The sequence below is a fragment of the Burkholderia sp. BCC1977 genome (assembly GCF_905339595.1).
Classification (GTDB): domain Bacteria; phylum Pseudomonadota; class Gammaproteobacteria; order Burkholderiales; family Burkholderiaceae; genus Burkholderia.
Map to the genome: position 1 here is coordinate 1 of NZ_CAJPGQ010000043.1, position 56,449 is coordinate 56,449.

The 56,449-nt window shown below is 68.1% G+C and carries 49 protein-coding genes and 2 tRNA genes (1 of these 51 cut by a window edge); 31 read left to right on the top strand and 20 right to left on the bottom strand.

The window, feature by feature from the left end; translation table 11 throughout:
- Positions 1 to 230 precede the first annotated feature (230 nt).
- From ada to gshA, 3 genes are all read left to right on the top strand, one after another.
- On the top strand, positions 231 to 1,322 hold the full coding sequence (ada, locus tag U5771_RS27765; RefSeq protein ID WP_322026945.1) for a bifunctional DNA-binding transcriptional regulator/O6-methylguanine-DNA methyltransferase Ada: 1,092 nt from the start codon (positions 231 to 233) through the stop codon (positions 1,320 to 1,322).
- A complete protein-coding gene (locus tag U5771_RS27770) occupies positions 1,319 to 2,293 on the top strand; it encodes a DNA-3-methyladenine glycosylase family protein (protein WP_322026946.1) in 975 nt (324 codons plus the stop codon). Before ada ends, U5771_RS27770 begins: the two co-directional genes overlap by 4 nt.
- 477 nt (positions 2,294 to 2,770) lie before the next feature.
- Complete coding sequence (gene gshA, locus U5771_RS27775; RefSeq protein ID WP_322026947.1) at positions 2,771 to 4,384, top strand: glutamate--cysteine ligase; 1,614 nt, start codon at positions 2,771 to 2,773, stop codon at positions 4,382 to 4,384.
- A gap of 110 nt (positions 4,385 to 4,494) precedes the next feature.
- Here the strand turns inward: gshA and U5771_RS27780 are convergent, their stop codons facing one another.
- Entirely contained in the window at positions 4,495 to 4,806 is a 312-nt protein-coding gene (locus U5771_RS27780) for a DUF4148 domain-containing protein (RefSeq protein ID WP_322026948.1), read from the bottom strand.
- A gap of 414 nt (positions 4,807 to 5,220) precedes the next feature.
- Here U5771_RS27780 and U5771_RS27785 point away from each other — a divergent pair, with 414 nt between their 5' ends.
- Positions 5,221 to 6,861 carry an L-lactate permease gene (locus tag U5771_RS27785; RefSeq protein ID WP_322026949.1) on the top strand — a complete coding sequence of 547 codons (1,641 nt, stop codon included), beginning with the start codon at positions 5,221 to 5,223 and terminating at the stop codon, positions 6,859 to 6,861.
- A 141-nt stretch (positions 6,862 to 7,002) separates the two neighbouring features.
- Here U5771_RS27785 and U5771_RS27790 read toward each other — a convergent pair whose 3' ends face one another.
- Complete coding sequence (locus U5771_RS27790; RefSeq protein ID WP_322026950.1) at positions 7,003 to 7,911, bottom strand: LysR family transcriptional regulator; 909 nt, start codon at positions 7,909 to 7,911, stop codon at positions 7,003 to 7,005.
- Between the two features lie 238 nt (positions 7,912 to 8,149).
- Here U5771_RS27790 and U5771_RS27795 point away from each other — a divergent pair, with 238 nt between their 5' ends.
- Together U5771_RS27795 and U5771_RS27800 are read left to right on the top strand one after the other, a co-directional pair.
- The gene (locus U5771_RS27795; RefSeq protein ID WP_322026951.1) at positions 8,150 to 10,321 is read left to right on the top strand and encodes a phosphocholine-specific phospholipase C; all 2,172 of its coding nucleotides are present in this window, start codon (positions 8,150 to 8,152) and stop codon (positions 10,319 to 10,321) included.
- A gap of 194 nt (positions 10,322 to 10,515) precedes the next feature.
- Positions 10,516 to 11,244, top strand: a complete 729-nt coding sequence (locus tag U5771_RS27800; RefSeq protein WP_322026952.1) for a phosphonate utilization associated transcriptional regulator — start codon at positions 10,516 to 10,518, stop codon at positions 11,242 to 11,244.
- 92 nt (positions 11,245 to 11,336) lie between these two features.
- Here the strand turns inward: U5771_RS27800 and U5771_RS27805 are convergent, their stop codons facing one another.
- The 5 genes from U5771_RS27805 to U5771_RS27825 form a co-directional block, all read right to left on the bottom strand.
- Positions 11,337 to 12,725, bottom strand: coding sequence for an FAD-dependent oxidoreductase (locus U5771_RS27805; protein WP_322026953.1), 1,389 nt, complete (start codon positions 12,723 to 12,725; stop codon positions 11,337 to 11,339).
- A 104-nt stretch (positions 12,726 to 12,829) separates the two neighbouring features.
- Complete coding sequence (locus U5771_RS27810) at positions 12,830 to 13,960, bottom strand: 2-aminoethylphosphonate--pyruvate transaminase (protein WP_322026954.1); 1,131 nt, start codon at positions 13,958 to 13,960, stop codon at positions 12,830 to 12,832.
- Between the two features lie 48 nt (positions 13,961 to 14,008).
- On the bottom strand, positions 14,009 to 15,736 hold the full coding sequence (locus U5771_RS27815; protein ID WP_322026955.1) for a putative 2-aminoethylphosphonate ABC transporter permease subunit: 1,728 nt from the start codon (positions 15,734 to 15,736) through the stop codon (positions 14,009 to 14,011).
- Positions 15,733 to 16,815, bottom strand: coding sequence for a putative 2-aminoethylphosphonate ABC transporter ATP-binding protein (locus U5771_RS27820; protein WP_322026956.1), 1,083 nt, complete (start codon positions 16,813 to 16,815; stop codon positions 15,733 to 15,735). The genes U5771_RS27815 and U5771_RS27820 overlap by 4 nt, the downstream gene beginning before the upstream one ends.
- Positions 16,816 to 16,926: 111 nt before the next feature.
- Positions 16,927 to 17,940, bottom strand: a complete 1,014-nt coding sequence (locus U5771_RS27825) for a putative 2-aminoethylphosphonate ABC transporter substrate-binding protein (RefSeq protein ID WP_415859440.1) — start codon at positions 17,938 to 17,940, stop codon at positions 16,927 to 16,929.
- Between the two features lie 249 nt (positions 17,941 to 18,189).
- On the opposite strand from U5771_RS27825, the gene phnA reads away from it, so the two are divergent.
- Together phnA and phnY are read left to right on the top strand one after the other, a co-directional pair.
- Positions 18,190 to 19,428 (top strand): phosphonoacetate hydrolase, encoded by a 1,239-nt coding sequence (gene phnA, locus U5771_RS27830; RefSeq protein ID WP_322026957.1) that lies wholly within the window; start codon positions 18,190 to 18,192, stop codon positions 19,426 to 19,428.
- 28 nt (positions 19,429 to 19,456) lie between these two features.
- Positions 19,457 to 20,911 carry a phosphonoacetaldehyde dehydrogenase gene (gene phnY / locus U5771_RS27835; protein WP_322026958.1) on the top strand — a complete coding sequence of 485 codons (1,455 nt, stop codon included), beginning with the start codon at positions 19,457 to 19,459 and terminating at the stop codon, positions 20,909 to 20,911.
- Between the two features lie 90 nt (positions 20,912 to 21,001).
- Here phnY and U5771_RS27840 read toward each other — a convergent pair whose 3' ends face one another.
- Entirely contained in the window at positions 21,002 to 21,274 is a 273-nt protein-coding gene (locus U5771_RS27840; protein ID WP_322026959.1) for a hypothetical protein, read from the bottom strand.
- A gap of 326 nt (positions 21,275 to 21,600) precedes the next feature.
- Here U5771_RS27840 and U5771_RS27845 point away from each other — a divergent pair, with 326 nt between their 5' ends.
- From U5771_RS27845 to U5771_RS27855, 3 genes are read left to right on the top strand one after another with little or no spacing between them, the layout of a single operon-like run.
- Positions 21,601 to 22,383, top strand: coding sequence for an amino acid ABC transporter substrate-binding protein (locus U5771_RS27845; RefSeq protein WP_322026960.1), 783 nt, complete (start codon positions 21,601 to 21,603; stop codon positions 22,381 to 22,383).
- Between the two features lie 14 nt (positions 22,384 to 22,397).
- Complete coding sequence (locus U5771_RS27850) at positions 22,398 to 23,078, top strand: amino acid ABC transporter permease (RefSeq protein ID WP_322026961.1); 681 nt, start codon at positions 22,398 to 22,400, stop codon at positions 23,076 to 23,078.
- On the top strand, positions 23,075 to 23,833 hold the full coding sequence (locus tag U5771_RS27855) for an amino acid ABC transporter ATP-binding protein (protein ID WP_322026962.1): 759 nt from the start codon (positions 23,075 to 23,077) through the stop codon (positions 23,831 to 23,833). The genes U5771_RS27850 and U5771_RS27855 overlap by 4 nt, the downstream gene beginning before the upstream one ends.
- A gap of 29 nt (positions 23,834 to 23,862) precedes the next feature.
- Here the strand turns inward: U5771_RS27855 and U5771_RS27860 are convergent, their stop codons facing one another.
- Positions 23,863 to 24,678, bottom strand: coding sequence for an alpha/beta fold hydrolase (locus tag U5771_RS27860; RefSeq protein WP_322026963.1), 816 nt, complete (start codon positions 24,676 to 24,678; stop codon positions 23,863 to 23,865).
- Between the two features lie 81 nt (positions 24,679 to 24,759).
- Here U5771_RS27860 and U5771_RS27865 point away from each other — a divergent pair, with 81 nt between their 5' ends.
- A complete protein-coding gene (locus tag U5771_RS27865) occupies positions 24,760 to 25,374 on the top strand; it encodes a CGNR zinc finger domain-containing protein (RefSeq protein ID WP_322026964.1) in 615 nt (204 codons plus the stop codon).
- A gap of 39 nt (positions 25,375 to 25,413) precedes the next feature.
- Here the strand turns inward: U5771_RS27865 and U5771_RS27870 are convergent, their stop codons facing one another.
- Together U5771_RS27870 and U5771_RS27875 are read right to left on the bottom strand one after the other, a co-directional pair.
- Complete coding sequence (locus U5771_RS27870; RefSeq protein WP_322026965.1) at positions 25,414 to 26,463, bottom strand: DUF3592 domain-containing protein; 1,050 nt, start codon at positions 26,461 to 26,463, stop codon at positions 25,414 to 25,416.
- Positions 26,464 to 26,652: 189 nt separating this feature from the next.
- A tRNA-Lys gene (locus U5771_RS27875) sits at positions 26,653 to 26,728 on the bottom strand.
- 191 nt (positions 26,729 to 26,919) lie between these two features.
- On the opposite strand from U5771_RS27875, the gene U5771_RS27880 reads away from it, so the two are divergent.
- Both U5771_RS27880 and U5771_RS27885 read left to right on the top strand, forming a co-directional pair.
- The gene (locus tag U5771_RS27880) at positions 26,920 to 27,324 is read left to right on the top strand and encodes a PaaI family thioesterase (RefSeq protein WP_044847342.1); all 405 of its coding nucleotides are present in this window, start codon (positions 26,920 to 26,922) and stop codon (positions 27,322 to 27,324) included.
- Between the two features lie 8 nt (positions 27,325 to 27,332).
- Positions 27,333 to 28,199, top strand: coding sequence for a patatin-like phospholipase family protein (locus tag U5771_RS27885; RefSeq protein WP_322026966.1), 867 nt, complete (start codon positions 27,333 to 27,335; stop codon positions 28,197 to 28,199).
- 49 nt (positions 28,200 to 28,248) lie between these two features.
- Here the strand turns inward: U5771_RS27885 and U5771_RS27890 are convergent, their stop codons facing one another.
- Positions 28,249 to 29,262 carry a D-2-hydroxyacid dehydrogenase family protein gene (locus U5771_RS27890; protein WP_057924643.1) on the bottom strand — a complete coding sequence of 338 codons (1,014 nt, stop codon included), beginning with the start codon at positions 29,260 to 29,262 and terminating at the stop codon, positions 28,249 to 28,251.
- A 426-nt stretch (positions 29,263 to 29,688) separates the two neighbouring features.
- On the opposite strand from U5771_RS27890, the gene U5771_RS27895 reads away from it, so the two are divergent.
- Complete coding sequence (locus U5771_RS27895; RefSeq protein ID WP_322026967.1) at positions 29,689 to 30,738, top strand: LysR family transcriptional regulator; 1,050 nt, start codon at positions 29,689 to 29,691, stop codon at positions 30,736 to 30,738.
- A 138-nt stretch (positions 30,739 to 30,876) separates the two neighbouring features.
- Here U5771_RS27895 and U5771_RS27900 read toward each other — a convergent pair whose 3' ends face one another.
- From U5771_RS27900 to dprA, 3 genes are all read right to left on the bottom strand, one after another.
- Positions 30,877 to 33,474, bottom strand: a complete 2,598-nt coding sequence (locus U5771_RS27900; protein WP_322026968.1) for a DNA topoisomerase III — start codon at positions 33,472 to 33,474, stop codon at positions 30,877 to 30,879.
- 191 nt (positions 33,475 to 33,665) lie between these two features.
- Positions 33,666 to 34,046, bottom strand: coding sequence for a thioredoxin family protein (locus U5771_RS27905; protein ID WP_322026969.1), 381 nt, complete (start codon positions 34,044 to 34,046; stop codon positions 33,666 to 33,668).
- Positions 34,047 to 34,082: 36 nt separating this feature from the next.
- Positions 34,083 to 35,360, bottom strand: a complete 1,278-nt coding sequence (gene dprA, locus U5771_RS27910; RefSeq protein ID WP_415859441.1) for a DNA-processing protein DprA — start codon at positions 35,358 to 35,360, stop codon at positions 34,083 to 34,085.
- Positions 35,361 to 35,590: 230 nt separating this feature from the next.
- Between dprA and def the strand changes: the two genes are divergently transcribed.
- The 14 genes from def to U5771_RS27980 all read left to right on the top strand — a co-directional run bounded on the left by def (position 35,591) and on the right by U5771_RS27980 (position 48,362).
- A complete protein-coding gene (gene def, locus U5771_RS27915) occupies positions 35,591 to 36,094 on the top strand; it encodes a peptide deformylase (protein WP_322026971.1) in 504 nt (167 codons plus the stop codon).
- A gap of 32 nt (positions 36,095 to 36,126) precedes the next feature.
- A complete protein-coding gene (gene fmt, locus U5771_RS27920) occupies positions 36,127 to 37,119 on the top strand; it encodes a methionyl-tRNA formyltransferase (protein ID WP_322026972.1) in 993 nt (330 codons plus the stop codon).
- Between the two features lie 110 nt (positions 37,120 to 37,229).
- Complete coding sequence (locus tag U5771_RS27925) at positions 37,230 to 37,871, top strand: LysE family translocator (RefSeq protein WP_322026973.1); 642 nt, start codon at positions 37,230 to 37,232, stop codon at positions 37,869 to 37,871.
- Between the two features lie 100 nt (positions 37,872 to 37,971).
- The gene (gene htpX / locus U5771_RS27930; RefSeq protein ID WP_031399656.1) at positions 37,972 to 38,829 is read left to right on the top strand and encodes a zinc metalloprotease HtpX; all 858 of its coding nucleotides are present in this window, start codon (positions 37,972 to 37,974) and stop codon (positions 38,827 to 38,829) included.
- 174 nt (positions 38,830 to 39,003) lie between these two features.
- On the top strand, positions 39,004 to 40,392 hold the full coding sequence (gene rsmB / locus U5771_RS27935; protein WP_322026974.1) for a 16S rRNA (cytosine(967)-C(5))-methyltransferase RsmB: 1,389 nt from the start codon (positions 39,004 to 39,006) through the stop codon (positions 40,390 to 40,392).
- Complete coding sequence (locus tag U5771_RS27940) at positions 40,389 to 40,979, top strand: DUF4390 domain-containing protein (protein ID WP_322026975.1); 591 nt, start codon at positions 40,389 to 40,391, stop codon at positions 40,977 to 40,979. Before rsmB ends, U5771_RS27940 begins: the two co-directional genes overlap by 4 nt.
- Entirely contained in the window at positions 40,969 to 43,383 is a 2,415-nt protein-coding gene (esaS, locus tag U5771_RS27945; RefSeq protein ID WP_322026976.1) for a sensor histidine kinase EsaS, read from the top strand. The genes U5771_RS27940 and esaS overlap by 11 nt, the downstream gene beginning before the upstream one ends.
- Entirely contained in the window at positions 43,384 to 44,085 is a 702-nt protein-coding gene (gene esaR, locus U5771_RS27950) for a response regulator transcription factor EsaR (RefSeq protein ID WP_322026977.1), read from the top strand. It abuts the gene before it with no gap.
- Between the two features lie 72 nt (positions 44,086 to 44,157).
- Positions 44,158 to 44,233, top strand: a tRNA-Phe gene (locus tag U5771_RS27955).
- A gap of 350 nt (positions 44,234 to 44,583) precedes the next feature.
- Positions 44,584 to 45,318 carry a 7-cyano-7-deazaguanine synthase QueC gene (gene queC, locus U5771_RS27960; protein ID WP_322026978.1) on the top strand — a complete coding sequence of 245 codons (735 nt, stop codon included), beginning with the start codon at positions 44,584 to 44,586 and terminating at the stop codon, positions 45,316 to 45,318.
- Positions 45,319 to 45,393: 75 nt separating this feature from the next.
- Positions 45,394 to 46,026 (top strand): 7-carboxy-7-deazaguanine synthase, encoded by a 633-nt coding sequence (queE, locus tag U5771_RS27965; protein ID WP_322026979.1) that lies wholly within the window; start codon positions 45,394 to 45,396, stop codon positions 46,024 to 46,026.
- 18 nt (positions 46,027 to 46,044) lie between these two features.
- Positions 46,045 to 46,497, top strand: coding sequence for a 6-carboxytetrahydropterin synthase QueD (queD, locus tag U5771_RS27970; protein ID WP_014895699.1), 453 nt, complete (start codon positions 46,045 to 46,047; stop codon positions 46,495 to 46,497).
- Positions 46,498 to 46,803: 306 nt separating this feature from the next.
- Complete coding sequence (locus tag U5771_RS27975) at positions 46,804 to 47,589, top strand: HpcH/HpaI aldolase family protein (RefSeq protein ID WP_322026980.1); 786 nt, start codon at positions 46,804 to 46,806, stop codon at positions 47,587 to 47,589.
- The gene (locus U5771_RS27980; RefSeq protein ID WP_322026981.1) at positions 47,586 to 48,362 is read left to right on the top strand and encodes a tetratricopeptide repeat protein; all 777 of its coding nucleotides are present in this window, start codon (positions 47,586 to 47,588) and stop codon (positions 48,360 to 48,362) included. The genes U5771_RS27975 and U5771_RS27980 overlap by 4 nt, the downstream gene beginning before the upstream one ends.
- Before the next feature lie 122 nt (positions 48,363 to 48,484).
- Here the strand turns inward: U5771_RS27980 and rodA are convergent, their stop codons facing one another.
- From rodA to U5771_RS28005, 5 genes are all read right to left on the bottom strand, one after another.
- Positions 48,485 to 49,633, bottom strand: a complete 1,149-nt coding sequence (gene rodA, locus U5771_RS27985) for a rod shape-determining protein RodA (RefSeq protein ID WP_322026982.1) — start codon at positions 49,631 to 49,633, stop codon at positions 48,485 to 48,487.
- 11 nt (positions 49,634 to 49,644) lie between these two features.
- The gene (mrdA, locus tag U5771_RS27990; RefSeq protein ID WP_322026983.1) at positions 49,645 to 51,906 is read right to left on the bottom strand and encodes a penicillin-binding protein 2; all 2,262 of its coding nucleotides are present in this window, start codon (positions 51,904 to 51,906) and stop codon (positions 49,645 to 49,647) included.
- 109 nt (positions 51,907 to 52,015) lie between these two features.
- Positions 52,016 to 52,528, bottom strand: a complete 513-nt coding sequence (mreD, locus tag U5771_RS27995) for a rod shape-determining protein MreD (RefSeq protein ID WP_009687274.1) — start codon at positions 52,526 to 52,528, stop codon at positions 52,016 to 52,018.
- Positions 52,525 to 53,592: a rod shape-determining protein MreC gene (gene mreC / locus U5771_RS28000; protein ID WP_322026984.1), complete on the bottom strand. Its 1,068-nt coding sequence runs from the start codon at positions 53,590 to 53,592 to the stop codon at positions 52,525 to 52,527. The genes mreD and mreC overlap by 4 nt, the downstream gene beginning before the upstream one ends.
- Positions 53,593 to 53,720: 128 nt before the next feature.
- Entirely contained in the window at positions 53,721 to 54,764 is a 1,044-nt protein-coding gene (locus U5771_RS28005; RefSeq protein ID WP_004189550.1) for a rod shape-determining protein, read from the bottom strand.
- 367 nt (positions 54,765 to 55,131) lie between these two features.
- Between U5771_RS28005 and gatC the strand changes: the two genes are divergently transcribed.
- A complete protein-coding gene (gatC, locus tag U5771_RS28010; protein WP_124500610.1) occupies positions 55,132 to 55,431 on the top strand; it encodes an Asp-tRNA(Asn)/Glu-tRNA(Gln) amidotransferase subunit GatC in 300 nt (99 codons plus the stop codon).
- 69 nt (positions 55,432 to 55,500) lie between these two features.
- Positions 55,501 to 56,449 carry the 5' portion of an Asp-tRNA(Asn)/Glu-tRNA(Gln) amidotransferase subunit GatA gene (gene gatA / locus U5771_RS28015; protein WP_322026985.1) on the top strand. Its footprint extends 623 nt past the window's final position, so only the first 949 of its 1,572 coding nucleotides appear in the window; it begins with the start codon at positions 55,501 to 55,503; the stop codon falls past the right edge of the window.

A 56,449-nucleotide genomic window follows, 5' to 3' on the forward strand; every position in this document is an offset into this window, starting at 1 on the left:
GATTTGTCGCAGCCGCAGTGCAGCAAAATGGTGACGGGATGATGACTGCGGCGGCGTCGCAGCAGCGCTCGCGCGGTTTTTCGTCCGATTGATTGCGGTTGCGGTTGCGATTGCGATTGCGATGCGCCCCCGGTTTCGCCGGCGCGAATCACAGAGCAAGATTCAGGGCGCGACGGCCCGTGCCGATGTCTAGAGTAGGCACCATCTACACTAGAGAGTGCGAGGTTCAGATGAAAACCGCCTATCCGACCGACGATGCCCGCTGGGGCGCCGTGACCGCCCGCGATCCGCAGGCGGACGGCGCGTTCTTCTATGCCGTGCGCACGACCGGCGTGTTCTGCCGCCCGAGCTGCGCGTCGCGGCTGCCGCGGCGCGAGCATGTGTCCTTCTTTGGCAGTTCGGCCGACGCGCGCGCGGCCGGTTTTCGTCCGTGCAAGCGCTGCCAGCCGGAAGGTCTGCCGCGCGAGCTCGAGATCGTCAATCGTGCGTGCGCGGTGCTCGACGCGCATCCGGAGCGGCTCACGCTGCAGCAGCTGAGCGACGCCGTGCACGTGAGCCCGTTCCACCTGCAGCGGCTGTTCAAGCGCGTGGTCGGCGTGTCGCCGCGGCAGTACCAGGCCGCGCAGCGCGGCGCCGCCTTGCGCGAGGCGCTGCAAAGCGGGCAGCCGGTCACGCAGGCGGCCGTCGACGCGGGTTTCAATTCGCCGTCGCGGCTCTACGCATCGGTGCCGCGCGAACTGGGGATGGCGCCGTCCGCGTTCCGTCGCCAGGGGGCCGGCCTGCGGATCGACTATGCGACCGCGTCGACGCCGCTCGGCACGGTGCTCGTCGCCGCGACCGAACAGGGCATCTGCCGGATCGCGTTCGGCGACGCGCCGGCGTCGCTCGTCGGCGAACTGAAGGATGCGTTCGCGCGTGCCGAGCTGGTCGAAGCGCCGTCGCGGCTCGCGCCGTTCGTCGCGCAGATCCTTGCCTACCTGGACGGCACGCGGCACGCGTTCGACCTGCCGCTCGACATCGCGCCGACCGCGTTCCAGCAGCGCGTCTGGGAAGCGCTGACGCACATCCCGTACGGCGAAACGCGCAGCTACTCGGAGATCGCCGAGGCACTCGGCTCTCCGCGTGCGGTGCGGGCCGTTGCATCGGCCTGCGCGTCGAACCCGGTCGCGCTCGCGATCCCGTGCCACCGTGTCGTGCAGAAGGGCGGCGCGCTCGCCGGATATCGCTGGGGCGTGCGCCGCAAGGCGACGCTGCTCGCGTCCGAGGCGCGCCATGTGCGCGACGATGAAACCGAAGCCGTTGCGGAGGGCAACGCAGTTTGAGCATCGAACAAACCACGATTGTGCAGATCGAGGGCGGCGGCCAGGTGCCGCCGTCCGCGCAGATGGCGCTGCGCTTCAAGGCGCCGTACGACTGGGTGCGCGTGCTGCGCTTCTTCAGCGGACGCGCGATTCCGGGTGTCGAACAGGTCGTCGACGGCGTGTATCGCCGTATCGTCGACCTGCACGGCGACGCAGGCCGGCTCACCGTCACGAAGCATCCGCGCCGGCATTGCCTGATCGCGACGGTCGACGGGGCGGCCGCGCGGCATGTCGACGACGCCTTCGCGCGCCGCGTCGCGTCGATGTTCGACCTCGGCGCCGACCCGGCCGCGATCGGCGGCGGGCTCGCTTGCGACCCGTGGTTCGCGCCGCTCGTCGAGGCCGCGCCGGGGCTGCGTGTGCCGGGCGCCTGGTCGGGATTCGAACTCGCGGTGCGCGCGATCGTCGGCCAGCAGGTGAGCGTGAAGGCGGCGACGACCATCGTCGGCCGGCTCGTCCAGCGGGCCGGCGAGCGCGTCGCGCACGACGACGGCATGGCGGCGCCGGACGGTGTGCCCGCCTGGCGTTTTCCGACGCCGGACGCGCTCGCCGCCTGCGATCTGGAGAAAATCGGAATGCCCGGCAAGCGGGCCGCGGCGCTGACGGGCGTGGCGCGCGCGGTGGCGGCCGGCCACGTGCCGCTCGATCCCGCACAGGCGGACCTCGAGACGCTGCGTAGCGCGTGGCTCGACCTGCCCGGCATCGGCCCGTGGACCGTCGAATACATCGCGATGCGTGCGTGGCGCGACCCGGACGCCTGGCCGGCGTCCGATCTCGTGCTGATGCAGTCGATCGCCGCGCGCGATCCGTCGCTCGACCGGCTCGCGAGCCAGAAACGCCGCACCGAAGGCTGGCGGCCGTGGCGCGCGTATGCGGCGCTGCATCTGTGGAACGACGTGGCGGACCGGGCCGGCGGCGCGCGCGGCGGATGACGGTCGCCGTCGTTTGCCAGTGGGTGCGACCGGGCAGGGCCGCGCTGCAACCCGCAAAGGGCGCGGGGCCGGCAGCGATCGGTCGGTCGTCCTCACGGTTGAGACGCTTGACGGCGATCAAGCCGCTCCGGCGTCGGTCGCCCCCTGCGTATGGTCGGCTCGACCGCGACGGTGATGCATCGCGGGTCCGGTTGAACGGGTTGCACCCGGCCGCACCGTTGCGTGCACGGTTCACGTTCCTTCCGACGAATGTCGCGTGATCGTCGCGTTCGGCGGTGCCGACGGCGGTCGGCCGCGCGCGGGGCGATCATCGGCATCGGCCCGCCCGGCGGCCCGCCACGGCCGGCGCGCACCGCCCGGCGCCACCTCAAGCGCGTGTGACGGCGAGATGTTAAAGTGCCCGCTACCAACGAAGCGACCAATAATCCAGCCGGCCGTGCGGCATCCTGCGCGCGGCCGTCACGCACTTGCGTCTCCATGTCGAACACCATGACTCACCGCCAGTCCGAACTGCTGCTGAATCGTCTCGAAGCGCTGAGCTCGGGCCCGACGCGGCAGCATCTGCCCGACGGCCTGCGCGGCATCGAAAAGGAAAGCCTGCGCGTGACGCGCGACGGGATGATCGCGTTTACGCCGCATCCGCGCGCGCTCGGTTCGGCACTCACGCACCCGGCATTGACGACCGACTATTCCGAAGCGCTGATCGAACTGATCACGCCGGCGGAAGCCGACGCGTCGATCACGCTCGAACGTCTCGACGATCTGCACCGCTACGTGTATGCGTCGCTCGGCGACGAGATGCTGTGGAACGACTCGATGCCGGGCCTGCTGCCGGCCGACGATGAAATTCCGATCGCCGACTACGGCACGTCGAACATCGGCCGCCTGAAGACGGTGTACCGCCGCGGCCTCGCGTATCGCTACGGTCGCACGATGCAGTGCATCGCCGGCATTCACTACAACTACTCGCAGCACGAGGAAGTGTGGCGGCGCCTGCATGCGGAAGAGGGCTCGACGGCCACGCTGGTCGACTACCAGTCGGAGCGCTATCTCGCGCAGATCCGCAACTTCCGCCGCCGCAGCTGGCTCCTGATGTACCTGTTCGGCGCATCGCCCGCGCTCGACGCGAAATTCCTGCGCGGCAAGCCGCACAAGCTCGACGCGTTCGATGCCGATACGCTGTACCGGCCGTATGCGACGAGCCTGCGGATGAGCGACCTCGGCTATTCGAACACGACCGCGCAGGCCGCGCTGCACGTCGACTACAACACGCTGCCCGGCTATCTCGACGCGCTGTCGAAGGCCGTGAGCGAGGCGTATCCGCCGTACGAGGCGATCGGCACGCATCGCGACGGCGAGTGGATCCAGATCAACACGAACGTGCTGCAGATCGAGAACGAGTTCTACTCGACGATCCGGCCGAAGCGCGTCACGTATTCGGGCGAGCGTCCGCTGCATGCGCTCGCGTCGCGCGGCGTGCAGTACATCGAAGTGCGCTGCCTCGACATCGATCCGTTCGAGCCGACCGGCATCGCGCTGGAGACCGCGCGCTTCATCGACGCGTTCCTGCTCGCCTGCGCGCTCGACGAGAGCCCCGTGCTCGACTGCGACGCGTACAAGGAAGCGAATGCAAACTTCGGCAGCGTGACGATGGACGGGCGCAAGCCGGGGCTCACGCTGACGCGCGACGGTCAGCCGGTCACGCTGCAGGCCTGGGCGGACGACCTGATGGCCGATATCGAGACCGTCGGGCGCCGTCTCGACGAGATTCGCGGCGGAGACGAGCATGCGCGTGCGATCGCCGCGCAGCGCGAGAAGCTCGCCGATCCGGAGCGCACGCCGTCGGCGCGCGTGCTGCGCGAGATGCGCGAGAACGGACAGTCGTTCCTTGCGTTCGCGCTCGCGCACAGCGAAGCGCATGCCGCGCACTTCCGTGCGAACCCGCCTTCGGCGGAGACGATGCGCACCGAGCAGGCGCTCGCGGCGAAGTCGCTGGCCGAGCAGGCCGAGCTGGAAACGAAGGAGGCCGGATCGTTCGACGCGTTCGTCGCGGCCTATCGTGCGTATACGCTGAACCGCTTCAGCGTTTGACCGCCGGCAGCCCGCTGCCCGCTACATATCGCGCGGCGGGCAGGCCGGCTGCGGACCGGCTGCGGACCGGCCGGTGGCGCGTTCACGCGCGCGGCCCGGTTGCACCGGCTTCAGTGATGCGCGTACGTGTCGCGATCGACCACGTGCGGCAGCGCCGGCTTCCCCGATTCCCCATTCGCATGGCCGTCGCTGCCGTAGCCGGCCGCATCGCCGCGCGCCTGCGCGGCACGCTGCATGATCGCCTGCATGTTTTGCGGAAAGTCGGGACTGCTGGCGAGACTCGTCCGGTAACCGGCGGCCTGCAGTTCCACGAGTTCCTGGCGAACGTCCGCGCGCGTCAGCGTCGACGCGGCCTGGGCCTGCGCGGCGACAGCCGAGCCGAGCAGCAGTAACGTGCACGCCGCAAGTTTCATGGTCTTCATCGTGTTTGCTCCGTGAGGTATCCGGAGCCGCGTCTTTGTCGGCGCGGGCGGAATCGATGCAGCCAGTCTAGGCTTCGGACGCCAAACGAAACACCCCGCTCGTCGTCAGTCACCTTTGTCGCCTGAGCAACATTGCGCCGGCGGCTTGCTGGCGTGCGCGTCAGCGGGGCGCCAGCCGCCATTCGGCGTGCGGCGGAGGCTGCGTACCGGCGCCGCGCGCATCGGGCTTGCCCCCCCTTGTGCAAGCGCGATGCGCCTCCTAACCTTTTTTAAGCGACCGATCGGTTGGCGCCGCGGCATGGTTGCATGCGCAAGCGTCGGGCGATTTTCGCTGCCGTGGAACGCACGTTCGATATGGGACCGGAGTCACCGCCAAAGCGCTCACTCCGGTCGACAACGGAGACACGAGACACGATGAATCCCACCGCCGCCCTGCCGCCCGGCATCCTGTTCGCGCAGCCGTTGACGCCCGTCGCCAACTCGCTGTTCCTGTCGTTCCTCGTCGCCGTGATCCCGATCGCGATCGCGCTGATCGCGCTCGGCGTGCTGCGCCGGCCGGCGTGGCAGGCGTCGCTCGCCGGCCTCGTCGCCGGCCTCGCGGTCGCGATCGGCGCGTGGGGCATGCCGGCCGGCCTCGCGTTCAACGCGGTCGGCGCCGGCATGGCGCTCGCGGTCGTGCCGGTGATGTGGATCGTGTTCAACGCCTTGCTGCTGTACAACATCGCGGTGAAGTCGGGCCGCTTCGACCAGTTCCGGCAGTGGATGCTCGACAACCTGCCCGACGACCGCCGCCTCGTGCTGCTCGTCGTCGCGTTCTCGTTCGGCTGTCTGCTCGAAGGGATTTCCGGGTTCGGCACGCCGGTCGCGATCACCAGCGCGCTCCTGATCGCGCTCGGCTTCCCCGCGCTCGAAGCGCTCACCTACACGCTGCTGTTCAACACGGCACCGGTTGCGTTCGGCGCGCTCGGCGTGCCGATCACCGTGCTCGGCGCGGTCACGTCGCTGCCGCCCGCGACGCTCGGCGCGATGGTCGGCCGGCAACTGCCGTTCTTTGCGCTGCTGCTGCCGTTCTACGTGGTCGGCGCGTACGGCGGCCTGCGCTCGATCTCGAAGCTGTGGCCCGCGCTGCTCGTGTCGGGCGGCAGCTTCGCGATCGCGCAGTTCGTCACGTCGAACTTCCTCGGCTACCAGCTCACCGACGTGCTGTCGTCGCTCACGTCGCTGATCGTCACGATCGGCTTCCTGCAGGTGTGGAAGCCGCAGCCCGATCCGCAATACGCGCTCGCGCGCAGCATGCCCGCCACGGCGGGCGCCGCGCGCGCGGGCTTCGGCGGGTGGCTGCCGTGGATCGTCGTTTCGGTGATCGTGATCGTCTGGGTGCACGCGAACGTCGCGGCGATCGGCGACGTGAAGATCAAGTGGCCGGGCCTGCACAACACGGTGTTCGTGTCGCTGTATCACAAGCCGTATGCGGCGATCTGGGACTTCCAGCCGCTCGGCACCGGCACCGCGATCCTCCTGTCGGCGATCATCACGGCCATGCTCACGCGCACCGGCGTCGGCGCGTTCTTCGAATGCGTGGTCAAGACGTGGCGGCAGACCTGGATCGCGATCATCACGGTGATGATGATCGTCGGGCTCGCGTACCTGCTGAACTACTCGGGAATCAGCTACACGCTCGGCACCGGCGTCGCGTCGACCGGCGCGCTGTTCCCGCTCGTGTCGGCGTCGCTCGGCTGGATCGCGGTGTTCCTGTCCGGCAGCGACACGTCCGGCAATGCGCTGTTCGGCAACCTGCAGGTGGTCGCCGCGCGGCAGCTCGGCCTCGATCCGGTGCTGATGGCCGCGACCAACTCGTCGGGCGGCGTGATGGGCAAGATGATCTCGCCGCAGAACATCGCGACGGGCGTGTCGACGACCGACCTGAAGGGGCAGGAAGGCGTCGTGTTCGCGCGCACCTTCTGGCACAGCGTGATCCTCACGCTGCTGCTCGGCGTGCTCGTGTTCCTGCAGCAGCACGTGCTGACGTGGATGATCCCCGCGCTGCCGAAGTAACGCACGGCGGGAAGCGAGAAGGAAGGCACGAGGAAAACAACGAGGGAAGGCGCGGGAAAAGTGCTGGAATAGCGCCGGAAAAGCAACGGGAAGTGCGGGGACGTGCAGGGAAGGACGCGTAACCGGTGAACGCGCGGCGGCTCAGCGCGCGTTCACCTGCCGCGTCGTGTGCGTTGCGTCGTGCGTCGCGGTCTGCGTCGGCACGATGCACGCGAGGAACGCATCGATCGCCGGGCTCTGGCGGCGCGCCTTCAGGTAGTACACGTATTCGTCGATCGTCGTGTCGACGCCGCGCAGCGCGACGACGCGCAGGTCCGGGTGACGCTCGGCCTCGCCGCGCGGAAACAGGCTTCCGCCCACGCCATGCAGGATCGCCTCGCGGATCGCTTCGCGGCTGCCGATCTCGGCGGCCGACGTGGCCGCGACCCCGGCCGTCGCGAGGATCGTCTCCGTGCAGCGGCGCGTGACCGACCCTTCCTCGCGAATCAAGAGCCGCACGTCGGCGAGTTGCGCGGCGTCGATCGCGTCGAAGCGTGCGAGCGGATGGTCGCGATGCACGACCAGCACGAGCGGATCGGTCGAGATCACCTTGCGTTCGAGGCCGTCCGCGTCATTGCGCTGCGACGACACCGCGAGGTCGATGCGGAACTCATGCAGCGCCTGCAGGATTTCCTCGGAATTGCCGATCCGGCACGTGAGCGCGATCGACGGATGCGCGTTCGAGAAGCGGCCGACCGCGTCCATGATGTAGTACGGCCCCGTCGCGCCGATCCGCAGGTGTCCTTCGAACAGGCCGCCGACGTTGCGCAGCATGAGGTCGGCCTGCGCCTCGAGCGCGATCATCTTCTCGACGAGCGGCAGCAGCTCGATACCGGTCTCGGTGACCTCGAGCTTGCGGCCGCTGCGATAGAACAGCTCGACGCCGTACAGCTGCTCGACCTGCCGGATCTGCGCGGCGATCGTCGGCTGGCTCACGCCCAGGTGGCGCGCGGCGCGCGTGATGCTGCCCTGCCGGACGGTCGCGTGGAACGCCTTCAGCTGATCGAACACGACTCGGCTTCTCCCCCCTCTTCATCGCGCGTCAGCGTAGCGCATGCGTGTGTCGGCAACATGAAAGGCGCGTCGTGCGCCGCTTCGAAAAAAAGCTGGGGGTGACCGCAAGAAACCTGCTGGAACCGGTCACGGCCGGGACATGCCGGTGCGGAGTAATAGCGGCAACGCACCGACCGCCGGCCCCGCTCGACCGGCGCCACCTTACCGACACTCATCGACCCACAGGATCCTCTTCATGTCCGCCACCAATCGACGCGATTTCCTGCGCCTCGCCGCCCAGTCGGCCGGTGCGATGGCCGCCTACGCCGGCTTCCCGCCCGCGATCCGCAAGGCGCTCGCGATGCCGGCCGCCTATCGCACCGGCACGATCCGCGACGTCGAACACGTCGTGATCTTCATGCAGGAAAACCGCTCGTTCGACCATTACTTCGGCGGGCTGCGCGGCGTGCGCGGCTTCAACGACCCGCGCCCGCACCTGCTGCCGAGCGGCGCGCCGGTGTGGCAGCAGCCGCCGGCGTCGGTGTTCACGAAGAACTACCACTCGCGCGGGCTCGACCCGTCCGCGCCGTACGTGCTGCCGTTCTACCTCGACCCGAAGCAGACGACCGAATTCCAGCCGGGCACCAACCACGGCTGGAGCAGCGGCCACCTGTCCTGGAACAACGGCCAGTGGGACCAGTGGGTGAACCAGAAGCAGGACGTGCTGACGATGGGCTACCTGAGGCGCCAGGACCTCACGTACCACTACGCGCTCGCCGACGCGTTCACGATCTGCGATTCGTACTTCTGCTCCGCGCACGCCGATACGGCGCCGAACCGCATCTACCTGTGGACCGGCACGATCGACTCGCGCAACGTCTACGGCACGCAGCCGAACGGCCCCGGCATCGGCGAGCGCAACAACCTGAACGGCTACACGTGGACGACCTACGCGGAACGCCTCGAGAACGCGAAGATCAGCTGGAAGCTGTACCAGGGCGGCACGGGCATCCCGGGCGACCCGACCGACAACTACACCGACAACTCGCTGATGTTCTTCAAGCGCTTCCAGGTGAAGGAAGGCGCGAGCGGCCCGCTGGTCGACAAGGGCGCGTCGGACCACACGCTCGCCGAGCTGAAGGCCGACGTGCAGGCGAACCGGTTGCCGCAGGTGTCGTGGATCGTGTCGCCGTACAAGTACAGCGAGCACCCGCAGGCGTCGCCGACCGACGGCGCGTTCTACATCAACACGGTGCTCGAGGCGCTGACGTCGAACCCCGAGGTGTGGGCGAAGACGGTGTTCATCCTCAATTACGACGAGAACGACGGGCTGTTCGACCACGTCGTGCCGCCGGTGCCGCCGGTCACGAGCGGCGTGGGCGGCCAGGGCATCGTGTCGCCGAACCTGCTGTCGAACCTCGGCGACGAGCTGCTCGACCTGAACAAGTACCCGGGCGAGATGAGCCCGCTGGTGCCGGGCGCGGACCCGGGCGGCATCCAGCCGATCGGCCTGGGGCCGCGCGTGCCGCTGATCATCATCTCGCCGTGGACGAAGGGCGGCTGGGTCTGCTCGGAGACGTTCGACCACACGTCGGTGCTGCGTTTCCTCGAAGCGCGCTTCGGCGTGATGGAGCCGAACATCAGCGCGTGGCGCCGGTCGATCTGCGGCGACCTCACGTCGGCGTTCGACTTCTCCGCGCGGCCCGATACGCGCACGGTGAGCTTCACGGTGCCGCAGCACATCGCGACGGCCGGCCAGGCGTACCAGGTGCCCGCGCAGCAGTCGATGCCGGCGCAGGAGCCCGGCACGCGTCCGGCGCGGGCGCTGCCGTACGAGCTGTTCGTGCATGCCCGCGTGAACGGCCGCGACGACAGCGTGTCGCTCGATTTCGCGAACTCGGGTGACGCAGGCGCCGCGTTCTACGTGTACGACCGCCGCAATCCGGCGACGCCGCCGCGCCGCTATGCGGTGTCCGCGCACGACCGCTTCGCCGATACCTGGAGCACGTCGGCCGCGCGCGGCGACTACCATCTCGCCGCCTACGGCCCGAACGGCTATCTGAGCGAATTCCAGGGCAACACGCGGCTGGCCGCGGACGGCCGCCACGCGAACCCGGAAGCGAAGATCGGCTACGACGTGCGCAACCGCCACGTGTACCTGCAACTGCGCAACAGCGGCCGTGCGGCGTGCCGCGTGGTCGTCGACAACGCATACAGCCATGCGCAGGCGCGCAGCTACACGCTGGAGCCGGGCGAGCGCATCGAGGATCACTTCGAGCTGTCGTCGAGCCACGGCTGGTACGATCTGACGATCACCGCGACGACGCTGCGCGGCGGCGACGACAAGGTCGTGCGCCGCTTCGCGGGCCACGTCGAGACGGGCCGGCCGAGCCAGAGCGATCCGGGGCCGGTCAAGCAGACGGCCTGACGACTGGCCCGTGTCGTGCGGTCCGGCGTGCTCACGCCGGCCGCGCGATGCCGCCTGCCGGTTGCATTCCGGCACGTGGCATCGTTTTTTGGAAACTGAAAACTGTTGACAATATATCGGGCCGAGGGTATATAACGATCATTCGCCGACATGGCGCCCTCGTTTTCTTCCGCGGCTTCGCTGCCTGCCCGACCATGACTGTCCCGAACGCGCTCAACGCCATCGAACTCCTGCAAAGCCAGTCGCTCGCGATGATTGTCCAGGACATGCTCGAGCGCGCGATCGTCTCCGGCGAATATGCGCCGGGCGAGAAACTCAACGAAGTCGATATCGCGACCAAGCTGAACGTGTCGCGCGGCCCCGTGCGGGAAGCATTCCGCGCGCTCGAGCAGGCCGGGCTGCTGCGCAACGAGAAGAACCGCGGCGTGACGGTGCGCATCGTGCCGCTGCGCGAGGCCGAGGAGATCTACGAGGTGCGCGCGATGCTCGACGAGTCGGTCGCGCGCGCGCTCGCGAAGCGCATTTCGCCCGACACGCTGAAGGTGCTGAAGGGCATCATCCAGTCGATGAAGGACGCCGCCAAGACGCACGATGTCACGCGCTACACCGAGCTGAACGTGCAGTTCCACGACGCGATGGTGGTCGGCGTCGGCAATACGCACCTCACCGATACCTACCGCCGGCTCGTGCGCCAGCTCGGGCTGCTGCGCCAGGCCGCGATCGAGGCCGAGGAGGATGCGATCGCGGTGTCGGCGGCCGAGCACGACAAGATCGTGCAGGCGCTCGCGGGCGGCGACGAGGAGAAGGCCGTCGCACTGGTGCGCGAGCACGTCGCGCATGGCCTCGCGCGGATGCGCCGCACGCACGAGCAGGGGCTGCCCGCGACGGGCAAGGCGGCGCGCGAGAAAGCCGCGCGCGTGTAACCCGGCCGCACGGGCCGTTTCGCCAAAAGCCAAGGGACGCTTCGCAGCGTCCCTTTTTCGTTGGATCGCGACGTCGTCAGGTCAACGCGTCGTCACGCCTTGTCGGCCTTGCCTGCCGCGCTCGCGAATTTCGCGAGCCACGTGTCGACCAGCGCCGGGCGCCGGCTCTCGTCCTCCGCACGCTCCTTGCGGCGGATCGCATTGCGCACGACGTGCGCGCCCACATAGCGGAGCGGCTCCGGCGGGAAATGGCCGAGCGGGCCGCGCACGATCGGGCTGCGCGTCCACGCGTTGTCGAGGCCGAGCACCAGCGACGACAGGATCTGTCCGCCCATGTAGGTCGGCCCGACGCCGTTGCCCGAATAGCCGAAGCCGTAGAACACGTTCGGCGCGTCGTCGAGACGGCCGAAGAACGGGAAGCCGGTCACCGAGCGGTCCGACGGGCCGTTCCAGCTCGCGGTGACCGGCACGCCCGCGAGCGACGGGAAGAATTCGCGCAGGCTCTGCGTGAGCTGCGCCTCGTACGGCGAGCGCCGGTCGAACACCGGCGCGATGCGGCTGCGCCACGAGAACGTGTTGCCGCCCTTGCCGAGCATCAGCCGGCCGTCGGCGGTCGTGCGGTAGTAGTACACGAAGATCCGCGAATCGAGTACCGACACGCCATCGACGAGCCCGGTCCGCTCGAGCAGTTCCGGGCATTTCTCGGTGATGACCATATCGCTCGACACGACCGCAATCGTGCGTTCGAACTGCGGGAAGCGGCTCGCCATCCACGCGTTGATCGCGAACACCAGCTTGCCCGCCCGCACGCTGCCGGACGGCGTGCGCACGACGGCCGGCTGCCCCGGCGTGAAGTCGACGAGCGGCGTGCGCTCGTAGATCCGGATCCCCATGTCGCATGCGACGCGGCGCAGCCCGCGCACGAGCTTGCCCGGGTGCACGGTCGCGGCGATCGGCGAGTACACGCCGTCGAGATTGCGCGCGGAGCCCGAACGGCGCGCGACTTCGGCGGCCGGCAGCGGCTCGTAGCTGTGGATGCCGCACGCGGCGAGCGCGTCGAGCACCGGCGCGAGCGTGCCGACTTGCGCGCGCGACGTCGCGGTGTACAGCGTGCCGTCGAGCCGTAGCTCGGCATCGATGCGATGCGCACGGCAGAAGTCGGCGATGTGCTGGACGGCCGCCTCCGACGCCTTCACGAGCCGGATCGCCTCGGCTTCGCCGAACAGGCGGCGCAGCGTCAGGAATTTCGCGGACCACGTGAGCAGGCACCCGCCGTTGCGCCCGCTCGCGCCGGCACCGCACAGGTCGGCCTCGAGTATCGCGATGTCGAGTGCCGGGTTCTGCTGCTTCGCCTGGATCGCGGTCCAGAGCCCCGTGAAGCCGCCGCCGACGATACAGACGTCGGCCTGCGTCGCGCCCTGCAGCGCGGGGGCGAGATCGCCGTCGTTGAAGAGTGCTTGTTCGATCCAGAAGGGTCGCATCGGATGTCGTGCCGGTAAGGGTCGGGCGCCGTGCCGCGCACGGCGGGAAAAGAAAACGAAACCGCCGCACGGCGACGCGCGGCGGTGCGGCAGGACGCGTCGCGTCAGGCCGCCGCTTCGGCGGACACGCGGCGCACGCCCATTGCCTTCAGCGTGTCGGCGATCGCGGCGACCGCGCCCGGAATGCCGGCTTCGCCGAAGTGGCCGATGCAGCCGACGCGGAACGTGTCGACTTCCGTCAGCTTGCCCGGATACAGAATGTAGCCGCGCTTTTTGACCTCCTGATAAAACCGCTTGAAGTCGTAGTTCGGATCGTCCGGCGCATGGAACGTGACGATGATCGGCGCCTGGATCGCCGGATCGAGGAACGGCCGAAAGCCGAGCGCGCGCATCCCGTCGATCAGCGCGCGAGTGTTGCGCTGGTAGCGGCCGCCGCGCGCGGCGAGCCCGCCTTCGTCGACGTATTGCGCGACGGCCGCGTCGAGCGCCGCGACCACGTGCGTCGGCGGCGTGAAGCGCCATTGCGTCGTGCGCTGCATGTAGACCCACTGGTCGTACAGGTCCATCGCGAGCGAATGGCTGTTGCCTTCGCAGCGCTCGAGCGTGGTGCGCTTCGCGATCACGAAGCCGAGTCCCGGCACGCCTTCGAGACACTTGCCGGATGCCGCGATCACCGCGTCGAACGGCGTCGTGCGCGCGTCGATGTCGATCGCGCCGAACGAACTCATCGCGTCGACGATCAGCCCGCGGCCGTGTTTCGCGACGACCTGCGCGACGTCGTGCAGCGGGTTCAGCACGCCGGCGCCGGTTTCGCAGTGCACGAGCGCGACGTGCGTGATGGTCGGATCGGCGGCGAGCGCGCGCTCGACGTCGGCCGGATCGACGCGGCGATCCTCGCTGTAGTCGATCGTCGTGAGCGTGCGGCCGAGCACGCGGCAGATCTTCGCCAGGCGCTGGCAGTACGCGCCGTTGTTCGGCACGAGCACGTGGCCGTCGCGCGGCACGAGCGTGCCGATCGCCGCTTCGACCGAGAACGTGCCGCTGCCCTGCAGCGGCACGCATTCGTGCGTGCCTGCGCCGTGCACGATCTGCAGCAGCCGTTCGCGCAGCCGCGCGGTGATCGCGTTGAAGTCGCTGTCCCACGAACCCCAGTCGCGCAGCATCGCGTCGCGCGTGCGGTCCGAGGTCGTCAGGGGGCCGGGGGTGAGCAGGATGGGCTGGGTGGCGAGCGTCATGGTGTCTCCTTGGTGAAGTCGGGACGTCACGTGAATGCGGCGAAAGGATCAGCGGCGATGCGGGGCGCGCCAGGCCTGCGTGCGGCGCAACAGGCGATACGAGATGCAGGCGAACAGCACGCAGGCGAACGACGAGGTCGCGAGCACGAGCGTCGCCATCGCGGCGGCCGGGCCCATCTGGCCCGCGTCGTCGAGGTTCAGGATCGCGACGGAGGCGGGCTGCGTGTCCGGCGAGTACAGGAACGCGACGGCGGAGACCGTCGTCATCCCGTTGACGAACAGGTAGCGCGCGATCAGCAGGATCGCGGGCAGGCACACGGGCACGGTCACGCGCAGGAAGGTCTTGTAGAACGGCACCTTCAGCGACGCCGACACGGCCTCGAACTCGCTGTCGATCTGCCGCAGCGCGGTGACGGCGGTCAGGTGGCTCGACGCGTAGTAGTGGACGACCGTGACGATCGCGAGCAGCCACAGCGACCCGTACAGCCCGTTCAGCGGATTGCCGGGCGCGTTGAACAGGAAGATGTAGCTGATGCCGAGCACGAGGCCGGGCACGCCCATCGGCAAAATCGCGCACAGGCTGATGAAGCCGCGCAGCCAGCGTGCGCCGCGGGTCTTCTCGATCAGGTAGGCGCCGCCGAACACGACGACGGTGCCGCCGAGCGCGACCGTCGCGGCCATCCGCAGGCTGTTCTTGTACGCGTCGAAGATGCCGGCCCCGATCAGCCCCATCCGGTAGTGCTGCAGCCCGAGGCTCATCTGGTACGGCCAGAACTTCACGAACGACGCGAACACCGAGATGCCGACCACCGCGATGAAGAACGCGCACACCAATGCGCAGTACGCGAGCATCGCGGCGTCGAAGCCGCGCGACGGCTTCGGCTGGTACGGCGTCGAGCGCGCGCCGAGCTGCGACTGCTGGCGGCGGCGGATGAAGAAGTCGACGCCGAACGCGACGAGGGCGGGGCACAGCAGCATCAGGCTCACGACCGCGCTGCGGTTGAAGTCCTGCAGCCCGATGATCAGCTTGTAGATGTCGGTCGACAGCACGTTGTACGAACCGCCGATCACCACCGGCACGCCGAAGTCGTTGATGCACATCGTGAACGCCACCATCGTCGCGCTGATCAGCCCGTACTTCGCGCCGGGCAGCGTGATCGTGAAGAACTTGCGCGTGCGGCTCGTGCCCATCGCGTCGGCGGCCTCGTAGAGCCGGCCGTCCGCGAGCGACAGCGCGGTCACGAGGATCATCAGCACGTGCGGGAACGATGCGTACACCATGCTCAGCACGATGCCCGGCAGCCCGTAGATCGAATGGCCGTGCAGCAGCGGCTTGAGCAGCCCCGCGTTGCCGAACCAGTAGATGAACGACACGGCCGACAGCAGCGTCGGCGCGAGCAGCGGCAGCAGTGCGATCGTGCGCGCGGCGTTCTTCAGCGGCATGCACGAGCGCGTCAGCGCATACGCGAACGTGAACGCCATCGGCACGACGATCATCGTGACGAGCGCGCCGACCGTCAGCGAATGGAGCATCGAGCGCAGCACGCCGCTGTCCTCGAGATACTCGACGAAGTTGTGCGCGCCGACGAAACGGCCGTCCGCGTCGACGAAGCATTTCTGCACGACGAGCGCGAGCGGCAGCAGCAGGAACAGCGACATCAGCGCGGCCATCGCGACGAGCGCGAGCTGCGCGATGCGGTCGTGCCAGTGCGTGAGCTGCCGCACGTCGGCGGGGGCGGCCGCGCTGCGGCGGCGTTCGGTCAGGACGGTGCTCATTGCAGTCGCTCCTTCGCGCTCGGGAACACGCGGACATGCTCGCGATCGAGCGCGAGATCGATACGCGCGCCGGCCTGCACGCCGGTGCGGTCGACGTCGTGATACGACAGGTCGGCGACGATCTCCTGGCCGTCGAGCCCGTCGATCCGGAAGCTCACGCGGCAGAACGCGCCGAGGAATTCGAGCTTCTCGACGCGGCCGGCCAGCAGGTTGTCGGCCGTCTCGCCCGGCACGCGGATGCGCAGGTCCTCGGGCCGCACGTAGACCGACACGGCCGCGCCCTGGGCGGTGCCATGGCGGCAGTCGAAGCCGACGCCGCCCGCGCGCAGCGTGCCGTCCTGCGCGACTTCGGCGGGGATCGTGTTGACGCGGCCGATGAAGTCCGCGACGAACGGCGATGCGGGCTGGCGGTAGATTTCGAGCGGCGTGCCGATCTGCTCGATCACGCCGTGGTTCATCACGACGATCCGGTCGGCCATCGACAACGCTTCTTCCTGGTCGTGCGTGACCATGATCGTCGTCACGCCGAGCCGCTGCTGCAGCGCGCGGATCTCCTGGCGCAGCCGCACGCGCACGCGCGCGTCGAGCGCCGACAGCGGCTCGTCGAGCAGCAGCAGGCCGGGCGACGTCGCGAGCGCGCGCGCCAGCGCGATGCGCTGCTGCTGTCCGCCGGACAGCTGGCCCGGATGCTTGCGATGGCTGTCGGGCAGGCCGACCAGCGCGAGCAGCGTATGCACGCGCTCGTGGATCGCGTCGCGCTTCATCCTGCGGTTCACGAGCCCGTACGCGACGTTGTCGTAGACGGTGAGGTTCGGAAACAGCGCGTACGACTGGAACACGATCCCGTAGTCGCGCAGTTGCGGCGGCAGCCGCGAGATGTCGCGGCCGTCCTGCATGATGTGGCCGGCGCTTTGCGCCTCGAGCCCCGCGATGATCCGCAGCAGCGTGGTTTTCCCGCAGCCGGACGGCCCCAGGAAGCAGATCATCTCGCCCTTCATCACGCTCAGGTTGATGTCGGTGAGGACCTGTGTGTCGTTGTACCGCTTTTCGATGCGTTCTACGCTCAGATAGGGTGCCATGCACGCCTCCACGCTGAGGGCGGCCCGAAAGCGGGCCGGATACGACGAAGAAAAGGGATGCGGGGCGGCGCGTGGCGCGGCCCCGCCGCCGGTTGCGGCGCTATTGCCGGGTTATTGCTGTGCCTTCGCCCCGTAGCGCTTCTGCCAGGTATCGAGGATCGACTGGCGGTTCTTCGCGGACCACACGAAGTCGTTCTTCACGAGCATGTCCGCGTAGTTGTCGGGGATGCCGGCCAGCTTGCGCGCGACGCCCGGGTACGCGACGATCGCCCACCAGCGCGCGGTGATCTCGTTCGCGTCCTTGCTCGCCATGAAGTCGGCGAGCTTCTTCGCGGCGTCGGGCTGCTTGGTCGTCTTCATGATCGCCGTGCCTTCCATGTCCCAGCCGAGCCCTTCCTTCGGGAACACCAGGTCGATCGGCGCGCCCTGCGCCTGCAGTTCGTGGCCGCGGAACTCGAACGAGATGCCGATCGGGAATTCGCCGGTGCCGGCGAGCGTGCACGGCTTCGAACCCGAGTGCACGTACTGCGCGACGTTCTTGTCGAGCGCGTCCATGAACTTCCAGCCACGGTCGTCGCCGAAGGTCTGCAGCCACGCCGTGACGTCGAGATAGCCGGTGCCCGACGACACCGGGCTCGGCATCACGATCGCGCCCTTGTAGACCGGCTTCGTCAGGTCTTCCCACGAGGTCGGCTTCGGAATGTTCTTCGCCTGCGCGGCGACGCGGTTGTAGCAGATCGTCGCGCCCCACACGTCCATGCCGACCCAGTGCGGCGGCGTGTTCGCGTCGCTGTACTTGCGCGTGAGCTGGTCGAAGCCCTTCGGCGAATACGGCATCAGCATCCCCTGCAGGTCGAGCAGCGTGAGGCTCGACGCGGCGAGGCCGAGCACGACGTCCGCGCGCGGGTTGTTCTTCTCCGCGAGCAGCTTCGCGGTGACCGAGCCGGTCGAGTCGCGCACCCAGCGGATCTCGATATCGGGGTTCGCCTTCTCGAATGCGTCCTTGTAGGGCTTCATCGCCTCGTCTTCCAGCGCGGTGTAGACGAGCAGCGACGTCTTCGCGTGCGGCGCCGAGCGCGACCGCGGCGGCCAGCGCGACACGCGCCGCGCCCGTCGCCCATGCATTGAAACGCTTGTGTACCGGCACTTCGTTCATCTTCAGACCCCTTGACTGTGGCGCCGCGGCACGCGGCGGATGCGTGGAGACCAGCCCTCTTCATACTTCCTCGTGCTTCCGTCATTTGCTTTCTGTTCTCTGCATGTTGTTGACAATCTACAAATCATCAATTTTAATGTCAAGCATGGAAAACACCTCCTCGGCGCGGCGCGGGCGCCGACAGCTCAACCCCCTTCGAACCGAAAGGACTGAACGTCATGACTGAAACGCCTGTATCCGTGGAAGTGAACGGCCGCCGCTACAACTGGATGAGCCGCCCCGTGGTGGTGGTCTGCGTCGACGGCTGCGCCTATGAATATCTCGAGATGGCGGCCGAGGCCGGCGTCGCGCCGTTCCTGCGCACGCTGCTGAAGCCGGGCACGGCGCTCAAGGGCGAGTGCGTGGTGCCGAGCTTCACGAACCCGAACAACCTGTCGATTGTTACCGGCGTGCCGCCGGCGATCCACGGGATAAGCGGCAACTACTTCTACGATCGCGACACCGGTGCCGAGGTGCTGATGAACGATCCGAAGTACCTGGTCGCGCCCACCGTGCTCGCGACCTTCGCGGAACAGGGCGCGCGCGTCGCGGTCGTCACCGCGAAGGACAAGCTGCGCCGCCTGCTCGGCAAGGGGCTCAAGGGCATCTGTTTCTCGTCGGAGAAGGCCGACGAGGCGAGCCTCGAGGAAAACGGCATCGACGACGTGCTCGAGCTGGTCGGCAAGCCGGTGCCGAGCGTGTACAGCGCGGACCTGTCGGAATTCGTGTTCGCGGCCGGCGTGCGCCTGCTCGAGACGCGCCCGATCGACCTGATGTACCTGTCGACGACCGACTACGTGCAGCACAAGTGCGCGCCCGGTACCGACGGCGCGAACGCGTTCTACCAGATGATGGACACCTACCTGAAGCGGCTCGACGAGCTCGGCGCGATCGTCGCGATCACGGCCGACCACGGGATGAACGCGAAGCACGACGGCGAGACCGGCGAGCCGAACGTGATCTACCTGCAGGAGCTGTTCGACGAATGGCTCGGCCACGACGCGGCGCGCGTGATCCTGCCGATCACCGATCCGTACGTCGTGCACCACGGCGCGCTCGGCTCGTTCGCGACCGTCTACGTGCCGGCTTCAGCCGATGCCGACGCGCTGCGGGCGCGCCTCGCCGCGGTGGACGGCATCGAGGTCGTGCTGACGGGTGCCGAAGGCTGCGCGCGCTTCGAGTTGCCGCCCGACCGGATGGGCGACCTGATCGTGATCTCGAAGCAGGACGTCGTGCTCGGCACGCGTCGCATCAAGCACGACCTGTCGGGTCTCGACGTGCCGCTGCGCTCGCACGGCGGGATCTCCGAGCAGATCGTGCCGCTGATCTTCAGCAAGCCGGTCGCGACCGACGTCACGGGCCGCGCGCGGCTGCGCAACTTCGACATCATCGACATCGCGCTCAACCATCTGCAGTGACGCGTCCGCGTCCGCCAGGGAGACACTCATGAACGCCATTGCAGCATCGACGGCGGTTCGCGCGCTTCATCGTGAAGCACTGCGAATCGATGGTGAAAAGATTCATCGCGACGCGGTGATCGAGGTGCGCAACCCGTATGACGGCGCGCTCGTCGGCACCGTGCCGAAGGCGACGCTCGACGACGTGCGGCGCGCATTCGCGGTCGCGCGTGCCTACCGGCCGTCGCTCACGCGCCACGAGCGCGCGGCGATCCTGCGCCGCGCGGCCGACATCGTGCGTGCGCGCACCGCCGAGATCGCGGCGCTGATCACGGCCGAGGCCGGGTTGTGCATCAAGGATTCGACGTATGAAGCCGGGCGCGTGGCCGACGTGCTCACGTTCGGCGCGGGCGAAGTGCTGAAGGACGACGGGCAGATCTTCTCGTGCGATCTGACGCCGCACGGCAAGAAGCGCCGCGTGTACACGCAGCGCGAGCCGCTGCTCGGCGTGATTTCCGCGATCACGCCGTTCAACCATCCGATGAACCAGGTCGCGCACAAGGTGGTGCCGTCGGTCGCGACCAACAACCGGATCGTCGTGAAGCCGTCGGAGAAGGTGCCGCTGTCGTGCTATCTGTTCGCGGACATCCTGTATGAAGCCGGCCTGCCGCCGCAGATGCTGCAGGTGATTACCGGCGACCCGAAGGACATCGCGGACGAGCTGATCACGAACCCGGCGATCGACCTGATCACGTTCACCGGCGGCGTGTCGATCGGCAAGTCGATCGCGTCGCGGATGGGCTACCGGCGCGCGGTGCTCGAGCTCGGCGGCAACGATCCGATCATCGTGATGGAAGACGCCGATCTCGACGAGGCGAGCACGCTCGCCGTATCGGGCTCGTACAAGAACTCGGGGCAGCGCTGCACCGCGATCAAGCGGATGCTCGTGCACGAGGCGGTGGCCGATCGCTTCACCGAGCTGGTCGTCGAGAAAACCCGCGCTTGGGGCTACGGGAATCCGGCCGATCCGTCGGTCGACATGGGCACGGTGATCGACGAAGCGGCCGCGAAGTTCTGCGAGCAGCAGGTGAACGATGCGATCGCGCGCGGTGCGCGGCTCCTGGTCGGCAACGTGCGCGACGGCGCGCTGTATTCACCGACGGTCATCGATCGCGTGACGCCCGACATGCCGCTCGTGAAGTACGAGACCTTCGGGCCCGTGTCGCCGATCATGCGCTTTCGCGACATCGACGAGGCGATCCGGATGTCGAACAGCACCGACTATGCGTTGTCGTCGTCGGTCTGCACGAACCGCTTCGACAGCATCACGCGCTTCATCACGGAGCTGGAAGTCGGCAGCGTGAACGTGCGCGAGGTGCCGGGCTACCGGCTCGAACTGACGCCGTTCGGCGGCGTGAAGGACTCGGGCCTCGGCTACAAGGAAGGCGTGCAGGAAGCGATGAAGAGCTTCACGAATACGAAGACCTATTCGCTGCCGTGGTGAGCGGTGTGTGATGCGGACGCGCCGGCTCGACGGCCGGCGCGCGGAATGTCCCCTTGGCGGGATGCGGCCGCGACGGCCGCCAGGCGACGGTCAATCGTCGTCGTCGCGGTGATGTCGCCAGCCGCGATGCCAGCCGTTGTCGTGCCGGTAGCGGCGGTAGCGATATTCGCCGTAGTACGGGCCGTAATAGGCGGGCGCCGGCTCGTACACGACGGGCGGCGGCGTGTAGTAGACCGGCGGCGGAGCCTCGATCACCGGCCCCGGCACGCCGAAATACACGCCGATGTCGGCGTGCGCGAACGCGCTTGCCGACAGGCAGGCGGTCGCGATGCCGAGGGCACTGGACAACAGGATGCGTTTCATTTGCCGTTCACTCCGTTCGTGGGGGCAGGTCCCGCGAGCAACAGGTTCACCTGCTTTCATGGTACGTAGCGCATGCCGAATGGGTGATACCGCGGTGTCGCTTCTGTAACCGCCGGTAACGAATCGTCGGACGATTGCCGCGCCGCATCGCGGCGGATCTCATCCGAGGGATGAGCGTGGCGGGCCGGCGCGTTATTCGACGCGCTCATATCGTTAGCCGATTTGCGTTTTTGCCGGGCTTCGATGCGTCGGTAGAATTCGCGGACCGCTCGCGCGGCTGCTCGGGCCGGCGGGGCCACTCCCTTCCATCGTTCGGGGTCCGCACCATGAAATTCCTTCGCTCCATCCTGGTCGTCGCATTGCTGCAGGCCGTCGCGGCCGCGGGCGCGCTGGCTGCCGACGACCTGTCGCGGATCAAGTCGGCCGGCGTGTTCCGGGTCGGCACCGAAGGCACGTATGCGCCGTTCACGTATCACGACGCGTCGGGCCAGCTGACCGGCTTCGACGTCGACATCGCGAGCGCGATCGCGCAGCGGCTCGGCGTGAAGGCGGCGTTCGTCGAAGGCAAATGGGACGGGCTGATCGCGGGCCTCGACGTGAACCGCTACGACGCGGTCGTCAACGAGGTGTCGATCACCGATGCGCGCAAGGCGAAATACGATTTCTCGACGCCGTATATCACGTCGCACGCGGTGCTGATCGTGCGCGCGGACAACACGTCGATCCGCGCGTTCGACGACCTGAAGGGCAAGAAATCCGCGAACACGTTGACGAGCAATTTCGGCAAGCTCGCGGCCGCGCACGGCGCGGACGTGGTGCCCGTGCAGGGCTTCAACGAATCGATCGACCTGCTGAGTGCGGGGCGCGTCGACGCGACGATCAACGATTCCCTGTCGTACCTCGATTTCCGCAAGCACAAGCCCGACGCGAAACTGAAGATCGCGGCGACCGACTCGACCGGCGCCGGCGATGCATCGGGCGTGCTGCTGCGCAAGGGCAGCCCGGCACTGGTGGCCGCGATCGACCAGGCGCTCGCGGACATCAAGGCCGACGGCACCTACGCGAGGATCTCGCAGAAGTACTTCGGCCGCGACGTGTCGCAGCCGTGACGCGAGGCTGACCGATGCCGCCCTGGCTGCACCTGATGGCGGAATCGCTGCGGCCCCTGCGGGTGGCGGGGCTCGTGTTCACGGTTCCGCTCACGCTCGCGTCGTTCGCGATCGGCCTGCTGCTCGCGTTCGGCGCGGCGCTCGCGCGCCTGTTCGGGCCGCGCTGGGCGCAGGCCGGCGTCCGCTTCTACATCTGGCTGTTTCGCGGCTCGCCGCTGCTCGTGCAGCTGTTCGTGATCTTCTACGGGTTGCCGAACGTCGGCATCGTGCTCGATCCGCTGACCGCCGCGGTGATCGGCTTCTCGCTGAACGTCGGCGCGTACAACGCCGAGGTGATCCGCGGCGTGATCGAATCGATCCCGAAAGGGCAGTGGGAAGCCGCGTACTCGATGGCGATGACGCGTGCGCAGGCGCTGCGTCGCGCGATCCTGCCGCAGGCCGCGCGCGTCGCGCTGCCAGCGCTGTCGAATTCGTTCATTTCGCTCGTGAAGGACACGTCGCTCGCGGCCGTGCTGACCGTGCCCGAGATCTTCCAGGCCGCGCAGCGCATCGCGGCCGTCACCTACGAGCCGCTGATCCTCTATACCGAAGCCGCGCTGATCTATCTGCTGTTCAGCTCGGTGCTCGCGTCGCTGCAACACCGGCTCGAACTCCGTTTCGGCCGTCACGCGCTGTTCCACGCGGAGTTGCGATGATCCGCCTCGAATGCATCGACAAGTCGTTCGGCGCGCAGCGCGTGCTGAGCGGGATCGACCTCGCATTGCAGCCCGGCAGCGTGACCGCGTTGATCGGGCCGTCCGGCAGCGGCAAGAGCACGCTGCTGCGCTGCGTGAACCTGCTCGAAGTGCCGGAGACGGGCGCGCTCACGGTCGGCGACGCCCGTATCGATTTCGCGGCGGGGCGCCGCCCGTCGCGCGATCGCGTGTTCGCGGTGCGCCGTCAAACCGGCATGGTGTTCCAGAACTTCCAGTTGTTCCCGCACCTGAGCGTCGTGCAGAACGTGATGGAAGGGCTCGTGACCGTGCAGCGCTGGCCGCGCGAGCAGGCACGCGAACGGGCGCTCGCGTTGCTCGCCAAGGTCGGCATTGCGGACAAGGCCGACGCATGGCCCGCGACGCTGTCGGGCGGCCAGCAGCAGCGCGTGGCCATCGCTCGCGCGCTCGCGCCGTCGCCGCAGGTGCTGCTGTGCGACGAGCCGACGTCGGCGCTCGATCCCGAATTGTCAGTCGAGGTCGTCGAGGTGTTGCGCCAGCTCGCGCGCGAAGGCACGACGATGCTGATGGCGACGCACGACCTGCGCCTGGCCGCGTCGGTCGCGCACGATGCGGTGTTTCTCGCCGATGGCCGCGTCGTCGAGGCCGGCGCATCGCGCGAGCTGTTCGGGCGACCGCACGATCCGCGCACCGCGAAGTTCGTCGCGACGCTCGCGCAGGGCGTGCCGGCCTTCTGACGCGCGACGCCACGCGGCCGCGTTGGCGATCAAGCCTGTCCGTGTCCGTCGAGCACCGCGGCGACGATCGCTTCCGGCGCATCTTCCTGGACGAGGTGGCCCGCGCGCGGCACGCGGATCAGCTTGCCGCCCGCGATGCGATCGGCGAGCGCCTGCCCCTGTTCGAGCGGAATCCACGCGTCGTCCTCGCCCCACACGATGCGCACCGGAAAGTCCGGCGGTGCATAGCGGGCCTCGGCTTCTTCGATGTAGCGCTGGCGCATCTGCGCGATCTGTCGATAGAACGCCGGCTGGCCGGCCGGCGTGAGCCACGGCGAGCGGTAGATCGACAGCACGTCGTCGCTCAGCGGCCGTGCGGCCGCATTGCCGATATAGGCCGACACGAGTGCGTGATGCGCATACGCCGGCAGCCCGGTGAACGCGGCTTCGTGCTGCGCGACATGCCGCACGAACGGCGAGCCTTGTGGCGCGATCGCGACCGGGTTCACGAGCGTCAGGTCGGAATACGCTATGCCGTCGAGGAAATGCGTGCGCAGCACGGTCGCGCCGCCGTAGTCGTGCGCCAGCACGCGCGGACGGGAAATATGCCATGCGTCGAGCAGCGCGCCGAACAGCACGTTCTGCCGGCCGAGCGAGACGTCCGTGTCGGGCATGTCCGACTGGCCGTAGCCGAGCAGGTCGTAGAAGAACACGCGATGGCGTCGCGCGAGCCACGGCGCGATCCGGCGCCACACCTGCGATGAAAACGGCGTGCCGTGCACGAGCACGAGCGGCGGCCCTTCGCCGAGCGTGCCCCACGCGATCCGGTGACCTTCAAACATGAAGCGATTGGCGAGCTCGAGCATCGGCGCCTCCGTGCTAACCTGTTTAGGTGGTTAACAGGTTACGCCTGTTCATCCGGATATGAAACCGATAGGTGGAAATAAATGGTTACTCGACACGAGCCTGCGCGACTGGCGCATGCATGGGGCGCGGCCGATTTCGTCGGCGGCCATCCGGCGCTCGACTTCCTGAACACGGTGGCCGACACGGGCAAGACGCGCGACGAGGACAAGCTCGTCGACTGGGCGGCCGTGCGTGGCTGGGCCGGGAACTCGGGATTGCTGGTGGGGGCCGACCTGGCGCGGTTTCTGCATCATCCGCGGCAGGACGGCGCGGACGCACTCGCCGCGCTGCATGGTTTTCGCGAGGAGGCGTATGCGGCGCTCGCGCACCTGACGGCGGGCGAAGGCGGCAGCGCCGGCGCGCGCGCGGCGGAGCGGCTCGCCGAGGCGATTCGCGATGCGATCGGGCGCAGCACCTTCGACTCGGTCGATGGCCGCTTCGCGTGGCGCCCCGATGCGCGCGCCGCGTCGCGCTGGATCGACGCGGCGGCGCTCGGGTTCGAGCATCTGCTGCGCGGCGACGATTTCGCGCGTGTGCGGCAGTGCGGCCGATGTACGTGGTTCTTCGTCGATCGCGGCCGCGGCGTCGGGCGACGCTGGTGCGACATGCGCACGTGCGGGAACCGCGCGAAGGTGGAGGCGTTCAGGGAGCGGTGAGGCGGGCGCCGCGGCGTTGGCGGCCCGGCTCCGCATTCGTCATTCGACGAGTTCGTGCGACCGATGCTCGGGCCACAGCGCCCCGACGACGAACAGTCCGGCGATGAGGAACGGTGCGCCGATCGCGAACAGGATCGCCGTGAGCCCCCAGCGGTCCCAGAACCGGTCGATGACCGCGCGCTCGGGCGTGACGGGGTCGTACAGCACGTTGACCACCTCGCCTTCGAACAGCCCGGGATGCGATGAAGCCGAGCCTTGCGCGAACGTGACCGGGCGGCCGCTGTCGGTCGTGAACGCGACGCTCACCGAATAGAGCGACGTGCGGGTGCGGGACGAGCGTGCGGTTTCGGCGATCTCGACGACATGGCCGGTCGAGTGCGCGTAATGGCGGGCGATCTGCCACTGGCGCAGCCCGGCAGCACCGGCGCCGGCCAGGAAACCGGTGCCGATCGCGATCGGAATCAGCGCGATCGCGATGTTCCAGCGGCGCCGGGCCGTCGTGCGGGCGGCCGGTGCGGAAAGCGGGTCGGCTTGCCGGCCGCGGCGCTCGTGTGCGTACAGCAGGCTGGCGATCGCAAGGGACGCGACTGCGAGCAGTGCCGGCACCGCGACGGGAAACCAGCGTTGCGTGAAATCGTCGATCAGCGCGGGACGGTTCGGATGGGCCGGATCGACCAGGACGTCCACGCTTTCGCCGATGTCGTACGCCGGGACCACCGATGCGGTATTGCCGGCGACTTCACGTCGGCGACCGTCGTTCGCGAGGTAGGCGACGATCGGGCGGTAGGCACGCATCGCGTCGCTGTCCTGCACGATGCGCACGACCGTGCCCGGCGCGCGGACCAGATCGCCGGCCGCATGGCTCGCGGTGACGGCGAGCATGGCGGCGACCACGAGCAGCGCTACGCCGAGCGCGAGCGCGACGAGCGCGTCCTTACGCGGCATGGCCGGATCCGTGGTGTACGTCGTGCGACGCGGCCGGATGCGATCGGGGGGATGGCGCGACTCGACGTGCGCGCCGTTGTCGGCGTGACCATGCCCTCTGAATGGTCGCGTCTCGCTCACATGATTCCATGTTTGACGTCCCATGCTCTCTCAGTGCCGGCGGCGATACGGCGATCGCCGTCCCGGTCGTGTGATATTTGTCGGACGATTTTAGCGGAAAGTGTCTGGGCGAGGCATCAATGTGATGGCCTGTCGCGAGGAGGGGGAGAAGCCGGGCGGCGCCGGAAATGGAAAAAGGCCGGTCAGCTTGCGCTGACCGGCCTTTGGAATTCCTGGTGGGGCGTGAGTGACTCGAACACTCGACCTACGGATTAAGAGTCCGCTGCTCTACCAACTGAGCTAACGCCCCCAACAGAAGAAAGATTATGCCCGGCTATTTCAGCCTTGGCAAGCCCTTTCTGCGAATTTCCTCAAAATATTTCGTCACGGCTGCGGCGGCCGTCGGCGCGGTAACGAGCCATCGCAGTTGGCGCGCTCCCGGTATGATGACGTCCACACCCGTTGCGCGGCGGTCGCGCAACGTTTTCTGGACATTCGAAGATGGACGAAAACGCAGTCCGCGAATTGCTGGATCGCCTGCTGGCCCCGTGGGTCCGCTCGCTCGGTCTGGTTCCCGTATCGATCGGCGACGACAGCGTCACGATGCGCCTGCCGTTTTCCGGCGAATTCCGTCATTCGGGCGGCGTCATCTGCGGCCAGGTGTTCACGGCCGCGGCCGACACCGCGATGGTGGTCGCGATCTCGGCCGCGCTGGGCGAATTCCGGCCGATGACGACCGTATCGCTGAACACGAATTTCATGCGTCCGGTGCGCAAGGGCGATGTGCTCGTCACCGCGCGCGTGCTGCGGATGGGCCGCAACCTGGTATTCGGCGAAGTCGAGCTGTTCGACGAGGACGGCAAGATGGCCGTTCATGCGACGTCGACCTACGCGCTCGTCAGCTGAGCGGCGCGATGTTCGACCAGATCGTCTTCGCAGGTGGCGGCAATCGCTGCTGGTGGCAAGCCGGCTTCTGGGACGTCGCGCAGCCGGCGCTCGGCTTGCGCCCGCGCGTGATCGCCGGCATCTCAGCCGGCGCGGCGACTGCCTGCATGCTGTATACACGCGACGCCGAGTGGGTGATGCGCTATTACGAGGAAGCGCTGCGTCACAACCGCAAGAACGCGTACTGGGGCAATCTGTTCGGGCGCGAGCCCGTGTTTCCGCATTACCGGATCTACCGTCAGGCGCTGCTCGACATCTACGGCGAGCCGTTCCCGCAGCTTGCCGACGCGCCGGAGATTCGCATCGGCGTGTCGCACGTGCCGCGCTGGCTCGGCGCGCGCAGCGCGGTCGCTGCGGGTCTCGTCGCGTACAACATCGAAAAGTACGTGCGCAAGACGCTGCACCCGACGCTCGGGCGCACGCTCGGCTTCCGGCCCGAGTTCGTGCGCGCGCAGTCGTGTACGAGCGTCGAGGAGCTCGCCGACCTGATCCTGCAGTCGTCGTGCACACCGCCGTTCACGCCCGTGCTGCGCCGCGGCGGCCGGCCGGTGCTCGACGGCGGAATGGTCGACAACGTGCCGGTCGGCGCGCTCGACGCGTCGCCGGGCGACGTGCTGGTGCTCGTCACGCGGCTGTATCCGCGTCCGCAGATGTTCACGGTCGCGCACGGCGACCAGCGGCGGCTCTATGTACAGCCGTCGAGCAAGGTGCCGATTTCGAGCTGGGATTACACGAGTCCGTCGCAGATGCGGCATGCATACGACCTCGGACGGCGCGACGGCGAGCATTTCCTCACGCGCGTCGACGCGATGACGGGCGGCCGCGTGGCCGCCTGAAGGCGGGAACGGAGAAACGGGGCCGCGCGGCGAGCGCGGCCCGCGCCGGTCAGCGCACGCGGCGCGGCGTCAGCGCTTCCGGATTGACGACGCTCGACAGGTCGCCCTGGTCGAACGCGAGGATGTTCCGGAACGCCGCGCTGAAATAGAGCTCGTAGCTCTCGCGCTCGACGTAGCCGATGTGCGGCGTGCAGATCACGTTTTCCATCCGCAGCAGGCTGTAGCCCTGCAGGATCGGCTCGCTCTCGAACACGTCGATCGCGACCATCCCCGGACGGTTGTGCGACAGCGCGTTGACGAGCGCGTTTTCCTCGAGCAGCTCCGCGCGGCTCGTGTTGACGAGCAGCGACGTCGGCTTCATCCGCATCAGGTCTTCCTGCTTGACGATCCCGCGCGTGTCGTCGTGCATGCGCAGGTGCAGCGACAGCACGTCGCTCTGCTCGAACAGCGCTTCGCGGCTCTCGGCGGCCGTGTAGCCGTCGGCACGCGCGGCCTCGAGCGAATGTTCGCGGCCCCAGATCAGCACGTTCATCCCGAACGCCTTGCCGTAGCCGGCGACCAGCCGGCCGATCTTGCCGTAGCCCCAGATGCCGAGCGTCTGGCCGCGCAGCACCTGGCCGAGGCCGAAGTTCGGCGGCAGCGCCGACGTTTTCAGGCCCGACTGCTGCCAGGCACCCTGTTTCAGGTTCGCGACGTATTGCGGAATGCGGCGCTGGGCGGCCATCACGAGCGCCCAGGTCAGCTCGGCGGGCGCGACCGGCGAACCCGTGCCTTCGAGCACCGCGATGCCGCGGTCGGTACACGCTTCGAGGTCGATGTGGCTCGAGATGCGGCCGGTCTGGCTGATCATGCGCAGGTTCGGCAGCTTGGCGAGCAGTTGCGACGAAATCGGCGTGCGCTCGCGAATCAGCACGAGCGCTTCGACTTCCGCCAGGCGGCTCGCGAGTTGCCCCAGGCCGCGCACCGTGTTGTTGAAGACCTTCACGTCGTGCTCGGCAAGCATCTCGAAGCAGTTCAGCTTGCGGACGGCGTCCTGGTAGTCGTCGAGGATGGCAATTTTCATGGTCAGCGGGAGTCGCGCGTTGAAAGCGGCAGCGGCGGCGGCGCACGTCGCGCACCCGTCCCGCCCGGCCGGGGCCGACATGATGCTACGTCGGCGCACGTCGTGGTGTCTTTTTAACAGGTTGTTACGCTCCGCCGCAATCGGCGCCGGCCTGATCCGGCGCCGCTCCCGCCGGGTGGGGCGGGGTGCGCTGCTGTGTCGCATCAAACACGTCCTTCCTGATTCGGCCGCTTACCCGACGAGGTTCACCCAATTGTTGCTCCAATCAGAATAATTGGATCATCCATTCGCGATGAGTGAGGATTTTTGACTATTTTTATCGTCAACCCGGGCCTTGTTGAGCAACTCTGCATCATTTCCGCTGTCGTAGGAGAATTACGCATTTGCTTCAACTTTTTGAAGTTGTAACAGCGGCAGGAGTCGTTTATGGATCATTTGCAGTCGATGCGCGTGTTCGTCAAGGTTGCGGATCTCGGCAGTTTCGCGCGGGCCGCGAGTGCAATGGATATCTCCAACGCGGTCGCGACGCGTCACGTCGCCGATCTGGAAGGCCGGCTCGGCACGCGCTTGCTGAACCGCACCACGCGTAGCCTTTCGCTGACGGAGTCGGGCCAGGTCTATCTGGAGCGGGCGCGCCAGATTCTCGATGAGCTCGAGGATGTCGAACAGATGGTCGTCGCGCGCAATCACGAGCCGGTCGGCACGTTGCGCATCGTCGCGCCGGTCGTGTTCGGCCTGCACAACCTTGCCCCCGTCCTGCAGTCGTACACGGAGAATTTCCCGAAAGTCGTGCCGGACCTGACGCTGGTCGACCGCCAGGTCGATCTCGTCGAGGAAGGTTTCGACGTCGGCATCGTCGTCACGCGCCAGATGCGCAGCGCGAGCATCGTCACGCGCCGGCTGACCACGGGCTGCATGACCGTGTGCGCGACGCCGAGCTATCTGGAAAAGCACGGCGTGCCAACCCATCCGGAGCATCTCGCCGCGCACCCGGCGCTGAGCCTGCCGACCGAATACTGGGGCGACGAGCGCGTGTTCACGGGGCCGGACGGCGAAGTGCGCGTACGCCCGACCAACGTGATCGTCGCGAACAATACCGCGATGCTGCGCCAGTTCGCGCTGCTCGGGATGGGCGTCGCGATCCTGCCGAGCTACCTGATCGGCAGCGACATCGCGCGCGGCGCGCTGGTGCGGCTGCTGCCGGATTTCCGGCTGCCGCAGGTCGAGATCAACATCGCGTATCCGAGCCGGCGCCATCTGCCCGCGAAGGTGCGCACGTTCATCGACCACCTCGTCGAGTATTTCAGCCACTCGACCGACGCGATGATGGGCGAACAGTGGGCCGCGCAGGGTGCGGCGCCTGCGCCGATCGGCGTCGAGATGCGTGCCGAGCCGCCTGAATCGACCGACCCGAACCTGCAGCCGCGCCTTGCGCGTTCGTCGCGCGCACGTGTCGCGGTGCCGTCGCCGCTGTAACGACGCGGCGGCCGCGCACGGACACGGCCGGCACCAGGCACCAAGAAAAAACGCGGATCGAGCGATCGATCCGCGTTTTTTTATAGCCGTCTGACCGGCGTGCAACGGGCCGGGGGAAGCCCCCCGGCGGCCGGCGCGTTACGAGCCCGTCTTGCGCGCCGTCGTCTTGCGGGCGGCGGTCTTGCGGGCCGGTGCCGGTTTCTCGTCGGCGCCTTCCGTCACGGTTTCGGCATCCTTCGTCGCCGATTTTGCCGTCTTCTTCGCGGCAGCGGCCTTCGGCTCCTTCTTCTCGAACTCGAAACCGATCTTGCCGTCCGGCTGCTTCACGAGGAATGCCTTGAAGTTGCGGCCCGTGCGCGACGACTTGAAGTTCGGCAGCAGATCCGTCCGGCCGTCGGCCAGCAGCTTGGCCATCTGCTCGCGCGTGATTTCCTGCTGCAGGATCACCTTGCCCGAACGGAAGTCGCAGGTCTTCGGATTCGCGACCGAGTGCTCGCACACATAGCTCATCCCGTGCTCGAATACGCGGCCCTTGCACTTCGGGCACGCGCCGACCGGTTCCTGCGCGGAGAAGTCGGGCGCTTCGCCTTCCTCGCCGCCCTGGTCCTGGCCGAAGTCGAACTCGAGCTTGTAGTTCTTCGTTTCGTCGTCGAACGAGAGCTTCAGGATCGCCGAGAACGGACGGCCCATCTTGCTGCGGAAGCCGGACAGCGGGCCGATGGTCTTCTCGCGCAGCAGTTCCTCGACTTCCGCGATCTCGAACTGCCGGCTGCCCGGAATCTTCGAGATCGAGAACTCGCACTTCGTGCACGCGAAGCGACGGTAGTTTTCCTTCACCTGGCCGCCGCAGTTCGGGCACGGCGTCTCGAGCGTCGCGTAATCGCCGGGGATCGTGTCGGAATCGTATTCCTTCGCGCGCTTGACGATCTGCTGCGTCATGCGGGCGATTTCCTGCATGAACGCGTCGCGCCCGAGGTTGCCGCGCTCCATCTGCGACAGCTTGTATTCCCATTCGCCGGTGAGCTCGGGCGCGGTCAGTTCCTTCACGCCGAGCCCGCGCAGCAGCGTCATCAGCTGGAATGCCTTCGCGGTCGGGATCAGCTCGCGGCCTTCGCGCACGAGATACTTCTCGCCGAGCAGGCCTTCGATGATCGCCGCGCGCGTCGCCGGCGTGCCGAGGCCCTTCGCGGCCATCGCCTCGCGCAGCTCGTCGTCCTCGACGAGCTTGCCCGCACCTTCCATCGCGGACAGCAGCGTCGCTTCCGAGTAGCGCGCGGGCGGCTTCGTCACGAGCGCGACAGCGGCGATCTCGTCCGTCTTCACCTTCTCGTCCTTCTGCACCGGCACGAGGTTCGCGTCCGCGCCTTCGGCGTCGCGGCCGTACACCTGCAGCCAGCCCGGCTCGACGAGCACCTTGCCTTCGGTCTTGAAGTGGTGGCCGGCGACCTCGGTGATCCGCGTCGTGACGCGGAATTCGGCGGCCGGGAAGAACACCGCGAGGAAGCGCTTCACGACCATGTCGTACAGCTTCTGCTCCGGCTCGGACAGCGACTTCGGCGCCTGCAGCGTCGGGATGATGGCGAAGTGGTCGCTGATCTTCGAGTTGTCGAAGATCCGCTTGTTCGGCTTCACCCAGCCCTTGTCGAGCACCTGCTTCGCATGCGGCAGGTAGTTGTGGCTCTCCTTGAGCATCTCGAGCGTGGACTGCACCGTCGAAATGTAGTCTTCCGGCAGCGCGCGCGCGTCGGTACGCGGGTACGTCAGCACCTTGTGCTTTTCATACAGCGCCTGCGCGAGACCGAGCGTGTTCTTCGCGGAGAAGCCGAAGCGGCTGTTCGCCTCGCGCTGCAGGCTCGTCAGGTCGAACAGCAGCGGCGACAGCTGGGTCGACGGCTTCGATTCCTCGGACACCGTGCCGACGTGGTCGCGGCACGCGGCGACGATGGTTTCGGCGGCCGGCAGGCTCCACAGGCGGGAGTCGCGCCTTTCCGGATCGAATTCGTCGCGCTTGAATTTCGGGTCGAACCACTTGCCTTCGTAGAAGCCGCCCGCGCATGCGAACTCGGCCTTTACTTCCCAGTAGTCGCGCGGGATGAAGCGGCGGATTTTCTCTTCACGTTCGACGACGATCGACAGCGTTGGCGTCTGAACGCGGCCGACGGTCGTCAGGAAGAAGCCGCCGCCCTTGCTGTTGAAGGCGGTCATCGCGCGCGTGCCGTTGATCCCGACGAGCCAGTCGGCTTCCGAGCGGCAGCGAGCAGCGTCGGCGAGCGGCTGCATGTCCGTGTCGCTGCGCAGATGCGCGAAACCGTCGCGGATCGCCTGGGGCGTCATCGACTGCAGCCACAGGCGCTGGACCGGCTGCTTCGCCTTCGCGTGCTGCACGATCAGGCGGAAAATCAGCTCGCCCTCGCGCCCCGCGTCACATGCGTTGATCAGGCGGTCGATGTCCTTGCGCTTCATCAGCTTGGTCAGGACTTTCAGGCGCGACTCGCTTTTTGCGATCGGGTTCAGGTCGAAATGCGGGGGGATGACGGGCAGATGAGCGAAGCTCCATTTCCCGCGCTTGACCTCGTACTCTTCCGGGGCGGCGATTTCCAGCAGGTGGCCGACCGCGGACGACAGGACGAATTCGTCGCTCTCGAAGTATTCGTCATGCTTGGTAAAGCCGCCCAAAGCGCGCGCGATGTCGTTCGCGACAGAAGGCTTTTCCGCAATGATCAGTGCTTTGGACATGACAGATGTGTGTTGGTAGACCGGGTTCGCCGGCGTGGGTCCCTTTTACGACGGCTTTATAGCACAGGCCGTGGCGACGGCGGCTCGGCGTGCAAAAAGCGGCCCATCATAGAGGGGGGCCGCAACGGCGGCAAGCGCCCGGTGCGGCGGCACGCGCAACGGCGCGAAAAGCCGCCCGACCGGTGCGCGGTTCACGCCTCGACGTTCAGGATGTTGCGCAATTTCGGTGCGTGCGGCGCGCCGGGCACGGCGCTCAGGTCGGTGAGCATCCGTTCGACGATCGCCGCGTGCGGCAGCACCGTGCCGAAGAAGCGCGCGGTGTTCGCGTCCTCGATCAGGATCGTCGGGAAATTCTCGACGTCGAGATCGTCGAGCCGGTCGGCATGGGTTTCGATGTCGATCCACGCGAAGCAAGCGTCGGGATGGGTGTCGGCGAGCTGGTCGAAGGCCGTCCGGTAGTCGCGGCAGGTGCCGCACCACTCGGCGCACAGGCAGGCGACCAGCAGCGTGTCGGGATCGGCGAGGCGCTCGGCGATCCGATCGGCGTCGGTGTCGAGATTCAGCGCGGGCATGGAATTCCTTGGGTAGCGTCGGCGGCACGGCCGCTCCTATGCGGGGGACTGTAGCATGCCGGGCGCGGGTGGGGTGGGCGCCGCGTCAAGCCGCGCGAAGCGTCCGCCGGGCATGCTCGCGACGCGGCCGGCCAGTTCGAGCGCGAGCAGCGCGCGGTGCAGTACGTCGTCGGGCAGGCCGCTCTGTTCCGCGAGCCACTCGTAAGTAACGGGGCCGTATCCCAGTGCGGCGAGCACGGACCGTTCGGCCGGGTTGTCGGGTGGCGCGCCTTCGTTTCCGGCCGATGCAGCGGACGGAACGGCGGAATCCGTTTTCCCGGCGGGCTCGCCGGTGCGTCGCTTTGCGGAGTCGGCTGTTTCGCCGTTATCGGGGAGCGAACCTGAATTTTCCGTAGCGCGGGTCGCGTGAGCTGCCGGTTCGCCCAGCCCGTATTCCTCGAGCACGTCGAGCGGCGTCGCGGTGAGCTTCGCGCCGTCGCGGATCAGCGCGTGGCAGCCCTGCGCAAGCGGCGCATGGATCGAGCCCGGCATCGCGAACACGTCGCGGCCCAGCTCGTTCGCGAGCCGCGCGGTGATCAGCGAGCCGGAGCGCGGCGCGGCTTCGACGACGAGCGCGCCGAGCGCGAGCGCGGCGATCAGGCGGTTGCGCTGGGGGAAATGCGACGCCCGCGCGGGCGTGCCGAGCGGCCATTCGGACAGGATCGCGCCGCGTGCGGCGATTTCGTGCGCAAGCGTGCGGTGCCGCGCGGGATAGACGAGATCGGCGCCCGTCGCGATCACCGCGACCGTGCCGGCGCGGCCGTCGAGCCCGCCGCGATGCGCGGCGCCGTCGATGCCGAGCGCAAGGCCGGAGACGATCGCGAGGCCCGCGTCGGACAGCGCACGCGCGAAGCGCGTGGCGTCGGCAAGCCCTTGCGGCGTCGCATGGCGGCTGCCGACCACGGCGAGCCCGCGTGCGTGCAGCAGGTCGAGCCGGCCCTTTACATATAGCAGCGGCGGCGGATCGTGCAGGTCGCGCAGCCGTGGCGGATAGACCGGATCGTTGAGCGTGACGATCGCGTTGCCCGGCGCATCGAGCCATGCGAGCGCGGCGTCGGTGCGCGCGTCGAGGTCGTCCCGTTCGCTGGCGCGCACCGCCCGCGCGGCGGCGGCACTGCTCGCCGCGCCGATGGCCTGGTCGGACGCGCGCAGCAGCGCCGCCGGCGAGCCGAATGCATCCAGTAGCGCGTGCAGCACGGCGGGTGCGAGGCCCGGCGCATGCGCGACCTGCAGCCACGCGCGCAACGCGGAGGTCGTCAGCGCTTGCGGCGACATGAGGTCCCCCTCGAATGCGGCGGCCAGCGGACCGCGTGGCGCCATGATAAAATTTTCATCATCCGAAATACTCGACAGGGCCGCGCGCACGAGCGCCCGGCCAATTGCAGGAGGCATGACCTGCGGCGTTGATTTGCCGCGCGTCCGCCTCATCTTCATTGCATCCCGACGGCGGCGCCAGCCGGCCGGATGGCCGACGCGGCGCGCCGCTCCACCGAATACCGAACACCATGGCTTTGCTGAACATTCTTCATTACCCCGACAAGCGGCTGCACAAGGTCGCCAAGCCCGTCGACAAGGTCGACGACCGGATCCGCAAGCTCGTCGCCGACATGGCCGAAACCATGTACGCCGCGCCGGGCATCGGCCTCGCGGCGACGCAGGTCGACGTGCACGAGCGCGTGATCGTGATCGACATCTCCGAGGAGAAGAACGAACTGCGCGCGTTCATCAACCCCGAGATCACCTGGTCGAGCGACGCGAAGCAGGTCTACGAGGAGGGCTGCCTGTCGGTGCCCGGGATCTACGACGAAGTCGAGCGCCCCGACCACGTGCGCGTGCGTGCGCTCAACGAGCATGGCGAGACCTTCGAGCTCGACTGCGAGGGCCTCCTGGCCGTGTGCGTGCAGCACGAAATGGATCACCTGATGGGGCGTGTGTTCGTCGAATACCTGTCGCCGCTGAAGCAGACCCGCATCAAGACGAAGATGAAGAAACTCGAACGCGCGATGTAACGCGTGCTCGACCAGCCCTCCCGAACGCTCTCATGACCCATACGTTGCGCGTGATCTTTGCCGGCACGCCGGAATTTGCCGCGGCTGCGCTCGCCGCGATCCACGAGGCCGGTTTTCCGGTGCCGCTCGTGCTCACCCAGCCCGATCGCCCCGCCGGGCGCGGGATGAAACTGCAGGCGAGCGCCGTGAAGCGCTATGCCGTCGAGCACGGGATGCCCGTCGCGCAGCCGCCGTCGCTGCGCCGCGCGGGCAAGTACCCGGCGGAAGCGGCCGACGCGATCGAGCTGCTGCGCACGACCCCGCACGACGTGATGGTGGTTGCCGCATACGGCCTGCTGCTGCCGCAGGAAGTGCTCGACATTCCGCGCGCCGGCTGCATCAACATTCACGGGTCGCTGCTGCCGCGCTGGCGCGGCGCCGCGCCGATCCACCGCGCGATCGAGGCCGGCGACGCCGAGACGGGCGTCACGCTGATGCAGATGGACGTCGGCCTCGACACCGGCGCGATGATCGAGGAGGCGCGCGTCGCGATCGCGCCCGACGACACGACCGCCACGCTGCACGACCGGCTGGCCGCCGACGGCGCGCGGCTGATCGTCGACGCGCTGGTGCGGCTCGAGCGCGACGGCACGCTGCCCGCCACGCCGCAACCGGCCGACGGCGTGACCTATGCGGAAAAGATCGGCAAGCACGAAGCGGCGCTCGACTGGCGCAAGCCGGCCGACGTGCTCGCGCGCCAGGTGCGCGCGTTCGACCCGTTCCCGGGTGGCGTCGCAACGCTCGACGGCGCGGCAATCAAGCTGTGGGCGGCCGAACCGGTGGCGGCGCGCGGCACGATTGCCGACATGGCGCCCGGCACGATCGTCGAGGCCGCGCCGGAAGGCGTGGTCGTCGCCTGCGGCAGCGGCGCGCTGCGCGTCACGCAATTGCAGAAGCCGGGTGGCAAGCGGCTGCCCGCGCGCGAATTCCTGGCCGGCTCGCCGCTCGTCGCGGGCCAGCGCTTCGCGTTGCCCGACGCGGCCTGAGCGTCATTCGACCCGACATGCCGGCCGCACGCAATCGGCCGGATGGCCGAGTCGCGCGGCGCGGCGGGCGCGCGTAGAATTTCCCTGCGCTTTCCGGTTTCGAGGTTCTCATGCTTGGCATCACCCATTTCGGCTTCTTCGTGCTCGCGGTTTTCCTGCTGAACGTCACGCCCGGCCCCGACACGGCGTACATCGTCGGCCGCAGCGTCGCGCAGGGCCGCGGCGCGGGGCTGATGTCGGCGCTCGGCATCTCGACCGGCTGCTGCGTTCATGCGCTCGCGTGCGCATTCGGCCTGACCGCGCTGCTCGCGGCGTCGGCCGCCGCATTCACGGTGATCAAGCTGGTCGGTGCCGCTTACCTGATCTACCTCGGCGTGCGCATGATCGTCACGAAGCAGGCTGCCGCGCCGGCAGGCGCCGAGGCGGCGCAGGCCACGGCCGCGAAGCCGCTGCGTCAGCTGTTCATGCAGGGTTTCTGGACCAACGTGCTGAACCCGAAGGTCGTGCTGTTCTTCGTGTCGTTCTTCCCGCAGTTCGTGTCGGCCGACAGCCGGCACAAGGCGCTGGCGTTCCTGGTCCTCGGTTCGGTGTTCGTCGTGATGAGCACCGTCTGGACCTGCATCGTCGCGTGGGTCGCGGGCAGCGTCACGCAGCGTTTTTCCGGCAAGCCGGGCGTCAAGAAGTGGCTCGACCGTACGGTCGGCAGCGCGTTCGTCGGCCTCGGGCTGCGGCTCGCGGCGGCGCAACGCTGAAATTGAATTTTTCCGGCAAGACCTTATCTAACAAATCGCTTACAATTTTCCGCCATGCACGATGATGTGCGGCGGGTCCCCTGACGGATAAGGAGTGGGTATGTTCAATTGGGTCAAAACGGCGATGCTGATGGCCGCGATCACGGCCCTGTTCATCGTGATCGGCGGCATGATCGGCGGCTCGCGCGGCATGACGATCGCGCTGTTGTTCGCGCTCGGCATGAATTTCTTCTCGTACTGGTTCTCCGACAAGATGGTGCTGCGCATGTACAACGCGCAGGAAGTCGACGAGAACACGGCGCCGCAGTTCTACCGGATGGTGCGCGAGCTCGCCACGCGCGCGAACCTGCCGATGCCGCGTGTCTACCTGATCAACGAGGACGCGCCGAACGCGTTCGCCACGGGCCGCAACCCCGAGCACGCGGCGGTCGCCGCGACGACGGGCATCCTGCGCGTGCTGTCCGAGCGCGAGATGCGCGGCGTGATGGCGCACGAGCTCGCGCACGTGAAGCACCGCGACATCCTGATCTCGACGATCACCGCGACGATGGCGGGCGCGATTTCGGCGCTGGCCAACTTCGCGATGTTCTTCGGCGGTCGCGACGAAAACGGCCGTCCGACCAACCCGATCGCGGGGATCGCGGTCGCGCTGCTCGCGCCGATCGCCGGTGCGCTGATCCAGATGGCGATCTCGCGGGCGCGTGAATTCGAGGCCGACCGCGGCGGCGCGCAGATCTCCGGCGATCCGCAGTCGCTCGCCACCGCGCTCGACAAGATCCATCGCTATGCGGCCGGCATCCCGTTCCAGGCGGCCGAAGCGCATCCGGCCACCGCGCAGATGATGATCATGAACCCGCTGCACGGCGGCGGCCTGCAGAACCTGTTCTCCACGCACCCGGCGACCGAGGAGCGCATCGCGCGCCTGATGGAGATGGCGCGTACCGGCCGCTTCGACTAAGTCGCGCAGCGCTCGACACATCGCCCCGCATGCTCCGCGCTGCGGGGTGTTTCATTTCTGCATCCCGTAAAGGGGCCGCATGGCCTCACGCTACAATGCGCGGTTTGGAATCGCGGCGGCCACGCGGCCGCGGGTTCCCGCCGCTCGCGGCGTCCGTTTGCCGATTTTGCTCCGATGACACGAACCCGTTCCTCCGCTCAGTCTTCCTCCGGCCGCCCTGCGCGCCTGTCCGCGTTGCATCTCGCGCCCGATTCGCTGGGCTTCGCGCTCGATGCGGCCGCACAGGCAGTCGATGCGGTGCGGCGCGGCACCGCGCTGCCGGCGGCACTGGCCGCGGTGTTCGCGCAGATGCCGGCCGGCACGCAGGCGCTCGCGCGCGGCGCCACGCAGGACGTCGCGTACCGGACGATGCGTCGTCTCGGCAGCGCGGACTGGCTGATCGGCCGGCTCGTCAGCAAGGCGCCGCCCGCGCACGTGCATGCGGTGCTCGCCGGCGCGCTCGCGCTGCTGCTCGATCCGGAGGAGGCGGCTGCGTATCCGGCATTCACGATCGTCGACCAGGCCGTCACCGTGATCGGCTCACGTCGCGAGTATGCGTTCGCGAAGGGGCTGGTCAACGCGGTGCTGCGGCGTTTCCAGCGTGAGCGCGCCGCGCTCGTCGCGGCGCTGCAGGACGATCCGGTCGCGTGCTGGAATTACCGTACCTGGTGGGTCGATGCGGTGAAGCGCGCGTGGCCGGACGCATGGCAGGCGATCCTCGCGGCCGGCGAGCGCCAGGGGCCGCTGACGCTGCGCGTGAACGCGCGCCGCGCGACCGTCGACGCGTATCTCGACACGCTGCGCGCGAACGGGATCGACGCGACCGCGATCGGCCGCCATGCGGTGCGGCTCGCGTCGGCGCTGCCGGTCGATCGCATTCCGGGCTTCGCCGACGGCGTCGTGTCGGTGCAGGACGCCGGCGCGCAGCTCGCGGCCGAATGGCTCGGTGTGCGTGACGGCATGCGCGTGCTCGACGCGTGCGCGGCACCGGGCGGCAAGACCGGCCATATCCTCGAGCTGGCCGACGTGGATGTCGTCGCACTCGAAAGCGACGCGACCCGCGCGGCGCGCATCGGCGAGAACCTCGCGCGCCTGTCGCTCGCGGCGGACGTGCGCGTCGGCGACGCGGGCGCACCGGACGCGTGGTACGACGGCCGTCCGTTCGACCGCATCCTGGCCGACGTGCCGTGCTCGGCGTCCGGCATCGTGCGCCGTCATCCCGACATCCGCTGGCTGCGCCGCGAAGCCGACATCGCCGCGCTCGTCGCGGAACAGCGCCGCATCCTGACGGCGTTGTGGCCGCTCGTGAAGCCGGGCGGCGAACTGCTCTACGTGACCTGCTCGATCTTCCCCGAGGAGGGCGAGTTGCAGGCCCGCTGGTTTGAAGCGGCCTGTGAAGATGCGGTACGATTGGACGCGCCCGGCCAACTGCTGCCGGGCGGCGTGCACGGCGGGGCGGCCGGCGCACGCGACCAGAACACCGATCACGACGGATTTTTCTACGCGCGGTTTCAGAAACGGTGACGATCAAACACCTTTTTCCACTTCGGCTCGCGGCTGTCCTGCTGGTCGCGTTCGCGCTGTGCCTGACTGTCGTTCGGCCGGCGCGCGCCGAGTCGATCGCCGTGCAGCGCGCCTCGCTGCAGGCTGACGGAAGCGGCTGGAGCCTCGATGCCCGCTTCGATTTCGAGCTGAATCCGAACCTCGAGGATGCCGTCAACAAGGGCATCCCGCTTTACTTCACGACCGACTTCGAACTGGGCCGCGCGCGCTGGTACTGGTTCGACGAGCAGCCGGTGTCGGTGTCGCAGACGATCCGCCTGTCGTTCCAGCCGCTCACGCGCGAGTACCGCGTGTCGACGGGCGGGCTGCAACTCGGCTTCCCGTCGCTGAAAGACGCGCTCGCGGTGGTCCGGCACATCACGTCGTGGCACGTGATCGACCGCAACCAGGTGCGCACCGGCGAAACCTATACGGCCTCGGTGCGCATGCAACTCGATACGGCGCTGATGCCGAAGCCGTTCCAGGTCGACGCGGTGAACAACCGCGACTGGACGCTCGGGTCGGACTGGAAGCGCTTTACTTTCACGGTGACCGAACGTGCTAAATAAAGTGCGCCGCGCGGCCAGCGGGAAGAGCCTCCTCGTTCGCGTGATCGTCTCGACCGTCGCGATCACCGCACTGCTGCTGCTCGTGCTGCTCGCGGCCGCGAGCGCGAACACCGAATTCTTCGATCGCTACTACTCGTGGCTGTACGCGATGAACATCATCGTCGCGCTCGTGTTCCTGCTGGTGGTGCTCGGGCTGATCGGGATGATCGTCGTGCGCCTGAGGAAGGGCAAGTTCGGCACGCGGCTGCTCGCGAAGCTCGCGGTGTTCTTCGCGCTCGTCGGCGTGGTGCCGGGCGGGATCATCTACATCGTGTCGTACCAGTTCGTGTCGCGCAGTATCGAGTCGTGGTTCGACGTGAACGTCGAGACCGCGCTGACGGCCGGCCTGAACCTCGGCCGCGGGATGCTCGACGCGTCGCTGTCCGACCTGCAGACGAAGGCGCGGCTGATGTCCGACCAGCTCGCGAGCGTCGATGCGAACACCAACGGCACGACGCTCACGCTCCTGCGCCTGCGCGACCAGTTCGGCGTGCAGGACGCGACGATCGTCGAGCCGAGCCGCGGCGCCTCCGGTGCGGCGCCCGACCTGCACATCGTCGCGCAGGCGTCGGGCAATTTCGCCGCGCTGATTCCGGACGACCTGCCGACCCCGCTGATGCTGAGCCAGGCGCGCGAACACGGCGCGTACGCGGCGATCGAGGGCGAGGTCGACGGCGACCCGCGCGCGCATGGCGCGAAGGGTGCATTGCGGCTGCGTGTCGTGCGGCCGATTCCCGACGCGACGACGTCGCTGCTGCAGCCGGCGGAGCGGTTCCTCCAGCTCACGCAGCCGGTGCCGCCCACGCTCGCGCACAACGCGGACGCGGTGCAGCGCGCGTATCGCGAGTACCAGGAAAAATCGCTCGGCCGCACGGGGCTGCGCAAGATGTACATCGGCACGCTGACGCTCGCGCTGTTCCTCGCGACATTCATCGCGATGATGCTCGCGCTCGCGCTCGGCCAGCAGCTCGCGCGGCCGCTGTTCCTGCTCGCGCAGGGCACGAAGGAGATCACGGAAGGCGACTACACGCCGAAGCGCGAGATCAAGTCGCGCGACGAGCTCGGCTTCCTCACGCAGTCGTTCAATGCGATGACGCGCCAGCTGTCCGAGGCGCGGCTCGCGGTCGAGAAGAACCGGGTCGCGCTCGAGCATTCGAAGACGTATCTCGAGAGCATCCTCGCGAACCTGACCGCCGGCGTGTTCGTGCTCGATCGCCAGTTCCGGCTGACGACGGCCAACCGCGGCGCCGAGCGGATCTTCCGGCAGCCGTTCAGCTCGATGATCGGCGCGGCGCTCGACCGGATCGGCGTCGTGGCGGAATTCGGCGCGATGGTGCGCAAGGCGTTCGCCGATCGCGAAGCGGCTTCCGACGGCGGCAGCGGCGATCGCGGCCACTGGCAGCAGCAGTTCGCGGTCGAAGTGCCGGGCGAGGCCGATCCGCTGACCTTGCTCGTGCGCGGCACGCGCCTCGTGTCGACGGTCGAGGGCGAGGCCGACGATCCGCAGACGTCCGGCTACGTCGTCGTGTTCGACGACATCTCCGACGTGATTTCCGCGCAGCGTTCGGTCGCGTGGGGCGAGGTCGCGCGGCGGCTCGCGCACGAGATCAAGAACCCGCTGACGCCGATCCAGCTGTCGGCCGAGCGGCTGCAGATGAAGCTGTCCGACAAGCTCGCGCCGCCCGATGCGGACGTGCTCAAGCGCGGCGCGACGATGATCGTCAACCAGGTGGCCGCGATGAAGCGGATGGTCGACGACTTCCGCGAATATGCGCGCACGCCGCCGGCGGTGCTGGCGAACCTGCAGTTGAGCGAACTGGCGAGCGAGGTGCTCGGGCTGTATGGTGTCGGCGAAGGCAAGAGCGCGATCGTCGCCGAACTCGCGCCGTCGCTGCCGGTGATCCGCGGCGACGCGACGCAACTGCGCCAGGTGATTCACAACCTGCTGCAGAACGCGCAGGATTCGGTCGCGGAAGTCGCGCATCCGCGTGTGTTGATCGAAACCAAGACAGTAGAATATGGCGACCCCGACGCCGAGGGCAAAACGCGCGTCGCGGTCCGTCTGACCGTGTCCGACAACGGGCCCGGTTTTCCGGCACGCATCCTGACCCGTGCGTTCGAGCCTTACGTGACGACGAAGGCGAAGGGCACGGGACTCGGGTTGGCCACGGTCAAGAAAATCGTCGACGAGCACGGCGCGCGGATCGATCTGCGCAATCGCATGCACGGCGAGACCGTCGAGGGTGCGCAGGTGTCGATCCTGTTCCTGCAGATGGCGAGCGATACGCCAGGCGCCGAATCCGGCGCGCAGGGCGGGACGGCTCCCGCTAAGACAAAAGCAAGTGTGCAGACAAAGGCAGCGTAAATGGCAACCATCCTGGTGGTAGATGATGAAATGGGCATCCGGGAATTGCTCTCGGAGATCCTCAGCGATGAAGGACACGTCGTCGAGGCGGCGGAGAACGCGCAGGCCGCGCGGGAATACCGTCTGAATCAGGCGCCCGATCTCGTGCTGCTCGATATCTGGATGCCCGATACCGACGGCGTCACGCTGCTCAAGGAATGGGCGGCGCAGGGCCTGTTGACGATGCCCGTGATCATGATGTCCGGGCACGCGACGATCGACACGGCCGTCGAGGCGACGAAGATCGGCGCGCTCGATTTCCTCGAGAAGCCGATCGCACTGCAGAAGCTGCTGAAGTCCGTCGAGCACGGTCTCGCGCGCGGCGCGGCACCGGTATCCGTCAACGCGGCGGCGAAGGGCGGCGCCGGCCAGGCCTCGGGCACGGCGGCGGTCGCATCCGCGGCCGCGCTGCCGACGCTCGGCGACGACATGGCCGCGGCGCTCGGCCTCGCGGGCCAGACGGCCGCGATTCCGTTCGACATCCCGTTGCGCGAAGCGCGCGACGCGTTCGAGCGCGCGTACTTCGAATATCACCTCGCGCGCGAGAACGGCAGCATGACGCGCGTCGCGGAGAAGACGGGCCTCGAGCGCACGCACCTGTATCGCAAGCTCAAGCAGCTCGGCGTCGAGCTCGGCAAGAAGCCGTCGGAAGGCGCCGCGTAAAATATTTCGCGAAAACTTCGTGAAAATACTTGCACAAGTGATGAGGGCTGGATATACTTTCTCTTCTTCGTTGGCCCGGTAGCTCAGTTGGTAGAGCAGCGGATTGAAAATCCGCGTGTCGATGGTTCGATTCCGTCCCAGGCCACCAGCAGTTCCAACCCCAAGAATCGGAAGGTTCTTGGGGTTTTTCGTTTGTGGTGGGTTTGCGTGGCATTGGCGGCGTACCCGGCAGCATTCGCCGGGGCGTGATAAAATCCGTGCCCGCTCAATGACTTAGCGCATCGGTTCATGCGCACGGCAAGGCTGCCCGCAGGCGCCGCCGTGATGCGCGGCAACGATGCCGCGCGATGGGCGGTATAAGCGCTCCGCCGCGTTCGCGGCCGACCGCGCTGCCTATACTGGTCGAGCCGGCGCAGGCCGGCACGCGTCGGGCCGCCCGGCGGCAGCCGGCCCCGGGGCGCAGCGCGACGCGAGCCTACACATTCACGGAGTATCACGGTGATTCGGACAGACGCTAAAGACGGCGCGCTCGTGTTGTTTTCCGGCGGGCAGGACTCGGCCACGTGCGTGGCCTGGGCCCTCGAACGCTACCAGACGGTCGAGACGCTCGGCTTCGACTACGGCCAGCGTCACCGCGTCGAACTCGAATGCCGCGAAGGCGTGCGCGATGCGCTGAAGCATCAGTTTCCCGCCTGGACGGACCGCCTCGGCGACGATCACATGATCGACCTGTCGGTGCTCGGCGCGATCAGCGATACCGCGATGACGCGCACGATCGAGATCGAGACCGCGGCGAACGGCTTGCCGAACACGTTCGTGCCGGGCCGCAACCTGCTGTTCATGACGATCGCGGCCGCGATTGCCTATCGCCGCGGCTTGCGCGTGCTGGTCGGCGGGATGTGCGAGACGGATTTCTCGGGCTACCCCGACTGCCGCGACGACACGATGAAGGCGCTGCAGGTCGCGCTGAACCTCGGGATGGACACGCGCGTCGTGCTCGAGACGCCGCTGATGTGGCTGGACAAGGCGCAGACCTGGCAACTCGCCGAGCAACTCGGCGGCGAGGCGCTCGTCGAGCTGATCCGCGTCGAGACGCACACGTGTTACGTGGGCGAGCGCGCGGAACTGCACGACTGGGGCTTCGGCTGCGGCGAATGCCCGGCCTGCAAGCTGCGCAAGCGCGGCTACGAGGCCTATCTGAAGGGCGAACGCGTGACCGAAGCGCCGCTGTGACGCGGGTGCGCCGGGAGCGCTGGATGGATAACGGATTCTGATCGACAACGAGCGGCGCGAGCCGGACGAAGCACGATGACTTACGCGGTCAAGGAAATTTTCTACACGTTGCAGGGCGAGGGCGCGAACGCCGGCCGTCCGGCCGTGTTCTGCCGGTTCGCCGGCTGCAATCTGTGGTCGGGCCGCGAAGAGGATCGTGCGGACGCCGTTTGCCGCTTCTGCGATACGGACTTCGTCGGCACCGACGGCGAGAACGGCGGCAAGTTCAAGGATGCCGACGCCCTCGTCGCGACGATCGCCGGCCTGTGGCCGGAAGGCGAAGCGAACCGCTTCGTCGTCTGCACGGGCGGCGAGCCGATGCTGCAGCTCGACCAGCCGCTCGTCGACGCGCTGCACGCGGCGGGCTTCGAGATCGCGATCGAGACCAACGGCTCGCTGCCGGTGCTCGAAACGATCGACTGGATCTGCGTGAGCCCGAAGGCCGACGCACCGCTCGTCGTCACCAAGGGCAACGAGCTGAAGGTCGTGATTCCGCAGGACAACCAGCGGCTGGCCGAGTACGCGAAGCTCGATTTCGAGTATTTTCTCGTGCAGCCGATGGACGGCCCGTCGCGCGACATCAACACGAAGCTCGCGATCGACTGGTGCAAGCGGCATCCGCAGTGGCGGCTGTCGATGCAGACCCACAAATATCTGAACATTCCCTGAGCCACGGCTTTTGACATCGTGCTGATTACCCGAAAACTCGAATTCGACGCGGGCCACCGCATTCCCGATCACCGCAGCCAGTGCCGGAACCTGCACGGCCATCGCTACGTGCTCGAAGTCACGCTGCGCGGCGATCTCGTCGATACCGAGGGGGCGCCCGACCGCGGCATGGTGATGGATTTCGCCGACGTGAAGGCGCTCGCGGTCGAGCACCTCGTCAACAAGTGGGATCACGCGTTCCTGGTCTACGCACGCGACGAAGTCGTGCGCTCGTTCCTCGAGCAGATGGCCGACCACAAGACGGTCGTGATCGACCGGATCCCGACCGTCGAGAATCTCGCGGCGATCGCGTTCGACATCCTCGCGAACGTGTACGACGCGCATTACGGCGTGAACCTGCGCCTGGAGCGCGTGCGCCTGTACGAAACGCCGAACTGCTGGGCCGACGTCGAGCGCCAGCCCGGCCGCTGATCCTGCCTTTCCGGCAGCCCCGCCAGCCGGCGCGGGCTGCCTGCCACCGCGCCGTGCGGCGTCGTCCGGCGCGGCTCCCTGCCTGTTCCCACATTCCGCGTAACGCCGCGCTATGATCGTTGCGTGGCACCGGAAAACGCATCCGTGCGCCGTCGCGCGGCCCGCGCTGTCAGATCGGCCGCCCGCGGCCGACTGACGTTCCAGGGCCCGGCCCGGTGCCGCCGAGCATGGCGGCCCGGCATGTCGCGCCCGCTTCGCCTGTTGCTTGTCCCGTTCGATTGCCGTTCCGTCCAGGAGGCCGTATCGATGAGCACGCTCACCAATTCCCTCAAACAACGCCTGCACGACGGCGACGAGCCGCTGTACGGCCTGTGGCTGTCGCTCGGCTGCGAATCGGCCGCGGAAGCGCTCGCGCACGCCGGCTACGACTGGCTCTGCATCGACATGGAGCACGCGCCGAACGACAGCCGCGACGTCGCGTCGCAACTGCGCGCGCTGGCCGCCGCGCACCTGCCGAGCGAGCCCGTCGTGCGCGTGCCGGGGCGCGAGCCGTGGCTCGTGAAGCGCGCGCTCGACGCCGGCGCGCGCACGCTGATGTTCCCGTGCATCGAGACGCCCGACGAGGCCGCGCACGCGGTGCGGCTCACGCGTTTCCCGTCGCCGGATTCCCCCGACGGGCTGCGCGGCGCCGCCGGGATGGTGCGCGCGGCGGCGTACGGCATGCGCCGCGATTACCTGCAGACGGCGAACGCGCAGGTCGCGGTGATCGTGCAGATCGAATCGGCGCGCGGCATCGACGAAGTCGAGCGGATCGCCGCGACGCCGGGCGTCGACTGCCTGTTCATCGGCCCGGCCGATCTGGCGGCGAGCCTCGGGCATCTCGGCGACAGCCGCCATCCGGACGTCGAATCCGCGATGGCGCGCGTGCTCGCGGCCGGCAAGCGGGCCGGCGTGGCGGTCGGCATCTTCGCGAGCGATACCGCAACCGCGCGTCAGTATCGCGAGGCCGGCTACCGGATGATCACGCTGTCGGCCGACGTCAGCTGGCTGCTGCGCGCGACGCGTCAGGCGCTGCAGGAGGTACGGTCATGAACGGCGGCGACGGCGCGGGGCCCGCACGTGCGCGGCGTACGATCGGCGTACGCGGGCGGATCGGCGCGATGCTCGGGCTGTGGGCCGTATGCGTCGCGGCGGTTGCGCAGAATGCGCCGCACGCGAAGCCGGACCCGGCGCGCGAGACGCAATCCGCGGTGGCCGACTACAACGCGGGCGACTATCGCGCGGCGCTGGTGCAGTTCCACGATGCGGCCGAACGCGGCGACCGGCTCGCGCAGTTCAACTACGCGATGATGCTGCTCACCGGCGTCGGCGTGACCGCGAACGTCGACGAAGGGTTGCGCTGGCTGAAGCGGGCGGCCGACGCGAACATGTCGCATGCGCAGTACGTGTACGGGCGGATGTTCGACGACGGCGAGTTCGTCGCGCGCAATCCGGCCGAAGCGCACCGCTGGTTCCTGCGCGCGGCGAAGCAGGGGCACGTGCAGGCCGAGCTGTCGCTCGCGAACCAGTTCCTCGACGGGCGCGGCACGCCGCGCGACAACCGGCAGGCGTTCGCGTGGTACAAGCAGGCGGCCGACGCGGGCGAGCCGACCGCACAGTACGTGACCGCATCGTTCTACGAGCGCGGCGGCGACGGTGTCACGCAGAACCTGAACATCGCGCGTGCGTATTACGCGGCCGCGGCCGCGCAGGGCGACGAGACGGCCGAGCTGAAATTCAGGGAGCTGAGTGCGCGGCTCAAGGCGCAGGAGCCTGCATCGGGCGCCGGTGCCGACCACGCGAGCCCGCGCGCGACGCCGCAGTGAGCGGGCAGTCCCCGCTGCATTCGACCTGCCCGACGAAAAACGGCGCCCGCGGCGCCGTTTTTCGTTGCTGCGACTGCTTGCGACTGCTAGCCGCCGCTGCGGCAGCGTGCCGTGCCGCGGCGTCAGCTCTTCATCAGCCGCCGCTGTCGCCCGACGCTCATGATCATGCCGATCGCGACGCCGAGCGTCGCGAGTGCGGTGCCGCCGTAACTCATGAACGGCAACGGCACGCCGACGACGGGCAGCACGCCGCTCACCATCCCGATGTTGACGAACGCATAAACGAAGAACGCGAGCGTGAGCGAGCCCGCGAGCAGCCGGCCGAACAGCGTCGCGCCCTGCGCGGCGATGTAGAGCCCGCGCGCGATCAGCGCCATGTACAGCGTCAGCAGCACGAGGCCGCCGGCGAGCCCCCATTCTTCCGAGAACACCGCGAAGATGAAGTCGGTGTGCTTCTCCGGAATGAATTCGAGGTGGGCCTGCGTGCCCTTCAGGTAGCCCTTGCCGAGCACGCCGCCCGAGCCGATCGCGATCACGGCCTGGATCGTGTGGAAGCCCTTGCCGAGCGGGTCGGAGGTCGGGTCGAGCAGCGTGCACACGCGGTGCTTCTGGTAGTCGTGCATCAGCGGCCACTGCACTTCGGGCTGGCAGATGCGCTCTTCGAACACGGCGATCGAACCGACCGCGATCACGCCCGCGACGAGCACCGGCACGATCAGCTTGAACGACAGGCCGGCGAGGTAGATCACGAAGAAGCCGGCCGCGAACACCAGCAGGCCGGTGCCGAGGTCGGGCTGCTTCGCGATCAGGCCGACCGGCACCAGCAGGATCCCGAACGCGGCGATGAAGTCGTACCAGCGCAGCCCGCCTTCGCGGCGCTGGTAGTACCACGCGAGCATCAGCGGTGTCGCGATCTTGAGGATTTCCGACGGCTGGATCACGACGCCGACGTTCAGCCAGCGCTTCGCCCCCTTCTTGGTCATCCCGAACAGCGCGACCGCGATCAGCAGCGCGACCCCGAACGTATAGAGCGGGACCGCGAAACGCATCAGTGTCGTCGGCGGAATGTTGGCGATCACCCACATCAGCACGAACGTCAGCAGGATGTTGCGCAACTGGTCCTCGACGCGGCCCGGCATGTCGATCGCCGCGCTGTACAGCGTGACGATACCGACGCACAGCAGCAGGAACACGATGAGGGCGAGCGGGCGATCGAAGCCCGCGAACATCTGCTTGATCTTGTCGAGCCAGGCGCGCTTGTCGAATTGCATGCCTTTCTCCGTTAATGAGCGGTGCCGACGTTCACCGCTTTCGCGGAGGCCGTGGCACGGAAGTTGTCGTCGCGCGGCGCGGTGGCGAGCGGCTGCGCGTCGCTGGCGGGCCGGCGCGGCCGGTGCGGGCGCCGGATCGGCGGCAGGCTCGCGGCCATCGGCGCGGCGGCGCTCGCGTTGGTCGGCGGTGCCGCGCTCGCCGCATCGGGCGCCGACGCGGCGTCCGCCGCACTGGCTGCAGTCGGCACGACCGGCTGCGGCAGCGCGGTGAAGCCGGCCGCGATGGCGGTGGCCTTCGACGTGTCGCCGATCACGGGCGCGTTCACCGGCTCGGTCGCCGACGCGGCGGCGGCCACGGCCGCGGCCTCGTTCTTCGGGTTCTGGCGCTCGACCAGGTAGTAGTCGAGCACGCGGCGCGCGATCGGGCCCGCGGCCTGCGCGCCCCAGCCGCCGTTCTCGACGACCAGCGCAACGGCGATCTGCGGATGGTCGACCGGCGCGTACGCGATGAACAGCGCGTGGTCGCGCAGGTGCTCGGCGAGCAGGTGGCCCTTGTAGTTCGAGCCCTGCAGCGAGAACACCTGCGCGGTACCGGTCTTGCCGGCCGCGAGGTACGGCGCGCCGCGGAACACCTTGTACGCGGTGCCGGACGGGTTCTCGATCACGTTCTCCATCCCGCGCTTCACGACGTCGATGTCGGCCTGCTTGAGCGGGATCGTTTCGCTTTCCTTCGGCACGGTCAGGTGGCGCGCGCGCGAGATCGGATCCTCGACTTCCTTCACGAGGTGCGGCTTCATCACGACGCCGTTGTTCGCGAGCGTCGCGGTGGCATGCGCGAGTTGCAGGATGGTGTACGAGTTGTAGCCCTGGCCGATCCCGAGGCTGATCGTCTCGCCGTCGAACCACTTCTGCTGCGCGGCCTTCTTGAACGCCTTCTTCTTCCAGTCGGTCGACGGCAGGATCCCGCGCGCCTCGCCCTGGATGTCGATGCCGGTGATCTGGCCGAAGCCGAACGGCTTCATGAAGTTCGCGATCGCGTTCACGCCGAGGTCGCGCGCGAGCATGTAGAAGTAGGTGTCGTTCGACACCATGATCGCCTTGTTCATGTCGACCCAGCCCTGGCCCGAGCGCACGTCGTTGCGGAACGTGTGGCCGCCGAACGTGAAGTAGCCGGGATCCTGGAAGCCCCAGCCCGGCGTGCGCTTGCCGAGCGTCAGGCCGGCCAGCGCCATGAACGGCTTGTACGTCGAGCCGGGCGGGTAGGTGCCGTGCAGCGGGCGGTTCAGGAGCGGCTTGTCGGGCGAGTTGTTCAGCTCGTCCCAGGTCTGCTGGTCGATGCCGTCGACGAACGAGTTCGGGTCGAAGCTCGGCGACGACACGAACGCGAGCACGTCGCCCGTCTTCGGCTCGATCGCGACGAGCGCGCCGCGCTTGCCGGCGAACGCCTGCTCGGCGACCTGCTGCAGCGCGATGTCGAGCGACAGCACGAGGTTGTTGCCGGGCGTCGCCTGCGTGCGCGACAGCGTGCGCACCGGCCGGCCGCCGGCCGTCACCTCGACTTCCTCGAAGCCCGTGAGGCCGTGCAGCTCGGTTTCGTAGCTCTGCTCGACGCCGATCTTGCCGATGTAGTCGGTGCCCTTGTAGTTGTTCGCGTCGCGGCGCGGATCGTAGTGTTCCTGGTCGCTGTCGTTGTCGTCGCTCATCGCGTCGATGCGATCCTGGTCGCGCTTCGAGATCCGGCCGATGTAGCCGATCACGTGCGCGGCCGTCATGCCGAGCGGGTACTGGCGGAACAGCCGCGCGCGCACGTCGACGCCGGGGAAGCGGAAGCGCTGCGCGGTGAAGCGCGCGACTTCCGCGTCGGTGAGGCGCGTGCGGATCGGCAGGCTCTCGAAGTTCTTCGAGTCTTCCTGCAGCTTCTTGAAGCGGCGGCGGTCGCGCGCGTCGATCGGGATGATCCCGGACAGCTTGTCGATCGTGTTGTCGAGCGTGTCGTCGAGCTTCGACGGCGTGATCTCGAGCGTGTAGGCCGAATAGTTCTTCGCGAGGACCACGCCGTTGCGGTCGGTGATGATCCCGCGGTTCGGCACGATCGGCGCGACCGAGATGCGGTTTTCCTCGGCCTGCAGCGCGTACTTGCCGTGCTGCATCAGCTGCAGGTAGAAGAAACGGCTCGCGAGCAGCCCGAAGCAGACGAACACGAACACGCCCGCCGCCGCGACGCGCAGGCGGAACTTCGAGAGCTGCTGTTGGGTGTCGTTGAATTCGGTCATGCGGTTAGGATCGATCTGGCCCGTGCGCGGCGAACGTGCGCGGGCGAGGAGCCGCCCCGGAGCGCGGCGAGCGGGCGTGGGGGCGGCGGGTATTCAAGGTCGGTCCGGCTCAGATGGGGCGCGTATCGTCCGGGTCGACCGGGCGGCGTTGCGGCATCAGCAGCAGGTGGCTCGCGATCGGCCACAGCGCGGCCTCGACGAAGCCGTCCACCAGATAGCGCCAGCCGGGAAACGCGGCGCCCATCACGAGGCGGATCACGAACGGCACCAGCTGCGCGACGACGAGCAGCGGCGTGACGTACAGCACCTGCACGCCGATCGGCATCCACAGCACGCGGCGGTGGATCGTGATCGCGCCGTACGACAGCAGCGTATAGGCGAGCGCGTGCTCGCCGAGCAGCCCCGCGTCATGCACGTCCATCAGGATGCCGAGCGCGAACGCGACGCCCATCCCGACCTTGCGCGGCTGGTGGATGTTCCAGAACAGCAGCACGAGCGCGACGAAGTCGGGCACGCCGGGCAGGCGGCCCCACGGCATCAGGTTCAGCAGGAATGCGGCGGCGAGGCTGAAGACGATGAAGTACGGGTTGACCGGCTGCAGGATGTATTGCGGACGGTTCATCGCTGGGCTCCTGGTTGCCCGGCGGCGGGCTTCGCGGGCGCGGCGGCGGGCTTGGCCGGAGTAGCCGGCGCTGCCGGCGCGGGTTTCGCGCCGGGCGCGGCCGCGGCGGCCGGCTTCGCGTTCGGGTCGGCCTTCTCGGCCTTGTCGCCCTTCGCGGCGGCCTTGGCGCCCTTCTTGCCCTTCGCGTTCTTGTCGGCGGCCGGCTCGGGCTCGGCCGGGCGCGGCGGGACGTCATTCTGGTAATGCAGCACGAGCATCTGGCGCGCGCCGCGCACGGCGGCGACCGGTGCGCAGGTCACGCGCGCGAATGCGGTATCGGCGAGCTTGTCGACGCGCACGACCTTCGCGACCGGCAGGCCCGGCGGATAGACGCCGTCGAGGCCGCTCGTGACGAGCTCGTCGCCCGCGACGAGGTCCGAGCTCGTCGGCACGAAGCGCAGGTCGAGCGAATCGCCCTTCGGCGTGCCGTAGATCACGCTGCGCAGGCCGGTGCGCAGCACCTGCACGGGAATCGCGAGATCGCGGTCGGTGATCAGCGTGACTTCAGCCTGCAGCGGGAACACGCGCGTGACCTGGCCGACCACGCCGTCCTCGCTGACGACCGGCGCGCCGTTCTGGATGCCCTGCTGCGAACCCTGCCCGATCACGATCTTCTGCGTGAACGGGTCGCTGGTGTCGTACTGGATCTCGACCGGCGTCGATTGCGTCGCGATGTGCTGGCGCAGCTCGAGCACCGCGCGCAGATGCGTGTTTTCCTGCGCGAGCACCGCGGCCTGGTTGGCCTGCGTGGACAGTTGAAGGTTGCGCTTGCGCAGCGCGTCGTTCTCGTGGCGCAGCGAGGCACCGGTGACGGCGATGTCGGCCGCGCCCATGAACAGGTCGCGCGGCACGAGCGCCGCGCGCTGCAGCGGGTACAGCACGGTGCCGAGCACGCCGCGGACGATTTCGAGCGTGCTGAAACGCGCGTCCGATACGAGGAGCGCGATGGCGAGGGCGACGAAGAAGATCAGCCGCGCGAGCGCGGGCGGACCTTGCTTGAAGAGGGGCGGCGGACTGTATTCCATGGTCGGCGCCGGGCGCGTGGTGATCGGTTAAATAATGCTCAGACGCGCAAACGGCGTGGCGGTTCGTTCTGAACGAGCGATCCGGCCACGCCGCGGGTGCGTCATATCAAACGGGACTGCTTAGGCGATCACTCGTACGAGAAGATGCTGCCCAGCTTGTCCATGCGTTCGAGCGCCATGCCCGAACCGCGTACGACGCAGGTGAGCGGATCTTCGGCGACGAGCACCGGCAGGCCGGTTTCTTCCGCGAGCAGGCGATCGAGGTCGCGCAGCAGTGCGCCGCCGCCCGTCAGCATCATCCCGCGCTCGGCGATGTCGGCGCCGAGTTCCGGCGGCGTCTGCTCGAGGGCGATCTTCACCGACGACACGATCTGGTTCAGCGGATCGGTCAGCGCTTCGAGGATTTCGTTGCTGGAGATCGTGAAGCTGCGCGGAATGCCTTCCGACAGGTTGCGGCCCTTCACTTCCATTTCCTTGACTTCGGAGCCCGGGAACGCGGAGCCGATCTCCTTCTTGATCGCCTCGGCGGTCTGTTCGCCGATCAGCATCCCGTAGTTGCGGCGGATGTAGTTGACGATCGCCTCGTCGAACTTGTCGCCGCCGACGCGCACCGAGCCCTTATAGACGATGCCGCCGAGCGAGATCACGCCGACTTCGGTCGTGCCGCCGCCGATGTCGACGACCATCGAGCCCGTGGCTTCCGACACCGGCAGGCCCGCGCCGATCGCGGCCGCCATCGGCTCCTCGATCAGGTAGACCTGCGATGCGCCGGCGCCGTGCGCGGCTTCCTTGATCGCGCGGCGCTCGACCTGGGTCGAGCCGCACGGCACGCAGATGATGATGCGCGGCGACGGCGAGAACATGCGCGACTCGTGCGCCGTCTTGATGAACTGCTTGATCATCTGCTCGGTGACGGTGAAGTCGGCGATCACGCCGTCCTTCATCGGGCGGATCGCCTCGATGTTGCCCGGCACCTTGCCGAGCATCTGCTTGGCTTCCTTGCCGACCGCCTGGATCGTCTTCTTGCCGTTGGGGCCGCCTTCCTGGCGGATCGACACGACCGACGGCTCATCGAGCACGATGCCCTTGCCGCGCATGTAGATCAGGGTGTTTGCGGTGCCGAGGTCGATCGCCAGATCGTTGGAGAAGTAGCTGCGCAAAAAACCGAACATTCAGAATCCTGTTTCGCTCTGGGCCGGCCCTGCATAGCGAGCGCTGAGGGCGGCAGCGGAAAAAATAACAGCCTCGGGAAGCGTGGCGGAAGCGGCCGCCGCGGCGCACGAAGCTGCGAGTGATGTCTACCGGGGATCGCACGAAGCACGCACGGCTTGCCGAAGCGGGGCGAAACGGTGCGGGAAAAGGCTGCCGGGTTTGGGTCGAACGCGTAATGATACCTTATAATTTCACGGTATTTGAATCGAAACGGACGGTATTTTTGCCGCTTCGGCCCCGATTTTTGAGGGTGGGATCGCACCCTCCAACCCCCCGCCGCAGCGCGGTTTTTGATGCGCTGCGCAGCCTTGTTTTTCCGGTGATCGCATGGCCCTGACCCTGACCGATGTGAAACGCATCGCGCACCTGGCGCGACTCGAAATGGCCGACGCCGACGCCGAGCATACGCTCGGCCAGCTCAATGAATTCTTCGGCCTCGTCGAGCAGATGCAGGCGGTCGATACCGCCGGCATCGCGCCGCTCGCCCACCCGATCGAACAGATCCAGGAAGTCGCGCAGCGCCTGCGCGACGACGCCGTGACGGAAGTCGTCGATCGCGACGACAACCAGCGTCCGGCGCCGGCCGTCCAGGACGGCCTCTATCTCGTGCCGAAGGTGATCGAGTAAGCATTCGATGAGAAGCGCGCCGGCCGGCTTGCGCCGCGCGCCACCCAGAATTCCCAGGAAAACCACTCAATGCACGCAAAAAGCCTGACCGAACTGCGCGCCGCGCTCGCCGCCAAGGAATGCTCGGCCGTCGAGCTCGCGCAGCTGTACCTGAAACGGATCGACGCGGCACGCGACCTGAACGCGTTCGTCCATGTCGACGCCGACCTCACCCTTGCACAGGCGAAGGCCGCCGACGCCGAGCTCGCGCGCGGCGCGGGCGGCGCGCTGACCGGCCTGCCGATCGCGCACAAGGACGTGTTCGTCACGCGCGGCTGGCGCTCGACCGCCGGCTCGAAGATGCTCGCGAACTACGAGAGCCCGTTCGACGCGACCGTCGTCGCCCGCCTGCAGGCGGCCGGCATGGTCACGCTCGGCAAGACCAACATGGACGAGTTCGCGATGGGCTCGTCCAACGAGAATTCGGCGTTCGGCGCGGTGAAGAACCCGTGGGACACCCACGCGGTGCCGGGCGGCAGCTCGGGCGGCAGCTCGGCGGCCGTCGCCGCGCGCCTCGCGCCGGCCGCGACCGGCACCGACACCGGCGGCTCGATCCGCCAGCCCGCGTCGTTCGCGGGCGTGACGGGGATCAAGCCGACCTACGGCCGCGTGTCGCGCTACGGGATGATCGCGTTCGCGTCGTCGCTCGACCAGGGCGGCCCGATGGCGCAGAGCGCGTCCGACTGCGCGCTGCTGCTGAACGCGATGGCCGGCTTCGACGAGCGCGACTCGACGAGCCTCGAGCGCGACGACGAGGATTTCACGCGCCACCTCGGCCAGCCGTGGGCGGCCGGCAACGACGCGGGCAAGCCGCTCGCGGGGCTGCGCATCGGCCTGCCGAACGAGTATTTCGGTGACGGCCTCGCCGACGACGTGCGCGCGTCGATCGACGCGGCGCTCAAGCAATATGAAGCGCTCGGCGCGACGCTCGTGCCCGTGTCGCTGCCGAAGACGGAGCTGTCGATTCCCGTGTACTACG

Excerpts from the sequence above, each read along its gene's own strand:
- mreC (WP_322026984.1), bottom strand. The coding sequence starts at position 53,592 with ATGGAATACAGTCCGCCGCCCCTCTTCAAGCAAGGTCCGCCCGCGCTC.
- ada (WP_322026945.1), top strand. The coding sequence starts at position 231 with ATGAAAACCGCCTATCCGACCGACGATGCCCGCTGGGGCGCCGTGACC.
- U5771_RS27845 (WP_322026960.1), top strand. The coding sequence starts at position 21,601 with ATGAAATTCCTTCGCTCCATCCTGGTCGTCGCATTGCTGCAGGCCGTC.
- U5771_RS27975 (WP_322026980.1), top strand. The coding sequence starts at position 46,804 with ATGAGCACGCTCACCAATTCCCTCAAACAACGCCTGCACGACGGCGAC.
- U5771_RS27865 (WP_322026964.1), top strand. The coding sequence starts at position 24,760 with ATGGTTACTCGACACGAGCCTGCGCGACTGGCGCATGCATGGGGCGCG.
- esaR (WP_322026977.1), top strand. The coding sequence starts at position 43,384 with ATGGCAACCATCCTGGTGGTAGATGATGAAATGGGCATCCGGGAATTG.
- U5771_RS27825 (WP_415859440.1), bottom strand. The coding sequence starts at position 17,940 with ATGCATGGGCGACGGGCGCGGCGCGTGTCGCGCTGGCCGCCGCGGTCG.
- U5771_RS27890 (WP_057924643.1), bottom strand. The coding sequence starts at position 29,262 with ATGAAAATTGCCATCCTCGACGACTACCAGGACGCCGTCCGCAAGCTG.
- U5771_RS27850 (WP_322026961.1), top strand. The coding sequence starts at position 22,398 with ATGCCGCCCTGGCTGCACCTGATGGCGGAATCGCTGCGGCCCCTGCGG.
- rodA (WP_322026982.1), bottom strand. The coding sequence starts at position 49,633 with ATGCAATTCGACAAGCGCGCCTGGCTCGACAAGATCAAGCAGATGTTC.
- U5771_RS27925 (WP_322026973.1), top strand. The coding sequence starts at position 37,230 with ATGCTTGGCATCACCCATTTCGGCTTCTTCGTGCTCGCGGTTTTCCTG.
- U5771_RS27900 (WP_322026968.1), bottom strand. The coding sequence starts at position 33,474 with ATGTCCAAAGCACTGATCATTGCGGAAAAGCCTTCTGTCGCGAACGAC.
- U5771_RS27805 (WP_322026953.1), bottom strand. The coding sequence starts at position 12,725 with ATGCGACCCTTCTGGATCGAACAAGCACTCTTCAACGACGGCGATCTC.
- phnY (WP_322026958.1), top strand. The coding sequence starts at position 19,457 with ATGAACGCCATTGCAGCATCGACGGCGGTTCGCGCGCTTCATCGTGAA.
- U5771_RS27780 (WP_322026948.1), bottom strand. The coding sequence starts at position 4,806 with ATGAAGACCATGAAACTTGCGGCGTGCACGTTACTGCTGCTCGGCTCG.
- U5771_RS27880 (WP_044847342.1), top strand. The coding sequence starts at position 26,920 with ATGGACGAAAACGCAGTCCGCGAATTGCTGGATCGCCTGCTGGCCCCG.
- U5771_RS28005 (WP_004189550.1), bottom strand. The coding sequence starts at position 54,764 with ATGTTCGGTTTTTTGCGCAGCTACTTCTCCAACGATCTGGCGATCGAC.
- U5771_RS27980 (WP_322026981.1), top strand. The coding sequence starts at position 47,586 with ATGAACGGCGGCGACGGCGCGGGGCCCGCACGTGCGCGGCGTACGATC.
- U5771_RS27870 (WP_322026965.1), bottom strand. The coding sequence starts at position 26,463 with ATGGGACGTCAAACATGGAATCATGTGAGCGAGACGCGACCATTCAGA.
- U5771_RS27905 (WP_322026969.1), bottom strand. The coding sequence starts at position 34,046 with ATGCCCGCGCTGAATCTCGACACCGACGCCGATCGGATCGCCGAGCGC.
- U5771_RS27840 (WP_322026959.1), bottom strand. The coding sequence starts at position 21,274 with ATGAAACGCATCCTGTTGTCCAGTGCCCTCGGCATCGCGACCGCCTGC.
- U5771_RS27785 (WP_322026949.1), top strand. The coding sequence starts at position 5,221 with ATGAATCCCACCGCCGCCCTGCCGCCCGGCATCCTGTTCGCGCAGCCG.
- U5771_RS27860 (WP_322026963.1), bottom strand. The coding sequence starts at position 24,678 with ATGCTCGAGCTCGCCAATCGCTTCATGTTTGAAGGTCACCGGATCGCG.
- U5771_RS27855 (WP_322026962.1), top strand. The coding sequence starts at position 23,075 with ATGATCCGCCTCGAATGCATCGACAAGTCGTTCGGCGCGCAGCGCGTG.
- mrdA (WP_322026983.1), bottom strand. The coding sequence starts at position 51,906 with ATGACCGAATTCAACGACACCCAACAGCAGCTCTCGAAGTTCCGCCTG.
- dprA (WP_415859441.1), bottom strand. The coding sequence starts at position 35,360 with ATGTCGCCGCAAGCGCTGACGACCTCCGCGTTGCGCGCGTGGCTGCAG.
- mreD (WP_009687274.1), bottom strand. The coding sequence starts at position 52,528 with ATGAACCGTCCGCAATACATCCTGCAGCCGGTCAACCCGTACTTCATC.
- gshA (WP_322026947.1), top strand. The coding sequence starts at position 2,771 with ATGTCGAACACCATGACTCACCGCCAGTCCGAACTGCTGCTGAATCGT.
- U5771_RS27800 (WP_322026952.1), top strand. The coding sequence starts at position 10,516 with ATGACTGTCCCGAACGCGCTCAACGCCATCGAACTCCTGCAAAGCCAG.
- U5771_RS27795 (WP_322026951.1), top strand. The coding sequence starts at position 8,150 with ATGTCCGCCACCAATCGACGCGATTTCCTGCGCCTCGCCGCCCAGTCG.
- rsmB (WP_322026974.1), top strand. The coding sequence starts at position 39,004 with ATGACACGAACCCGTTCCTCCGCTCAGTCTTCCTCCGGCCGCCCTGCG.
- U5771_RS27810 (WP_322026954.1), bottom strand. The coding sequence starts at position 13,960 with ATGACGCTCGCCACCCAGCCCATCCTGCTCACCCCCGGCCCCCTGACG.
- U5771_RS27820 (WP_322026956.1), bottom strand. The coding sequence starts at position 16,815 with ATGGCACCCTATCTGAGCGTAGAACGCATCGAAAAGCGGTACAACGAC.
- U5771_RS27815 (WP_322026955.1), bottom strand. The coding sequence starts at position 15,736 with ATGAGCACCGTCCTGACCGAACGCCGCCGCAGCGCGGCCGCCCCCGCC.
- gatC (WP_124500610.1), top strand. The coding sequence starts at position 55,132 with ATGGCCCTGACCCTGACCGATGTGAAACGCATCGCGCACCTGGCGCGA.
- htpX (WP_031399656.1), top strand. The coding sequence starts at position 37,972 with ATGTTCAATTGGGTCAAAACGGCGATGCTGATGGCCGCGATCACGGCC.
- U5771_RS27885 (WP_322026966.1), top strand. The coding sequence starts at position 27,333 with ATGTTCGACCAGATCGTCTTCGCAGGTGGCGGCAATCGCTGCTGGTGG.
- fmt (WP_322026972.1), top strand. The coding sequence starts at position 36,127 with ATGACCCATACGTTGCGCGTGATCTTTGCCGGCACGCCGGAATTTGCC.
- phnA (WP_322026957.1), top strand. The coding sequence starts at position 18,190 with ATGACTGAAACGCCTGTATCCGTGGAAGTGAACGGCCGCCGCTACAAC.
- queE (WP_322026979.1), top strand. The coding sequence starts at position 45,394 with ATGACTTACGCGGTCAAGGAAATTTTCTACACGTTGCAGGGCGAGGGC.
- U5771_RS27895 (WP_322026967.1), top strand. The coding sequence starts at position 29,689 with ATGGATCATTTGCAGTCGATGCGCGTGTTCGTCAAGGTTGCGGATCTC.
- def (WP_322026971.1), top strand. The coding sequence starts at position 35,591 with ATGGCTTTGCTGAACATTCTTCATTACCCCGACAAGCGGCTGCACAAG.